The following is a 45,778-nucleotide window of genomic DNA, read 5'->3' on the forward strand; positions in this document are numbered from 1 at the left end:
GTCGGCACCATCGACGAGGCCTTCGAAAAGGCCAAGAAGCTCGGCTGATCGGCGCATCACCCATGGCAAACACCATTCACGTCGACGTCGTCAGCGCCGAGGAGTCCATCTTCTCGGGCGAGGCGAAGTTCGTCGCGCTGCCCGGCGAAGCCGGTGAGCTCGGCATCTTCCCGCGCCACACGCCGCTGATCACGCGCATCCGTCCCGGTGCCGTGCGCATCGAGACGGCAGACGGTGGCGAGGAGTTCGTGTTCGTGGCCGGTGGCATCCTCGAAGTGCAGCCCGACTGCGTCACCGTGCTGTCCGACACCGCCATCCGCGGCAAGGACCTGGACGACGAGAAGGCCGCCGCCGCCAAGAGCGCCGCCGAGGAAGCCCTCAAGAACGCCAAGAGCGAGATCGACATCGCCATGGCCCAGTCCGAGCTGGCCGTGATGGCCGCCCAGCTGGCCGCGCTGCGCAAGTACCGCCAGAAGAAGTGAGGGCCCTGCGGCACCACGCCGCGCTCTTGCCTCCACAGAAAAGCCAGTCAGTTCGCTGACTGGCTTTTTTCTTTGTGCTCGCCGCAGGAGGGGATCAAAGGGAATGACAAAACCGCTTCGGCCTTTTTATGGCCGAAGTTCGGTCTTGTCCGTGCAAAGTCGACCGCCTAGCATCCGTGCCGCTGCTACATCCCTTCACGGATGGCCGCAAGAACACGGAGACAACGCCGAATGGCGCCCTGGAACGGCCTTTCTGCTGCTGAGCTGGATCTGCTGTCGACCCTTTTCTGGTCGGCCGGCGGCTCGCGTCACGGCATGGCCGATCGCCTGGGCTTCTCCCGCAGCCGGGCCAACGCGCTGATCGCAGGCCTGATCGAGCAGGGGCTGCTGGCCGAGGCCGGCCCGCGCGCTTCCACTGGCGGACGCCGGCCTGAGCAACTGCAGCTGCACGCAGAGCTGGGCGTTCTGCTGGCTGTGGACATCGGCGCCACCAGCCTGGATGTCGCCGTGATGCAGCCCGACCTCACGGTGCTCGCCCGGCATGCCGAGGCCATCGACGTGCGCGAGGGCCCGGGCGTGGTGCTGGCCCGCGTGCGCCAGCGACTGCGCGAACTGCTGCAGGCCCGCGGCATTCCAGCTCGTCGCGTGCTGGGCATCGGCATGGGCGTGCCGGGACCGGTCAACTTCGAGGCCGGCCAGCTCGTCAATCCGCCGCTGATGCCGGGCTGGGACAGCTTCTCCATCCGCGATTACCTGCGCGAGGACTATGCGGCGCCGGTCTTCGTGGACAACGACGTCAACCTGATGGCGCTGGGCGAGCTGTGGCGGCTGCAGCGCGGGCTGTCGAACTTTTTGGTGATCAAGGTGGGCACGGGCATCGGCTGCGGCATCGTGTGCCATGGCGAGGTCTACCGCGGCGCCGCCGGCTCGGCCGGCGACGTGGGCCACATCTGCGTGGACCAGCAAGGGCCGCGCTGCCACTGCGGCAACGTCGGCTGCGTCGAGGCGATGGCGGCCGGCCCGGCCATCGTGCGCATGGCGCAGGCGGCGGCGGAGCGGGGCGAATCACCGGCGCTCGCAGCGGTGCTGCGCACCCAGGGCCGCATCGAAGCCATCGACGTGGGCCACGCCAGCCGCGCGGGCGACGTCGCGGCCAACGCCATCATCCAGCGCGCCGGCAGCCTGATTGGGCAGATGCTGGCCTCGGTGGTGAACTTCTTCAATCCCTCGCATGTGTTCATCGGCGGCGGCATCACGCAGATCGGCCCGCTGTTCCTGGCGGCCGTGCGGCAGAGCGTCTACCAACGCTCGCTGGCGCTGTCGACGCGGCACCTTGAGATCCAGTACACGCCGCTGGGCACCGACGCGGGCGTGACCGGTGCCGGCGTGCTGGCCATGCACGAGACGCTGCGCGCCCGCGGCGTTGCACCTTGAGCCGGAGCCCGCGATGACGGCCATGACCACCCCCTCCACGGCAGCGACGTCCGGCGTCGCCGTCGAGTTCGACGGCATCATCAAGGCCTTCGGTCCGGTTCAGGTGCTGCATGGCGTGAGCTTCGCGCTGCCGCCGGGCCGGGTGGTCGGCCTGCTGGGCGAGAACGGCGCCGGCAAGTCCACGCTGATGAAGATCCTGGCCGGTTATGAGAGCCCGAGCGGCGGCGTGCTGCGCATCAACGGCCAGCCGCAGACCTTCCGCAGCTCGCGCGACGCGGAAGCGCTGGGCATCGTGCTGATCCACCAGGAATTCAACCTGGCGGAGGACCTGAGCGTGGCCGACAACATCTTCCTGGGCCATGAAAAGAAGAAGGGGCTGTTCCTCGACGAACGGGCCATGCAGGCCGAGGCCGCCGCGGCGCTGGCCCAGGTCGGGCTGCAGGTCGATCCGGCCGCCAAGGTGCGGCGCCTGATCGTGGCGGAGAAGCAGCTGGTCGAGATCGCCAAGGCCATCGCACGCCGTGCCCGGCTGCTGATCATGGACGAGCCCACGGCCACGCTCACGCCGGGCGAGACGGAGCGCCTGTTCCGCCTCATCGCGCAGTTGCGGGCCGACGGCGTGACCATCGTCTACATCTCGCACAAGCTGGACGAGGTGGAGCGCGTGACCGACGAGGTCGTCGTCATGCGCGACGGCCGCTTCGTCACGCGCGCGGCCACGGCCGAGGTCACGCGTCACCAGATGGCCAACCTGATGGTTGGCCGCGAGATCGCGGACCTCTATCCGCCGCGCGAGCCGGTACCCGCCGGCCGCGAACCCGCGCTGCGCGTGCAGGGCTTCGACGTGCCCGGCTGGGCGCATCAGGCGAGCTTCGAGGTGCGGCCGGGCGAGATCCTGGGCTTCGCCGGGCTGGTCGGCGCCGGCCGCACCGAGCTCTTCGAAGGCCTGCTGGGCCTGCGCCCGGGCCGCGGCCAGGTCGAGCTGGCAGGCCGCGCGGTGCAGCTGCGCTCGCCGCGCGATGCCGCCCGCCACGGCCTCACCTACCTCAGCGAAGACCGCAAGGGCAAGGGGCTGCACGTGGCCTTCGGCCTGCGGCAGAACCTCACGCTGATGGCGCTGGACCAATACGCGCGGCCCTGGCTGCGGCCCGATGCCGAGCGCGCCGCGCTCGACACCGCCGTGAAGGACTACGGCATCCGCACCGGCTCGCTGGACGTGCGCGCCTCGTCGCTCTCCGGCGGCAACCAGCAGAAGCTGGCCCTGGCCAAGGTGCTGCAGCCGCATCCGAAGGTGGTGGTGCTCGACGAGCCCACGCGCGGCGTGGACGTGGGCGCCAAGCGCGACATCTACTTCCTCGTGCAGCGCCTGGCGCGCGAGGGCTTGGCCGTCATCGTCATCTCGTCGGAGCTGATGGAACTCATCGGCCTCGCGCACCGCGTGGCCGTCATGCGCGCGGGCCGTATCGTCGCCACGCTGCCGGCCGACGGCCTCACCGAAGAACAGCTCATCGCCCATGCCACGGGAACAGCCCATGCCGACGCCTGACACCTCTTCCTCCACCGCCGCGGCCGAAGGCGCACCGCACCGCGCCGCCGCCAGGCCGGGCTGGGCCGAACGGCTGCATGGCCTGGGCCCCATCATCGGTCTGGTGCTGCTGTGCATCGCCGGCGCCGCGCTCAACAGCGACTTCGCCACCGTGGACAACGCCATGAACGTGCTCACGCGCACGGCCTTCATCGGCATCATCGCGGTGGGCATGTGCTTCGTGATCATCTCGGGGGGCATCGATCTCTCGGTGGGTTCGATGGCGGCGCTGATCGCCGGCAGCGTGATCATGTTCATCAACTGGGCCGGCCCGGCCACCGGCTCGCCGCTGCTGGCGGTGGTGCTCGGCGCCGCGCTCGCGGTGCTGCTGGGCGCGATGTTCGGCCTGGCGCACGGGCTGCTCATCACCAAGGGCCGCATCGAGCCCTTCATCGTCACCCTGGGCACGCTGGGCATCTTCCGCGCCTACCTCACCTACTTCGCCGACGGCGGCGCGCTCACGCTCGACAACGACCTGTCGGACCTGTACGCGCCGGTCTACTACGCGAGCCTGATGGGCATTCCGGTACCGGTCTGGGTGTTCGTGGCGGTGGCGCTGGTCGGCGGCGTGATCCTCAACCGCACGGCCTATGGGCGCTATGTGCAGGCGATCGGCTCCAACGAGCAGGTGGCGCGCTATGCGGCGGTGGACGTGGACCGCGTGAAGATCCTCACCTACATGCTGCTGGGCGTGTGCGTGGGCATCGCCACGCTGCTGTACGTGCCTCGGCTGGGCTCGGCCTCGCCGACCACCGGGCTGCTGTGGGAGCTGGAGGCCATCGCCGCCGTGATCGTCGGCGGCACCGCACTCAAGGGCGGCGCGGGCAGCATCGCCGGCACGGTGGTGGGCGCGATCCTGCTCTCGGTCATCAGCAACATCCTCAACCTCACCAGCATCATCAGCGTGTACCTCAACGCGGCGGTGCAGGGCTTCGTGATCATCGTGGTGGCCTTCCTGCAGCGAGGCCGCCGGTGACCGTCGACCCCCGACCGTTCGCCCAGCCTGTCGAAGCCGCGCTCCGGCGCTTCGGCACGCCAGGCGACAACAGATCTTCCGTGCCAGTGACCTTCCATCCAACCCAGGAGACAACCACCATGACCTTCATCACCCGCCGCCTCGCGCTCACCGCCGTGGCCGCTGCCGCCTTCGCCAGCGTGCCCGCGCTGGCTGCCGAGAAAGTGAACCTCGGCGTGTCCATCCCGGCCGCCACTCACAGCTTCATGGGCGGCATCAACTACTGGGCCAACCAGGCCAAGAAGGACCTGGAGAAGCAGTACAAGGACCTGAAGATCACCATCAAGACGGCTGCCAACGCGCCCGAGCAGGCCAACCAGCTGCAGGACCTGAGCACCGTCACCAAGATCAACGCGCTGGTCGTCTTCCCCTTCGAGTCAGCCGCGCTGACCAAGCCGGTGGCACAGGTCAAGGCCAAGGGCGCCTACGTCACGGTGGTGGACCGCGGCCTCACGGACACCAGCGCGCAGGACGCCTACGTGGCCGGCGACAACACCGCCTTCGGCAAGATCCCCGCCGAGTACATCGCCAAGAAGCTGAACGGCAAGGGCAACGTGGTGGCGCTGCGCGGCATCGCGACCACGCTGGACAACGAGCGCATGGACGCCTTCAACGCGGTGCTCAAGAACTACCCGGACATCAAGCTGCTGGACGCCAAGTACGCCAACTGGAACCGCGACGATGCCTTCAAGGTGACGCAGGACTACCTGACGCGCTTCAAGGAGATCGACGCCATCTGGGCGGCCGACGACGACATGGCCGTGGGCGTGCTCAAGGCCATCGAGCAGGCCAAGCGCACCGACATCAAGATCGTCTTCGGCGGCGCCGGGGCCAAGGGCATGGTCAAGACCATCCTCGACAACAAGGACCCGCGCATCCAGGCCGACGTGAGCTACTCGCCCAAGTTCATCTACGACGCGATCAAGCTCACGGCCGAGGCACGCCTGAAGGGCGAGAAGCTGCCGGCGACCACGATCATTCCTTCGGTGCTGATCACCAAGGACAACGCGAAAGATTTCTACCACCCCGACTCCCCGTTCTGAGGAAGGACGGTCCATGCCGCGCCCCATCACCCTCTTCACCGGCCAGTGGGCCGACCTGCCCCTGGCCGAGCTGGCGCCGCTGGCGCGGCGCATGGGCTACGACGGCCTGGAGCTGGCCTGCTGGGGCGACCATTTCGACGTGCAGCAGGCCCTGGCCTCCGAGACCTACGTGCGGGACAAGTGGGCGCTGCTGCGTGAGCACGGCCTCACCTGCCTGGCCATCGGCAACCACCTGGTGGGCCAGGCGGTGTGCGACCTCATCGACGAGCGGCACCGCGCCATCCTGCCGGCGCGCGTGTGGGGCGACGGCGATCCGGAAGGCGTGCGCCAGCGCGCCGCCCGCGAGCTGGCCGATACGGCGCGCGCCGCGGCGAAGTTCGGCGTGCGCACCGTCACCGGCTTCACCGGTTCGTCGATCTGGCACGCCACCTATGCCTTCCCGCCCACCACCCAGGCCTACTGGGATGCAGGTTTCGCGGACTTCGGCCGGCGCTTCGGGCCCATCCTGGACACCTTCGAGCAGCAGGACGTGAACTTCGCGCTCGAGGTGCATCCGACCGAGATCGCCTTCGACATCGCCTCGGCCGAGCGGGCCATCGCGGCCGTGGGCGGCCACCGGCGCTTCGGCTTCAACTACGACCCCAGTCACCTGGCCTACCAGGGCGTGGACTATGTGCGCTTCATCCGCGGCTTTGCCGACCGCATCTACAACGCCCACATGAAGGACGTGTGGTGGGGCAGGGGCGATGGCAGCGTGGGCGTCTTCGGCGGCCACACGAGCTTCGGCGACGCGCGCCGCTTCTGGGACTTCCGCAGCGTGGGCCGGGGCTTGGTGGACTTCGAATCCATCATCGTGGCGCTCAACGACATCGGCTATGCCGGCCCGCTCTCGGTGGAGTGGGAGGACAGCCGCATGGACCGCGTGCATGGCGCCACCGAAAGCGCCGCCTTCTGCCGCCGGCTGGACTTTCCGCCCGCGGCCGGCGCCTTCGACGCCGCCTTCGACAAGGCCGCCCAGGGCGGCATGGCGGGCACATGAGCGGGCACGCCGAAGCGCGCCCTGAGGGCGCGGTGCAAGCGCAGGGCGCGATCCCCTCCACCCGCAAGCTGCGCTACGCCATGGTCGGTGGCGGCCAGGGCGCCTTCATCGGCGCCGTGCACCGCCAGGCCCTGGCGCTGGACGGCCAGGCCGAGCTGGTGGCCGGCGCCCTGTCGTCCACGCCCGAACGCGCGCGCGCCTCGGGGCGCGAACTGGGCCTGGCCGATGCGCGCAACCATGCCGACTGGCAGTCGCTGCTCGACGACGAATTGAAGCGGCCGGCCGACGAGCGCATCGACTTCGTCACCATCGTCACGCCCAACCACCTGCACCACAGCGTGGCCCGCGCCTTCGCCGAGGCCGGCATCCATGTGGTGTGCGACAAGCCGCTGGTCCACACCAGCGAGCAGGCGCAGGACCTCGTGAACACGGTGGCGCGCAGCGGCAGCGTCTTCGGCGTGACCTACAACTACAGCGGCTATCCCATGGTGCGCGAGGCTCGCGACATGGTGGCCGCCGGCGCCATCGGCGAGGTGCGCAAGGTGGTGGTCGACTACCACCAGGGCTGGCTGGCCACGCGCCTGGAAGGCGGCGACAACAAGCAGGCCGGCTGGCGCACCGACCCGGCGCGCAGTGGCGCCGCGGGCGCGTTGGGCGACATCGGCTCGCATGCCGAGAACCTGGTGGCCACCGTCACCGGCCTGGAACTCGAAAGCCTGTGCGCCGACCTGTCGGCGCTGGTGCCCGGCCGGCGGCTGGACGACGACGCCAGCCTGCTGCTGCGCTTCAAAGGCGGCGCGCGCGGTGTGCTCGTGGCCTCGCAGATCGCGGTGGGTTGCGAGAACGACCTGCGCCTGCGCGTCTTCGGCAGCACCGGCACGCTGGACTGGCGGCAAGAGCAGCCCGAAGTGCTGGTGCATGCGCCGCTGGACGGCCCACGCCGGCTGCTGACGCGCGGCTCGCCGTGGCTGGGCGAATCGGCGCGGCTGGCCACGCGGCTGCCCTCCGGCCATCCCGAAGGCTTCATCGAGGCCTTCGCCAACGTGTACCTGGGCGTGATCGCGCACATCCGCGCGCTGCAGCAGGGTGTGGCGCCCGATCCGCTGCGGGCCGACTACCCCACGCTGGCCGATGGCGCGCGCGGGGTGCGCTTCATCGAGAAGGCGGTGGAGAGCGCGGCCAGCGCGCAGAAATGGACGGCGTTCTAGACGGGCCCTGCTTCTGACGACTTCGCTCCCTCTCCCCTTGTGATAGAGGGGCTCAAGCGCGTGCACAAAGGCGGCTTTGTGATCGCCCAGTCGGCGTCGCTTCGACCTTCGACCTAGTACGCGCGCGGTATTCGCAGCGGCGGCGCGGGCCACTACAACGGCGGCAGGCGGAGTGCGCATCCGCCAAGGAGCTGCCATGTCCGCCTATCACCCGTTCCGCACCGTTCGCTTCACCATCGCCGTCGCACTGCTCACCGAGGCGGCCGCCGCGCTCGCCGGCCCGGCATTCCCGCGCCGCAAGGACGGGCTGTGGGAGATGCGCGTCGAGACCTCCGCCAAGGGCCAGCCGATGACCTTGCAGCAGTGCGCCGATGCCGCGACCGACCGCCTGCTGCAGGAGCAGGGTGCGAGCCGTCAGGCCGAGGTACGCAAGCCCACGAACTGCCAGGAGGACATGCGCAGCGAAGTGGGCCGCGTGCTGACGCACAAGGAGGTCTGCAAGCTGCCCGACACCACGATGACGCGGCTCACGGTCGTCACCGGCGACATGAACAGCAGCTATCGCGTGAGCTCGCACACCACCTACGCACCCCCCCGTGCCAAACAGGACGAGAGCGACATGACGATGGAGGCGCAATGGAAGGGCGCCTGCCCCGCCGGCATGCGGCCCGGCGACATGGTGCTGCCCGGCGGCATGAAGATGAACGTCGTCGACATGCAGCGCATGACCGCGCCGATGGGCGCCGCCGCCGCGGCCGGACGGGCGCCCAGCCAGGCCGAGATCCAGCGCATGATGGGCCAGATGCAGCAGTCCATGTCGCCCGAGGACATGCGCCGCATGGCGGCCGAGATGCAGAAGGCGATGCCGGCCGGGGCTGGGAAGTAGCTCAGCCCATCAGACTCACATGTGCCGCCACCACCTTCCAGCCCTCGGGCAGGCGCACCCAGGTCTGGCTCTGGCGACCGATGCGGGTGCTGCCGGTGCGGCGGAACTCCACGTTGGCCACGGCGAAATCGTGGCCGAAGGTGGTGATCGCGCGGGCGGTGATCTCGCGCTCCAGGTTGTTGGCCGGTCGGCCCTGTCGGAATGCCTGGATGGCGGCAAAGCCGTAGAGGTTCTCGGTGGCGCCGTAGCGCAGCGTGTGCTCGGAGTCCCAGAACAGCTGGTCGAGCACCGGCACGTCGTTGGTCGTCAGCGCGCGCTCGTATTCGTCGAACACCGCGTTCACCTCGGCCAGCACGTCCGGCAGGTTGATCTCGTTCATGGACACAGTCATGGGGTCGTCTCTTACTTTCCGCCCCAGTGCACGAAGCGCCGCTCCGCCACCAGGAAGATCAGGTTCATCACGTAGCCCAGCAGGCCCGCCGCGAAGATCGAAGCGTACATGTCGGGCATGTCGAAGATGGTCTGGGCATTCATGATGCGCTGGCCCAAGCCGTCGGTGGAACCGATGAACATCTCGGCCACGATCACGATCACCAGCGCGATGGACACACCCGAGCGCATGCCCACGAAGACCTGCGGCATGGATTCGAGCAGCGTCACGTCGGTCAGCACCCGCCAGCGCGGCGCGCCCATCACGCGGGCCGCCAGCTGCCGCTGCTTGCGCGCGCTCATCACGCCATAGGCCACGTTGAACAGGATGGCCAGCGCCGCGCCGAAGGCCGCCACGGCGATCTTGGTCTTCTCGCCCACGCCGAACAGCACCAGGAAGAGCGGGAACATGGCCGAGGCCGGCGTCGAGCGGAAGAAGTCGATGGCGAACTCGATGCCCTCGTAGATCTTCTCGTTGGCGCCCAGGATCACGCCCAGCGGCACGGCCACCGCCAGCGCGATGACGAAGGAGACCAGCGTGCGCACGATGGTCTTCTCGAAGTCGCCCCACAGCGTGCCGCCCGAGAGCCCTTTCCAGAAGGCTTGCAGCGCCTCGCCGGGCGAGGGCAGCAGCACCGGGTCCACCGCCTTGGTGGCATGGGCGAAGGCCCACAGGGCGACGATCAGCGCCATGCCCCACAGCGGGCGCAGGCGCGCAGAGAGCGGCGTCTTCATTTGCGCACCTCGCGTTGGAAGATCTCCAGCGCCCGCGTCTTCACATCGATGAACTCGGGCGTAACGGTGGTGGCCGCGGTGCGCGGACGCGGCGCATCGAAGGGCAGGTTGTCGGCCACCTGCGTGGGTCGCTTGGTCAGCAGCAGCACATGGTCGGCCAGCAGCACGGCCTCGTCCAGGTCGTGCGAGACGAGCAGCGTCGTCACCTTGCGCCCCACCAGCACCTTCTGCAGCCGCTCGCGCAGGAACATGACCATCTCGTAGTCGAGCGCCGAGAAGGGCTCGTCCAGGAACAGCACCTCCGGCTCCACCACCAGCGCCCGCATGATCGACACCAGCTGCTGCTGGCCGCCCGACATCTGGTAGGGGTAGCGCGAGAGGTCGAGCTTGACGTCGAAGTCGGCCATCAGCCTGTCCATGCGCGCCTCGCGCTCGCCCTTGGACAGGCCCAGGTACTGCAGCGGATAGCGGATGTTGTCGATGGCCCGCATCCACGGGAACACCGCCTCGCGGTAGTTCTGGAAGACGTAGCCGATGCGCGTCTCGCGCGCCGTCTTGCCCTCGAACAGGATCTGGCCGCCGTCGTGCGGCAGGATGCCCGCGATCATGTTGATCAGCGTGCTCTTGCCGCAGCCGTTGGGGCCGAAGACCGAGGTGATCCGGCCGTGCGGGATGTCGAGGTCGAAGTTCTCGTACACCGCCGCATCGCCGAAGCGCTTGGTCAGCCCGCGGATGGTGATGTGCGTGCCGGGCGCGAACCAGCGGTGGCCGGCCGCGGTGCCGGTGCCCTCGGCGGCAGGCGTGGTGCGCGGCGGAGAAACGTCCATGGCCCGCATCACAGCGCCTTGACCACGGCCTTGCCGTCGATCCTGTCCTTGATCACGCCCAGCTCGGTGCCGATGTCGAGGAATTTCTGGAAGTCGGCCACGTCGGCCGGCGACAGGTCGCCCGTCATCACGATGCGCGGCAGCGGCACGGTGGCGGCCAGCTCCGGCGGCACCTTCATGCCCTGGATCAGGTAGCCGCGCGTGCTGGTGTCGGTCTGCGCGGCCTTCACGCCGCGCGCCCACACGGCGGCGAATCGCTTGGCGACCTCGGGCCGCTCGGCGATGAACTTGTCGGACAGCACGGCCCCGGCAGCGAAGGCCGAGGCTTCCTTGCGGCCCAGCAGGTAGGTGGCGATCACGCCCGTCTCCACGCGCCGGCCCACGCCCTGCGCCACCATGATGGTGGCCGAGGGCTCCAGCGTGTAGCCGCCGTCGAAGTTGCCCGACTGCAGCGCGCCCACGTGCACGCCGATCTGCTGCTCCTGGATGGTGAAGTCCTTGCCTTCGACCAGACCCACCTTCTTGAGCACCGCGCGCGCCGCGCCGATGTTGGCCGGGCCCGGCGCCGAGAAGAGCTTGAACCCGTTCTTGAAATCCTTGAGCGACTTGGCCGGGCTGGAGGCCTTGACCACGAACTGCTCGATCACATGCTGGCTGTTCTGGCCATTGAGCGAGATGTACTTGAGCGTGCCGGGCCGGCGCGACTCCATGTTGGCGCCTTCCAGCGTCACCAGGTTGGCGGCGCCGTCGATGCTGGCCGAGACCAGGGCCTGCACCGTCAGCGGGTGGCTGGTCATCGGCACCTCTTCCACCTCCAGGCCGGCCTCCTTGAACCAGCCGCGGTTCTGGGCGATGTAGAAGGGCAGGGCGGCGCTGGACGGGAAGACGCCGAACTTGATCTTGTCGGCCGCATGGGCGACGCCCGCGAAGGGCAGGGCCAGTGCCAATGCGGCGGTGGCGCGTGCGGCAAGCCGCAGGAAGTCAGTGCGAAGCATGGGCGGGTTCTCCGGGAGGGTTCTTCAGGGAAAGGACGGGATAGGGTTCGGTGGCAAAGAAGGACTCGCCCGCGCGGTAGACGCGGCCGGGCGACATGTCGGGTGGGGCGCCGGCTTCCACCGCGCCCTCGAAGGTCAGTTCCAGCTGCACGCCGCTGGGGTCGTAGACGAAGAGCTGCCACAGCGTGGTGCCGGGCACCAGGAACTCGCGCCACGCCAGCCCCGCGGCGCGGAAGCGGGCGATGTAGGCGTGGTAGCCGCTGCAGGCCAGCGACACGTGGTCGATGGCGGCCGTGCCCTGCGGCACGCGGGCCTCGCCGCCCAGCGCCGGGCCGCCGGCATAGACGTGGATGATGGCCTGCCCGCCCGGCTGGCCGCAGGCGAGCCAGGCGCCGGGATAGCCGAAGTCGGGCCGGGGCACCTCGCGCAGGCCGATCACGCCGATCCAGAAGGCGCGCGTGGCGGTCAGGTCGGCGGTCTTGATGGCCAGGTGGAAGAGGCCGTGGGTGAGTGCGTTGTCCATGGGGCGTGGGGCGCAGGAGGACGAGCAGGAATCAGGCCGCCGGCATCGCGGCGGCGCTGGTCGTTGCGGCGCCGGCCTGGGCAGAGGCGTCATCCGGCACGCCCAGCGCCACGTCGCGGAACAGCGCCGCCAGCTCGGCCTGGAACGGCGCCTCGGTCTTCCAGCGTGTGCCGGCCACCGGGTCGGCGCCTTCGAGCATGGTGTCGGTGGCGCGCACCGACAGGTCCATCACGAAGCGCAGGCGCTCGGTGCGGGCCTCGGCGATGCGGTCGAGCCAGACGCGCGGCCTGCGCTGGCCGCGGGCCCAGGCATCCTCCACGATCAGCGCGGCGGCGCAGGCGTCTTCCATGGCTTGCGTCGCGCCCTGGCCCAGCGTGGGCGCCATGCCGTGGGCACTGTCGCCCAGGTAGAGCACGTCCACCTCGGGCTCGGCGAAGCGCACGTCGGCTTCCTGCATGCGGGCCCAGTGCGCGTCGTGCAACTGCGCGCACATGGCGTCCAGCAGCCAGCGCACGGCGGGGCTGGCCTCGCCCTGGGCAGGCTGGTAGGTGGCTCGCATCACGGCCTCGGTCTTCCAGGCGTCCTGCACCGGGGCGCCGGGGGCCACCGGGTAGGTGGCGGCGATGTAGACATGGTCCGGCGGCACGCGGAAGGCCAGCAGGCGGTGGCAGCCGCTGAACCACTGGCCGTAGTCGTCCACCAGGCCGGCGCTGGTGTCGGGCACCAGCACGCGCAGGATGGCGACGCCGATGTGTCGCGGCTCGGGCGCACCGGAGAAGGTCTCGCGCACGCGGGAGTAGCGGCCGTCGGTGCCCACCAGCAGGTCGATGCCGTCGATCTCGTGCGTGGCGCCGTGCTGCGTGAAGCGCACGCGGGTCTTGCCCGGCGCCGTCTCGCTGGCGCCCACCGATTCGAGCGTGCAGCCGTAGCGGATGGCCGCGCCTGCGCCCTGGCGCAGCACGCGGTACAGCTCGGACCAGCGGATGCGGATGCCCGGGTTGTCGGCCACCTGCGCAAGCGGCAGCGCCATCAGCGGCGTGCCGTCGGTCAGGGCGATGTCCCAGCGGGTCCAGGGCAGGCTGGCGGCCTCCACCTCGGCCGCGAGCGCGGCGTCGAGCCGGCGCAGCGCCTTGATGGCGTTGGGCCCGACGTTCAGGCCGGTGCCGGCTTCGGCATGGTCGTCCGGGCCGACGCGTTCGAGGCAGTGCAGTTCCACGCCGGGCAGGCGGGCCAGGCGGCGGGCGAGGATGGCACCGGCCACGCCGGCGCCCACGATCACGATCTTCATGAGGGCATCTCTTCCTTGTCGAGGGCGGGCGGCCAGCACCAGGCCGGCGCGGCGTCGCGTTCCCACATCGCGCCGACGGCGCACAGCAGTGCGTCGCCGCCGCGGGGGGCCACCAGCTGCAGGCCCACCGGCAGGCCGTCTTCCGTCGGGCCGGCGGGCACGGCCAGCGCAGGCAGGCCGGCGCCGTTGACGAAGGCGGTGAACACGGCATGGCCGCGGCCGTCCACCGGCTGGCCGGCGATGGTGGCGGGATGGGATTGGTCGGCCGGCCAGGGCAGGGCCGCGCTGGCCGGGGTGAGCAGCAGGTCGTGGTGCGCGAACAGGCGCTGCAAGGCCTGCGCCAGCGCGCGCTGCAGCGCCTGGGCCTGGAACAGGTCGACCGCGCTGTGGCTGCGACCCTGCGCGAGCAGCGCGGCCATGGCGGGCGTAAGCGCGTCCTCGTAGCCGTCGATACGGTCGTGCAGCACGGCCGCCAGGCCGGTGCTGGCGATGACCGGCCAGGCCTGGCGGTTGAAGGTCTCGACGTCGGGCAGCGAGGGCTGCACGACCATGGTGTGTCCCATCGCCTGCAGCCGCTCGGCCGCGGCATCGCTGCGCGCCAGGACGGCCGCATCGACCGGGCTGTCGCCGATGGCACGCCAGTAGGCGATGCGCAGCGGACCGGGGGCGTCGCACAGCGGCGTCAACCGGGGCGCGAGCAGGCGCAGGGCCCGCCGAAGATCGCCCATGCTGCGGGCGATGGGCCCGGCTTCTTCCAGCCCCGGCAGGAGCACGGGCAGGCCATCGGCACGCGGCACCATGCCGCGACCCGGCTTGAAGCCATAGAGCCCGGTGAAGCCGCAGGGCCGGCGGATCGAGCCGCCGCCGTCGGTGCCCAGGGCCAGCGGGCCGATGCCGGCCGCCACCGCCGCCACGGCACCGCCGCTGCTGCCGCCGGGCGTGAGTGCCGGGGCCCAGGGGTTGCCGGTGGGGCCGAAGAGCGGGTTGTCGGTGTAGCCCTGCAGCGTGAACTCGGGCACGTTGGTCTTGCCCAGGATCACCACGCCGCCCGCGCGCAGCCGTGCGACGGGGCTTTCGTCGCGCGCCGGCCAATGGTCGGCGAAGAGCCGGCTGCCCCAGCGGCACGGCAGGCCGGCCACGGGAAGGTTGTCCTTGACGGTGAGCGGCACGCCATCGAGCGGCGACAGCGGCGCGCCCCTTCGCCAGCGGGCCTCGCTCGCCTGGGCCGCCGCCAGTGCTGCGGCGTCATCACGCACCACCAGGGCGTTGAGCACGGGGTGCACCGCGTCGGCCCGGCTCAGCACGGAAAGCAGCGCCTCCACCGGCGACAGCGTGCGCCGCGCATAGGCCTGCGACAGGGCCTCGGCGCTCATCTGCCAGGCGTGCATGGCGGTCATGCGTGTCAGGCGACCGCCGCGATCACGGCCACCAGGCCGCCGCCATCCGGGCCCTGGTGCTCCGCGCCGCCCGAGACGAAGAGGCGCCCATCGCCCAGCACGCCGGCCACCAGCCCACCCACCGCGCCGCGGATGTGGCGCTGGGCATTGATGTCGGTGTCGTCCAGCATGGTGTGGCGGGCGCCGCGCACCTGTCCGCGGCGGTCGGGTTCGCACTTGACGAAGACGGCCGCCACGCGCGCTGCCTGCGCCGCCGGCAACTGCGGGGTGGCCGTGAGGCCCAGCGGGCGCAGCGCCTCGCCGACGGCCGCGATGTCCAGCGCGTCGCGCATCGGCGCGCAGCCCATGCGCAGCGGGCCCTGCCAGCGGGTGCTGTGGCCGAGCACGATCACCTCGTTGGCCTCCACCTCCACGCCGGAGGAAACGCTGGCGCGGGCCGAGAAGCGGTCGAAGTCCTGCAGCAGCGCACCTTCCAGCACCGGGTCGTCGGGCAGTTCGCCCAGCGCGATGGCGGCGCCGAAAGCGCCCGCCGCCCGGGCGAAGGCCATGGAGCGGCCGGGGTCCGCGGTCAGCACGGCGTGGCCGGCGGCCGCAGCCGCCTGGGCGCGGGCCGAGGTCACGCACGGGGACTTGAGCTGGACAAAGGCCACGTCCTCGGGCCGGTCGATGCCGGCCTGGTCCATGGCGGCGCGCACGGCCTGGGCGACCGCGCGCACATGGGTCCAGCGGCCGATGTCCTGCGCCGGCGTCGGGGGGCTGAAGGCGGTGCCGATGGCAAGGGCGGCGGAGGCCGCATCGATCGTCCGGGCGTCGGCGGGGGCGTCGACCGGGGGGTCGGTGCTGGCGCCGCGCGCCGCATGCGCCGGCACCAGCCGGCGCGAGAAGACCACGTAATGCGGGCTCAGCACGCCTTCGGTGCCGCCCGAGAGCACGCAGGGCAGCGCGCGCCAGATCGCCTCGGCCGGCCGCCCGGTGCGCTCGGCCAGCAGCTGCATCAGCGACTGGGTGAAGTAGCCGCGGGTGAAGTCGTTCACGCCGCCATTGCCCTCGGTCTTGCCGATGACCGCCACCACCTCTTCGGCGGCCACGGTGCCGGCGTCGAACAACGCGGCCAGGGCCGACAGATCGCCGGGATGGGCCATGGCCAGGCGGTGCACGGCCAGCTGCGGGCGGAGGTCGGCGGAAGTTGAAAGGAGGGCGGAAGTCATGATGCGCTGCACAAGATGACCGCAGTATGGGCAGCGGCTGCGCCAACCTCCAGCGCATTGTTTCGCTCGGAGCGAGCGCAAATTGTGTGCAGTCGGTTCGGTCGCCCCTCCGTCGTTCTGCGCAGCGTGCTGGGGCGGGTCAGGCGCCCGGTGCGATCGGAAGCGCGCGCCACTGCGCCAGCGCGGCCTGCAGCCCGTCCTCCAGCAGCCCGCCATAGCGCAGGGTGGGCCGCATGCCGGCAAAGCCGGCGCCGCCGAGCATGCAGTCGGGCGCCGTGCCGCCCGGATGCGCGCCGGCCAGATCGTCCAGCGCCCGCTGGACCAGCGCCGAGAAGGCCGCCGGGTTCTGGCTGCCAGCCAGCCCGGTGGTGTCGAGTGTGGTGATGCCGTGCAGCAGCGGCCAGGCGCTGGAGTGCCGCGCGGCCAGCTCATGCAGCATCGGCCCCCAGGCCTTGCCGGCGGTGACGATGTGGAAGGGGCGCCCGCGGGCCAGCGCCTGCAGCATGCTCGACTCGGCCATGCCCAGCACCGGCACGCGGCTGGCCGCACGCAGCGCCGCCAGGCCCGGGTCGCCGTAGCAGGACAGCAGCACGGCATCGGCCCAGCCGTCGTCCACCGCCGGCCAGGCCCGGGCGGCGGCCTGGGCGCCGGCGGCAAAGCTCTCGCGGGTGGCGATCACTGGCGGCCCGTCGTCGCAGGTGAAGCCGCGCAGCTCCACCTGGCCGGCCGTCAGCCGCCGCAGCTCGTGCAGCACGGCGTCGGTCATGGCGGCCGTGCGGTTGGGGTTGAGCACCAGCAGCCGGGGGCGGGGCGGCAGGGCGGGAGCGGTCTGGGTCATGGCAGTGCCCGGTGGATGTGACAGCGGTGCCGGTCGGTGAAAGCAGCGCCCGTGCCCGCGGGGTCAGGCGGCCGGCTGGGCCAGTCCGGCCTGGGCGTCGGCCCAGGCCTCGGCGATGGCCTGCTCGGCGTCCACTTCGGCTTCGGGCGCGGCGCGGGGCTTGAGCCGCGTCTCGATCAGCGACAGGTGCACCTGCATGGCCTTCATGGCGCCGGCCGCATCGCCGCGCCGCAGGGCCAGGGCGATGGCCTCGTGCTCCTCGCAGCCGCAGCCCGAGGCGCTGGCCGGCTCGAAGAAGGCGACCAGCATGGCGGTGCGGCTGACCAGCTCCTGCAACTGGCGCACCACGAAGGGGCTGCCGGTGAACTCGGCCAGCAGCAGGTGGTATTCGCCCGAAAGCCGGATCGAGGCGGCACGGTCGCCCGCATGCAGCGCGGCATGCTCGCGCCGCTCGTGTTCGGCCAGCGCTTCCATCTGCGAGGGGCTGAGCGTGCCGGCCAGGCTGCCGACGATGCCGCCTTCGATGATGCGGCGGGCGTCGTAGATCTCGCGCGCCTGTGCCAGCGTGGGGTTGCTGACGAAGCAGCCCCGGTTGGGCACCAGGTCCAGCAGGCGCTCGTGGCCCAGCCGGTGCAGCACCTTGCGCACCCGCTCGCGCGAGACGCCGAAGACCTGCGCCAGCCGCGTTTCCACCAGCTGGGTGCCGGGCGCGAGCCGACCGGCCAGGAGCGTCTGCGCCAGGGTGCGGTGGATGGCCTCTTCCGTCGGATGCATCCGGACGACTTTAGCGCAGGCCCTCGGGGCGCCCATCCGCGCGATCCCTGTCGGCGGGCGCCGTCATCCGGCGGCGGTGGCCGCGGCGTCGGGGCGCGGCGCGTGGGCCAGCCAGTGGCGGGCGATCTGCTCGCGCGTGGCGATCCAGGCGCCACCGCGGCGGCGCAGGTGATCGAGGATCAGCGCCAGCGCCTTCATGCGCGCCGGCCGGCCGATCATGCGCAGGTGCAGGCCCACCGACATCATGCGCGGGCGCTGCGCGCCCTCGTCGTGCAGCCAGTCGAAGGCATCGCACACGTACTCGGCGAACTGCGCGGCGGTGGCGAAGCGCTGCGTGTGCTGGAACTGCATGTCGTTGGTGTCGAAGGCATAGGGCAGCACCAGGTGCGGCCTGCCGGCCACCGGTACGAAGAAGGGCAGGTCGTCGTTGTAGGCGTCGCTGTCGTAGAGAAAGCCGCGCTCGGCCAGCAGCGCCCGCGTGTTCGGCGTGCAGGCCGAGCGCGTGTGCCAGCCCACCGGCCGCCGGCCGCAGGCGGCCTCGATGGCGGCGAGGCAGGCGTCCATGGCGGCGGCCTCCTGCGCGGGCGCCATGCCCGCGTGGCTCTCCCAGCGCCAGCCGTGGGCCGAGACCTCGTGCCCGCGGGCCACCGCATCCTGCGCCAGCCAGGGGCTGCGCGCCACCGCGCGGCCGCAGGCGCTGACGGTCATCGGCGCGCGATGGCGTTCGAGGAGCTCGGCGATGCGCCACCAGGCGGCGCGGGTGCCGTATTCGAAGTGGCTGTCTATGCACGGATCCCAGCCGGTGCGCGGGTCGATCACCTCGTACACCGACTCGTTGCGCGCATCGCCATCGGCCACCGAGAACTCGGCGCCCTCCTCGAAGTTCAGCACGAAGGAGACCGCCACCCGTGCCCCGCCCGGCCAGGCCACGGCGGGTGGGCGGTTGGCGTAGCCGATGAAGTCGCGGGTGCTGTGAGAGGGCTGAGTTGAAGTCATTGAAGCGGGGGTAGCGCTTAAGAAGAATCGAAAGGCCGCGGAGCAGGCCACGCCAGTGCAGCCGCGGAACCGGCTTTGCCGGGCCGCCGGGTGCGCCCCTTGAGGGGGAGGCGGCTACACGAAGTGAGCAAGCAACGGGGTGGGCTCTTAATCTGCTTTGATGTTGCGGTCTTTGACGACTTTGGCCCAGCGCGTGAACTCGGCATTGAGGTAGTCGTTGGCCTGGGGCAGTGTGGTCGTGATGACCTGGCCGCCGGTGTCCTCGATGCGCGTGCGGAACTCGGGCAGGGCAGCCAGCTTGCGCAGCTCGGCATTGACCTGCTCCAGCACCGGCCTGGGCGTCTTGGCCGGCGCCAGCAGCATGTACCAGGACACGAATTCGTAACCCGCGATGCCGGCCTCGGCCACCGTCGGCACGTTGGGCAGCTTGGGCGCGCGCTTGGCGCCGGTCACGGCCACGGCATTGAGCTTGCCGCTCATCACCATCGGCAGCGAGGACGTGATGATGTCCACCGACAGCGGCACGCGGTCGGCCATCACGTCCTGCAGCGCGGGGGCGGCGCCCTTGTAGGGCACGTGGGTCATGCGCACGCCGGCCATCGACTCGATGAGCGCCGCGCCCACGTGGCTGGTGGAGCCCACGCCGGACGAGGCGTACTGCACCTCCTCGGGCTTGGCGCGGGCCATGGCCAGCAGGTCCTTGAGCGATTTGTCCTTGAGCGCCGGGCCGGTAACGATGACGCTGGGCACCTCGGCCACCACGCCGACGGGCACGAAGTCGGCGCGGGTGTCGTAGGGCAGCTTGCTGTACATGAAGGGGTTGACCGCATGGCCGATGGTCACCATCAGGAAGGTGCTGCCATCGGCCGGCGACTTGGCCGTCACGTCGGTGCCGATGATGCCGCCCGCGCCGGGCTTGTTGTCGATGACGATGGGCTGGCGGTTGCCCGTGGCCTCGGCCAGCTTCTGGCCCACCAGGCGGGCGTACACGTCGGCTGCGCCGCCGGGCGGGAAGGGCACGACGATCTTCACGGGGCGGTCGGGCCAGGCAGCGGGCTCGGCGGCAGTGGCGGACAGGGTCGTGCCCAGCAAGGCCGCGGCGAGCAGCCCGCCGAGCAGGGCGGCGGACAAGGTGCGGCGGGTGGATCGGGCCGGCAGTCGCACGGCGGAGGAAGAGAGAACAGGGCGGTTCATGGCAGCTCCAGCTGAAGGTTGGGCGGGTGCCGCGCTTCGCCGTGGGAAGTGCCTGCACCTGGATTGTGCACTTCAATGATTTGATTGTGCACAATTCAGATTGCTAGCGGCTTTCATGCCAGGCCGCAGGTGCGGGCCGGACCCCTGCCGCCGTATCGGGCGTTCAGTGCGGCAGCGCCGCCAGCGCGTTGACCAGCGCCTCCTGGAACGACAGCGCCGCGATCGGCAGCATGCGCCCCTCGCGCGTCGCCAGCACCAGCTGGCTGCTGGTGAGCGAGCGGTCCGTCAGCGGAATCGACACCAGCTCGCCGGTGCGTACCTCGCGCAGCGTGCCGATCTGGAACTGGAAACTGATCGCCCCGGTCTGGCGCGTGAACTCCTTGAGCGTCTGCACGGCGCTGGCCTCCAGCGCCACCTTCAGCTGCAGCCGCGAGCGGGCCATCACCGCATCGAGCAGCCGCCGGCTGCCGAAGGAACGGTCGCCCAGCGCCACCACGAACTCCTGGCAGTCGGCCAGGCGCAGGCTCTCGCGGCCCGCCAGCGGATGGTCGGGGCGCAGCATGGCGCACAACGGCTGGTCGAGCGCGCTGATCACCCGCAGCGACTCGGACGGCTGCGGGTCGTGCACCAGCACCATCTCCACGTCGTCGGCCATCAGCTGCTGCACCAGCTGGGCCGTCACGCCTGACACCACCTGGAACTGCACGCCCGGATGCGCCTGCTGGTAGTGCGCAATGGTGCGCGGCATCAGGTCGCTGGCCACCGACTCGGCGCAGCCGATGCGCACCGTGCCGCGCACCAGGCCGCGCAGCTGCTCGATCTGCGAGGCGGCCGAGCGCAGGTCGCCCAGCGTGCGTCGCACCGCCGTCAGCAGCACCTCGCCGGCCGCCGTCAGCCGCACGCCGCGGGGCAGGCGCTCGAACAGGGGCGTGCCGATCTCCGCCTCGATCTCCAGGATCTTGCGGTTGAGCGCGGTCGAGGCCACGTGCAGCTTTTCGGCCGCCTTGCGGATCGAGCCGGCGCGGGCGACAGCATCCAGATAGACGAAGGAGCGCGGCGGGTGGAGCATGGCGAGGGCATTGTGCAGGGGCTGTCGCAGCGGGCCCTGCCGAGCCGAATGCCGGGGCGCTGCATCGCCCAGGCCCGGCGCAGGCGTAGGCACCCGCCCACAGGGCGAAGCGCTCCCCGGGGCATGCGCCCGCGCGCCCCGCTGCCTAACATCGGCGGGCCATGCCCATGGAGACACCGCCCGAGACCGAATCGCTCCCGCCACCGCGCGCCGTGTCGCGCCCAGGCGATCTGGTCGTCGCCCGCCCCGAAGGCCTGTACTGCCCGCCCGGCGACTTCTACATCGACCCCTGGCGTCCGGTCGACCGGGCCGTCATCACGCATGGCCATTCGGACCATGCACGCTGGGGCCACAACCACTACCTGGCGCACGAGCAGGGCGAGGGCATCCTGCGCGCCCGGCTGGGCGCCGACATCACGTTGCAGACCCTGCCCTATGGCCAGGTCATCGAGCACCAGGGCGTGCGCATCTCGCTGCATCCGGCCGGCCATGTGCTGGGCTCGGCCCAGGTGCGGCTGGAGCATGGCGGCCAGGTCTGGGTGGCGTCCGGCGACTACAAGACCGAGCCCGACGGCACCTGCACGCCCTTCGAGCCGGTGCGCTGCGACTGCTTCATCACCGAATCCACCTTCGGCCTGCCCATCTACCGCTGGCCCACGCAGCCGGAGCTGTTCGCGCAGATCGACGACTGGTGGCGGCGCAATGCCGAGGAGGGCCGCGCCAGCGTGCTGCTGGGCTATGCCTTCGGCAAGGCGCAGCGCATGCTGCATGGCGTGGACGCCTCCATCGGACCGATCGTGGTGCACGGCGCGGTGGAGCCCCTCAATGCGGTCTACCGCGCGGCGGGCGTGGCGCTGCCGCCCACGCTGCGCGTGACCGACCCCGGCGTCGATGCCGCGATGCTGCGCCGCGCCCTGGTGGTGGCGCCGCCCTCGGCCCAGGGCACGCCGTGGATGCGCCGCTTCGGCGCCAATGCGTCCGACGCCTTCGCCAGCGGCTGGATGCTGCTGCGCGGCACGCGCCGGCGCCGCGGCGTGGACCGCGGCTTCGTCATGAGCGACCACGCCGACTGGCCCGGCCTGCACAACGCCATCGCCGCCACGGGCGCCGAGCGGGTGATGGTCACGCACGGCAGCGTCGCGGTGATGGTGCGCTGGCTGCGCGAGAACGGCCTTGACGCCCAGGCCTTCGCCACCGAGTACGGCGACGAGGACATCGCCGATGCGCCGGAGGCCGCAGCGTCATGAAGGCCTTCGCCGCCCTCTACCGCGAGCTGGACGCCAGCACGTCCAACCTGGTCAAGCAGGCCGCCCTGCAGCGCTACCTGCGCGCCGCGTCGCCGCGCGATGCGGCCTGGGCGGTGTACTTCCTGGCGGGCGGCAAGCCACGCCAGCTGGTGCCCGTCAAGCTGCTGCGCCTGCTGGCGCAGGAGGCGGCGGGCCTGCCCGAATGGCTGTTCGTCGAAAGCTACGAGGCCGTGGGCGACCTGGCCGAGACCATCGCGCTGCTGCTGCCGCCTTCCGACGGCACCCACGAGCTGGGCCTGGCGGACTGGGTCGAGCAGCACCTGCTGCCCCTGCGCGGCGCACCGGCCGAGGGCCTTCCCGAAACGCTGCGTGCCCAGTGGCGGCTGCTGGCGCCGGAGGAGCGGCTCGTCTACTTCAAGCTCATCACCGGGGCCTTCCGCGTCGGCGTCTCCAAGCTGCAGGTCACGCAGGCGCTCGCGGCCGTGGGCGGGCTGGACCCCAAGCGCGTGGCCCAGCGGCTGATGGGCTACACCCACATCGGCGCGCGGCCCGGCGAGGCGGACTATGACGCGCTGATCGCGCCCGAAGGCACGGATGGCGAGGGCCCTGCCATCAGCGGTGGCCAGCCCTATCCCTTCTTTCTGGCGCATTCCTTCAACGAGCCGCTCGAACGCTTCGACGAACTGCTGGGTCCGCCGTCCGGCTGGCAGGTCGAATGGAAGTGGGATGGCATCCGCGCGCAGATCGTCTGCCGCGAAGGCCAGGCCTGGGTGTGGTCGCGGGGCGAGGAACTGGTCAGCGAGCGCTTTCCCGAGCTGGCCGCGCTGGGCGACGCGCTGCCCGAGGGCACGGTGCTGGATGGCGAAATCGTGGTGTGGCGGGACGCACCGGCCGAGGCTGAAACCCGCGCCCGCAATGACGACGCGGACGCCGAGGCGCCCACGGCCGGCGCAGCACCGGGCGCTCGCGCCGCCCAGGCGGCCGCTGCCGGCGTCGCCCCGATGCCGGCCCGCACGGCCGGCCGCGTGCAGCCCTTCGCCGAACTGCAGAAGCGCATCGGCCGCAAGACCCTCGGCCCCAAGCTGCTGCGCGAGCTGCCCGTGGTGTTGCTGGCCTACGACCTGCTCGAAGAGACCGGTCAGGACCTGCGCCCGCTACCGCAGCACGCGCGCCGCGCGCGCCTCGACGCCCTGCTGGCCGAGGTGAACCACCCCGTGCTGCGCCCCAGCCCCGTACTCACGGGCGACAGCTGGGCCGACTTGGCGCGCCAGCGCGAGGCCTCGCGCAGCCTGGGCGTGGAGGGCTTCATGCTCAAGCGCCGCGACGCGCAGTACGGCGTGGGCCGCACCAAGGACGTCGGCCTGTGGTGGAAGTGGAAGATCGACCCGCTCACGGTCGATGCCGTGCTCATCTACGCCCAGCGCGGCCACGGCCGCCGCGCCAGCCTCTACAGCGACTACACCTTCGCCGTGTGGGACGGCCCGCCGGGGAAGGAGGGCCGCCAGCTGGTGCCCTTCGCCAAGGCCTATTCGGGCCTCACCGACGCCGAGATGGCGAAGGTCGACGCCGTGATCCGCAAGACCACCATCGAGAGCTTCGGCCCCGTGCGCAGCGTGCGGCCCACGCTGGTCTTCGAACTCGGCTTCGAGGGCATCGCCCGCAGCCCGCGCCACAAGAGCGGCATCGCCACGCGCTTCCCGCGCATGCTGCGCTGGCGGCAGGACAAGCCGGTGGAAGAGGCGGATACGCTGCAGACGCTGCAGGCTTTGTTGCCGGCATGATCGTCTGATAACCTCCCTGGAGGCGATATTTTTCGCCAACACAAAAAATCAGGGTGGAATGGATTTTCGACACGGGCAAGGATGCCCTCAACCAGGCCAAGCACGGCGTATCGCTTGCCAAGGCGCGGGAACTCGACTGGGACCATGCGCTCGTGGCGCCCGACCTGCGGCGCGACTATGGCGAGCCGCGTCAGGTGGCTCTGGCGCCGATGGCCGGCCGGCTCTGGGTGGTGGTGTTCACCGACCGGGCAGACGTGCGCCGGGTGATCAGCCTTCGCAAGGCCAACCTGCGGGAATTCCGACGTTATGAACAAGAAGCGCCCTGAACTCACAGCCCCGACGGCCGTCGAGGACGACGCCCTCACTGCGGCGGCCCTGGCCGATCCGGACAACCTGCCGCTGGATGATGCGCAACTGGCGGCACTGCGGCCCGCGCGCGGACGCCCCAGGCTGGCCCAGCCCAAGGTGGCTCTCACCATGCGGGTGGACGCCGACGTGCTCGAAGCCCTCAAGCGCAGCGGACCGGGCTGGCAGACGCGGGTGAACAGCCTGTTGCGCAACGCCCTGGCCTTGAGCGCTCATCACTGAACGCGCGCTCCTTCAAGCCAGCCCGTTCTGCGGGCGGTTGTTCTCGATCCACACCCGCGTCGGCCCGCCCACGCGCGACAGGCGCATGTGGTACTCGTAGCGGCCCGGGTGGTACAGCCCCGTGAGGTACTGCACCGGCCGGCCCGCGGCATCGCACACCACGCGCGCGATGCGCAGCAGCGGCTCGCCGGCCTGCATGCGCAGCGCCTGCGCCACCTGCAGGTCGGCCAGGGCGGCGCCCATGGTCTGCTCGGCCGAATCGACCTGCACGCCATGCTGCTCCAGCGCGACCAGCATGGGCATGTCCTGCAGCGTGTGCCGCTGCACCGCCGTGGCCAGGTCGACCGGCAGGAAGACTTCGGAGTACAGGAAGGGCTGCGTCTTGAACTTGCGGATGCGCACCACCCGCAGCACCGGCTCGCCGGCCGCAAGGCCCAGCGCCTCGGCGACGTGCGAAGGCGCTTCCACCAGGCCATGGTCCAGCACCTGCACCCGCGTGCGCTCGCCCAGGCTCACGATGCTGTCGAGCAGGCCGGCGCGCAGGGGCAGATGGCGCGGCGGCTCGCCCGTGCCGGTGGGCAGGGTGCCCTTGCCGCGCATGCGCATCACCAGCCCTTCTTCCTGCAGGCGGGCCAGCGCCGTGCGCACGGTCACGCGGGCCACGCCGAATTCCCGCGCCAGCTGGCGCTCACCCGGCAGCGGCAGGCCCCGTTCGTAGTGGCCGGATTTCAGGCGCTCGCGCAGCAGCAGCCGCACCTGCTGGAAGCGCGGCAGGAGAGAGGGTTCGGCAGCGGCAGGCATGCGACCGAATGTAGGAGGGCCGTTGGCGCGGGGCAAGGCGGGTCCTGGCGTCGGTCGTCCTTGTCCGGGGTGTACCGCCGGTCGCCGGTGCGCGGACGGCTCAATCGACGGTGGCGCCCGAGGCCTTGATGATCTTCGCCCAGTCCTGCACGTCCTGCGCCACGAACTGGCCGAACTGCGCCGGCGTCATGTGGACGGCGGTGGCCGCTTCGGTCTGCATGCGCTCCTGGTAGGCCGGCGAGTCGATGGCGGCCTTGACCGCGGCATAGAGCTTGTCCGTCACGTCCTGTGGCATGCGCGCCGGCCCGAACAGGCCGAACCAGGCCTGCGACTCGAAGCCCTTGACGGTGCGGCCGATGGGCGGCACGCCCGGGAACTGCGCCAGCGGCTCGCGCGTGCTCACGCCCAGCAGCTGGATGGCGCCGCTCTTCGCATGCGGCAGCACATTCACAGCGCTGGCGAACATCAGGTCCACCGTGCCGGCCAGCACGTCGGCCAGTGCGGGGTTGGTCCCCTTGTAGGGCACGTTGACGATGTCGGTGCCCGTCATCATCTTGAATTGCTCGCTGGCCAGGTGCAGCGAGGAGCCCTGCGCGCCGATGGCGAAGTTGAGCTTGCCCGGGTTTTTCTTCGCATACGCGATGAGCCCCGCCATGTCGTTGAAGGGCAGGCCCTTGCGGGCGATCAGCACGCTGGGCACGCGCGCCACCATGGTGATCGGCGTGAAGTCCTTCACCGGGTCGAAGCCCAGGTTCTTGTAGAGCGTGGCGTTGATGGTGTGGCCGGTGAAGCTCATCAGCAGCGTGCTGCCGTCGGGCGGGGCCTTGGCCACGTAGGCGGCGGCGATGTTGCCGCCGGCACCCGCGCGGTTCTCGACCACCACCGGGCGGCCCAGGCTGTCGCCCATCATGCGGCCGATGATGCGGGCCAGGGTGTCGGTGGTGCCGCCGGCCGGGCTGCCGACGACGACGGTGAGGGGCCTGCCCTCCTGCGCGAGCGCAAGGCCGGGCAGGAAGGCGGTGGCCGCCAGCAGCGCGCCCAGGGTGGCGCGGCGTGTGCGCGGGAAGGTCATCGGGGCTGTCTCCTTGTGATTGAGGGGCATGCTAGGCAGCGGGGCAGGAGCGTTCAATGGGACCAACTGGTCCTATCGATGGAGCCACTTGCGCAAGGAAGGCAGTCCGCGGCGCCTGAAGACGCCGTGGCTGGGCATGGCGCGGGCAGGACGGCGCGCGGAGCGGGGCGGGCCCGCACATCCTCCGAGGCACGACGGCCTTTCGACCTGCAAACGGCCCCCATGGCCTTTGCTGTAATCGCGCCATGCCTCGCCGGCCCGCTTCATCGCCTCTTGCCCAGCCGTCCGGCGCGCCCGGGCCTGCGCCCGCGGGCGGACCTGCCGGGCTGGCCGTCCAGCACTGGTTCGACGCCCGCGGCTGGCAGCCCTTCGCCTTCCAGCGCGAGGTGTGGGCCGCCATCGCGGCCGGCCGCTCGGGTCTGCTGCATGCGACCACCGGCGCGGGCAAGACCTATGCGGTGTGGCTGGGCGCGCTGCAGGCGCTGGCCGGCGAGCCGCCCGCCGCGGAAAGCGGCGGCAAGCCACCCGCGCCACCCCCGCTCACGGTGCTGTGGATCACACCGATGCGCGCGCTGGCCGCCGATTCGCTGCGGGCCCTGTCCGAGCCGCTGCCGCTCGTCGCACCGCACTGGGTGGCCGGCTCGCGCAGCGGCGACACCTCGTCCTCCGAGCGCAGCGCGCAGAACCAGCGCCTGCCCACGGTGCTGGTCACCACGCCCGAGAGCCTGTCGCTGATGCTGGCCCGCGCCGATGCGCAGGAGCGTCTGCGCCATCTGCGGCTGGTGGTGGTGGACGAATGGCACGAGCTGCTGGGCAACAAGCGCGGCGTGCAAGTGCAGCTGGCCCTGGCACGCCTGCGCAGCTGGAACGCGGGCCTGATGGCCTGGGCCATGTCCGCCACGCTGGGCAACCTGCATGAAGCCATGGGTGCGCTGCTGGGCCCGGGCGAGGCCGGCGTGCTGGTGCAGGGCCAGGTGCCCAAGACGCTGGTGGTCGACACCCTGCTGCCCGGACGCACGGACCGCTTTCCCTGGGGTGGCCATCTGGGCCTGGCGATGCTGCCGCAGGTGGTGGCCGAGATCGATGCCAGTCCCAGCACGCTGGTCTTCACCAATACCCGCTCGCAGTCCGAGATCTGGTATCAGGCCTTGCTTGAAGCCCGGCCCGACTGGGCGGGTCTGATCGCGCTGCACCACGGCTCGCTCGACCGCGCGGTGCGCGAATGGGTGGAGCTGGGCCTAAAAGGCGGGCAGCTGAAGGCGGTGGTCTGCACGTCGAGCCTGGACCTAGGCGTGGACTTCCTGCCGGTGGAGCGCGTGCTGCAAATTGGCTCGCCCAAGGGCGTGGCGCGGCTGCTGCAGCGCGCCGGCCGCTCGGGTCACGCGCCGGGCCGGCCCTCGCGCGTGAGCATCGTGCCCACCCACAGCCTGGAGCTGGTCGAGGGTGCCGCCGCGCGCGACGCCATCGCGGCCGGCCACATCGAGTCGCGCCACACGCCGCGCGAGCCGCTGGACGTGCTGGTGCAGCACCTGGTGACGGTGGCGCTGGGCGGCGGATTCACGCCCGAGGCGCTCTACGAAGAGGTGCGGCGCACGGCCGCCTATGCGCACCTGTCGCAAGCCAGCTGGCAGTGGTGCCTGGACTTCGTGCGCCAGGGCGGCCCCTCGCTCGCGGCCTACCCGGACTACCACCGCGTGGTGCCCGATGCCGAGGGCGTGTGGCGGGTGCCCGATGCGCGGCTGGCGCGACGGCACCGCAGCAACATCGGCACCATCGTCAGCGACGCCAGCATGAGCGTGCAGTTCGTCGGCGGCGCGCGCATCGGCACGGTGGAAGAGAGCTTCGTCGCCCGCATGAAGCCGGGCGACTGCTTCCTTTTCGGCGGCCGCATGCTGGAGCTGGTGCGCATCCGCGAGATGACCGCCTGGGTGCGCCGCGCGGCGGGCCAGCGCCCGGCCGTGCCGCGCTGGAACGGCGGGCGCATGCCGCTGTCGACCACGCTGGCCGATGCCACGGTGCAGCAGCTGGCGCTGGCCGCCGGGGGGCGCTACGAATCGCCCGAACTGCAGGCGGTGCGGCCGCTGCTGGAGATCCAGCAGGCCTGGTCGCGCCTGCCCACGCCCGACACGCTGGTGGCCGAGGCCCTGCGCACGCGCGAGGGTTGGCACCTGTTCCTCTATCCCTTCGCCGGCCGGCATGTGCACCTGGGGCTGGCCAGCCTGCTGGCCTGGCGGGTGGCGCAGCATGCGCCGCGCACCTTCTCCATCGCGGTCAACGACTACGGCTTCGAGCTGCTCTGCGCCACCGAGGTCGACTGGCCGCACCTGCTGCCCGAGGTGCTGCGCGCCGGTCACGACGGGCCCGCGCAGGAGGCGCTGGCCGCGCACGACGACGAAGGCGCGCTGCTGCACGAGGTGCTGGCCAGCCTCAACGCCAGCGAGCTGGCGCAGCGGCGCTTTCGCGAGATCGCGCGGGTGTCGGGCCTGATCTTCCAGGGCTACCCGGGCGAGAAGCGCAGCAGCCGGCAGCTGCAGGCCTCCTCCTCCCTGTTCTGGGAAGTGCTGCGCAAGTACGACCCGGCCAACCGCCTGCTGGCCCAGGCCGAGACCGAGCTGCTGGCGCAGGAGCTGGACATCGCCCGCCTGCGCGAAAGCCTGGTGCGCATGGCCGGCCAGCGGCTGGAGCTGGTCCAGCCCAAGCGGCCCACGCCCTTCGCCTTTCCGCTGATGGTCGAGCGTTTCCGCGAAAAGCTCAGCAACGAGAGCGTGGCCGACCGCATCGCCCGCATGGTGGCGCAGCTGGAGGAGGCTGCGGGCGGCGACATTCCCGTGGGCGACGCGCAGGACGTGCGCCGCACCCTGGCCTTCGGTCAGGAGCAGCCGCCGGACAGGCCGGTGAAGGGCAGCGAGGACGGGGCGCCGGCGCCGCGTCGCGCCCGCCGGCCGCGCAAGCCGTCGAAGCCGCTGCCGCCGCTGTGAACGCCGTGCGTGCCGCGGGGGCGCGGGAGGGGCGCAGGGGGGGCACCGCCTCGCCGACAGCGAGCAGCCCGGGCGCGCGGCGCGTCTGCGATGCCCCAGGGCATCAAGCCGGCCAGTCGTTCGGGACTTCGTGACCGTTCAGCTTTCTGGATGGTTGCCAAACGTAAACTCCTGCCTCCTCCCGCCTCCCCCATGTCCTTCCTGCCCGTCTCCGACGCCCCTGCCGCCCATGAAGTGCTCTGGGCCGGCGAGCGCCTCCACCTGCTGCCCGAGCGCGCCCTGTGGTGGCCGGCGGCCCGGACCCTGTTCATCGCCGACCTGCACATCGGCAAGGCCGCCACCTTCCGGGCGTTGGGCCAGCCGGTGCCCGGCGGCACCACGCAGGAGAACCTGGCGCGGCTCGACGCGCTGATCCATCGGCAGAGTGCGCGCGAGGTGGTCTTCCTGGGCGACTTCCTGCACGCGCCGCAGGCCCGCACGCCGCAGGTGCTGCACGCGCTGGCCGTCTGGCGCGCGCGTCATCCCCAACTGGGCATGACGCTGGTGCGCGGCAACCACGACGACCGGGCCGGCGACCCGCCGGCCGAGCTGCGCATCGCGCTGGCCGACGAGCCGTTTGCGCTCGGTCCCTTCGCCTGCTGCCACCATCCGCAGACCCAGCCGGGTCGCTTCGTGCTGGCGGGCCACCTGCATCCGGCCTGCGCGCTGCAGGGCCCGGGTCGTGACAGCCTGCGCCTGCCCTGCTTCGTCAGCGAGCCGGGTCTGGCCATCCTGCCGGCCTTCGGCGAATTCACCGGCGGCCTGCTGCTGCCGCGGATGCCGCAGCGCCGGCTGCATGCGGTGGGCGGCGGGCGCGTGTGGCTGCTGCCGCCCGCGTCCGGCGATGGCGAAGAAGGAGCACCATGGCCTCGGTGAACCTGCGCGAGGAAGCCGCGCTGATGCTCACCCGCTCGTCCATCGTGGCCGAGCTGGACATCCACGACGCGCGCGTCATCGTCGATGCCATGCGCCCCATGGCCGTCAAGGCCGGCACGATCATCATGACCGAGGGCCAGACCGACGACGTCGACTACATGGCGTTGGTGCTCGAAGGCCAGGTACGGGCCGAGGGCACGGGCGTGGGCGACGGCGACGAGGTGGTGATCTCGGTCATCGACGCCGGCCAGCTCTTCGGCGAGATGGGGCTGATCGACGGCTCGCCGCGCTCGGCCACCTGCACGGCCCTCACCGACCTCAAGCTGGCGGTGCTCACCCGCAAGGCCCTGCGCGGCCTGGTGGAAGTGCAGCCGGCCGTGGCCGCGCGGCTGATGCTCTCCATCTCGCGCGCGCTGGCCGAGCGCCTGCGCGAGAGCAACCGCCGCCTGCGCACCCTGTCGCAGATCAGCCGCGCCATGCAGGCCGAGCTGGGCGCGGTGCACGCCGTGAACAAGCGCCTGCTGGCGGCGCAGGCGCGCAAGGCCGGCTGAGACTTCCTGCGGGCCGGCGCGTGGCGTGGGCTGGCTTGGCTTGGCGCGAAGGCGGGCTGGGCCAGGGCAGTGGCCTCGCCGGCGCGGCGCAAGGCCGGGCGGCTTGGCTTTGCAGGCTGAGCCTGTCGAAGCCCGCCGCTCCACGCCGGGGCAAACGGGCTGACTGACTTTCATCGCGCGCGGCCCCCGCGCTTCTCGCCATGCCCTGCAGCAGTGCAGCCCACGCACCGTTGCCGACCATGGTGCACTCGAAAATGGAGTGAATACTCCATTAAGTGAAGAAAACACTTACTCCAGGGCTGGCACGCCGTATGCTGATGTGGATCAAACATCCCACGGAGCCGACGCACGATGAGCAGCACGCCCTATCCCCGCAACGCCTGGTACCCGCTCGGCTGGGCCCGCGACATCGGCCAGTCGCTGGCCAAGCGGCGCGTCCTAGGCGAAGACTTGGTGGTCTTCCGCACCAGCACTGGCGAGGTTGCCGCGCTGGACGACGCCTGCCCGCACCGCCTCGCGCCGCTGTCGCTGGGCCGGCTGCGCGGCGACTCGGTGGAGTGCGGCTACCACGGCCTGGCCTTCGACTGCCGCGGTCGCTGCACGAATGCGCCCGGCATGCAGCGCGCGCCCGCCAATGCGCAGGTGCGCAGCTATCCCACGGCGACGAGCATGGGCATGGTGTGGGTCTGGATGGGCGACGCGGCCCTGGCCGATGCCACGCAGGTCTTCCATCTGCCCGAGTACGACGACCCGGCCTACAGCGTGATCGAGGGCGACGCGCTGCCCGTGGCCGCCAACTACCTGAGCCTGGCCGACAACCTGTGCGATCCCACGCATGTGGTCTATGTGCATCCCACCACGCTGGGCAGCACCGGCCGTGAGGAGACGCGCGTGCAGCACCAGCGCGAAGGCCGCAAGGTCGTCACCTGGCGCTGGGTGATCGACGGGCCGCTCATCCCCATCTTCCAGGGCCTGAAGGACTTCGGCGGCAACGTGGACCGCTGGCACTACTACCACTACCACGCGCCCAGCATCGCCGTGATCGACTTCGGCTCCGCCGCCACCGGAACCGGGGCGCCCGAGGGCGCGCGCGGCGACTGCATCCAGATGTTCGCCTGCCACTTCATCACGCCGGTGGACGCGCGCAGTTGCGTGCAGCACTGGCTGCTGCTGAAGAACTCGGCCGCCGACGCGGCCACCGACGAGCGCCTGCGCGCCGGCCTGCGCGTGGCCTTCAACGAGGACAAGGCGGTGCTCGAAGCCATCCAGCGCAACGAGGACAAGCCGCGCGACTGGCAGCGCGTGCAGCTCGGCCTGGACGCCTCGGCCATCAAGATGCGCCGCATCGTGCAGGAAATGGTCGAGGCCGAATCGGCCTGAGCGTCCGCCTACGCGCCCGCACCAGCGGCGTGCCCCTCCCCCTTTCGGTCTCCCCCGTCTCCGTCCAACACCCACCCACGAGGACCCGCGATGATCCCCAAGCCCTGGCGCCAAGCCCTCACCGTCGGCCTTCTGGCCGCTGCCGCCGCCGTCCTGCCCGCCGCCGCGCAGGAGCCCATCCGCATCGGCGAGATCAACAGCTACAAGGCCCTGCCGCAGAACCTGGTGCCCTACCGCAACGGCTGGCTGCTGGCGCAGGAAGAGATCAACGCCGCCGGCGGCGTGCTCGGCGGGCGCAAGCTGGAGACGCTGTTCCGCGACGACAACGCCAACCCGGGCGATGCCGTGCGCATGGCCGAGGAGTTGATCGCTCGCGAGAAGATCGACATCCTCTCCGGCGTCACGCTGTCGCACGTGGGCGTGGCGCTGGCCGACTTCGCGCGGCAGAAGAAGATGTTCTTCCTCGCCTCCGGCCCCTTGAGCGACAAGGTGGTGTGGGAGAACGGCAACCGCTACACCTACCGGCTGCGCTCCGGCACCTATGCCCTGGCCACGTCGGTGGTGGCCGAAGCCGCGAAGCTCGGCAAGAAGCGCTGGGCGCTCATCTATCCCAACTACGAGTACGGCCAGGCCGCCACGGCCGCCTTCAAGGAGCAGCTGAAGAAGCTGCAGCCCGACGTGGAGTTCGTGGCCGAACAGGCGCCGCCGCTGGGCAAGATCGACGCCGGTGCGGTGGTGCAGGCCATTGCCGATGCCAAGCCCGACGCCATCTTCAACGTGATGTTCGGCAGCGACCTCACCAAGCTGGCGCGCGAGGGCAAGACGCGCGGCCTGTTCCAGGGCCGCGAGGTGGTGAGCCTGCTGACCGGCGAGCCCGAGTACCTGGACCCGCTCAAGGACGATGCGCCCGAGGGCTGGATCGTCACCGGCTATCCCTACGCCAACATCGACACCCCCGAGCACCGCGCCTTCTATGCGGCGTACCAGAAGAAGTACGGCGACTATCCGCGCCTGAACGCCGTGGTGGGCTACGCCACGGTGAAAGCCCTGGCGGCCGGCATCCAGAAGGCCGGCAGCACCGACACCGAGAAGCTGATCGCCGCCTTCAAGGGCCTGAACTTCTCCACGCCCTTCGGCCCGGCGACTTTCCGCCCGCAGGACAACCAGTCCACCCTGGGCATCTACGTGGGCCGCACGGCGGTCAAGGACGGCAAGGGCGTGATGCCGGCAGGCACCTACATCGACGGCAGCAAGCTGGCGCCGCCGGATGATGTGGTGAAGAAACTGCGCAACCCCGGCTGAGCGCGGCGCGCCTTCAGGCGACGCGTGGCTCTGCCTCGATGCTTCGGAGCACCACCTCGCAGATGTGCGCGCGCCAGCCGGCGCGGCGCGGGCGGCTCATCAGGTCCACGCCCATCCAGGCCGAGCAGGTGTACTGGTTGGAGATGTAGAAGAAGCCGAGCGACATGATGCTCATGAGCACATGCTCGGCCTTCACGTCGCGGCGGAACACGCCCTGGGCCTGGCCGGCCGACAGGATCTCGGCCACCGTCTCCACCAGCGGGAAGGACGTGCGCCCCACCTGCTGCGACTGGCGGATGTGCCGGCCGCGCAGCAGGTTCTCGTTCATGATCACGCGCACCAGGTCGGGGTTGGCCGCGTAGTGGTCCCAGGCATGCTCGATCAGCTGGCGCATGCCCGCCACCGGGTCGGGCGGCAGCACGAAGTCGCGCTGCGCGCCGATCATCTCGGCATAGAGCTTCTCCAGCACCGCCTGGTAGAGCCGCTCCTTGTTGCCGTAGTAGTAGTACAGCATCCGGTCCACCGTGCCGGCCTGCTTGCTGATGCGCTCGATGCGCGCGCCGGCAAAGCCGTGCTCCGCGAACTCGGCGACGGCGGCGGCCAGGATGCGGTGCTCGATCTGCTCTTCGGGCTCGCGCGGGCGCATGCGTCGCGTGGGGCCGCCAGGGGCCGGGGCGGCCAGCTGCGCCGCGGGTTGCGGCGCAGCCGTCGCATCGGCCGGCGCGGCGGCAGCGGAGGTCCGGCGCGTCTTCTTGGCGGGCGGGAGGGTGTTCTTGGCAGGCACGGCGCCGGGCGGTGTCGGGGGACGGGAAAGAGGCGGATTCTCGCGCAGGCCGGCGGCCCGCCTGGGTGCGCGCGATGGCGTCGCTGCGGCCCTGCGCGATGGTGGCGCTGCCGGCTGCTCCCCGCTCACGGCAATGACGCAGGCGCGACCTGCAGCCACGGCCACCGTGCCCGGTACGAGGCCGCCTTGCGTTCGTACAGCGCCGCATGCGGCACCAGCGGGTTCATCGCCAGCGTGCCCGCATACAGGCCGTCCAGCCCGTAGGGCGCATACAGCCGGCCGGGCGCGATGCCGACGCAGGTCGCAGGGATCAGGAAGCGGTCGATGCCGTCGCGGCTGCTGTTCAGGCGCGGGTAGGGCTGGCCGAAATGCGCTTCGTACCAGAGGTGCACGCGGGCCTGGTTGCAGGCCTCCAGCGTGATGCCCTGGTCGGCGAACAGGGCATCCACGCGCCGCTGCACGGCCCGCTCTCCAGCCTCGGAAAGGTCGTCGGGGTCGAAGTAGAAGAGGTCGTAATCCTTGATGTCCGCCGCCGGCGGCCGCCCCGACCGCTGGTTCCAGACGGTCTGGAACAGGCAGCCGGCCACCAGCCAGCCGTCTGGAAGGGCCAACGCGTCCCAGCGCGCCAGGATGCAGGCGTTGTGCGGGTTGCGCAGCACGTCGGCAAGGAAGCGCGCTTCCAGTGCCCTGTCCGGCCCGGGCTGCACCGTCATGCGGCGTGCCAGCGCCCCAGCAGCACCGCCGCGGCGCGCACGCGCTGCGTGTCGCGGCCCCACCGACGGCCTTGGGGCAGGTGCCGCAGCCAGCGCATGCGGCGGGCCGCTTCGGCCACGCGCTCGCGCACGCCGGGCTCGGCCGCGTCCATGGCCGCCTGCCAGTGCGCCGCTGCAGCCTGCGGGCCGGCCGCCAGGATGAGCGCGCCGGTCGAATGCAGGTAGCTCAGCCAGTCGCGGGCCTGGCACTGGTCGGTGGGCAGCGTGGCGCCGGGGTCGTCCTCGAAGTCGATGAAGCCGATCTCGCCATCGGGGCACAGCACCATGTTGCGGGCGAAGGCCTGGCTCAGGTACTGGCCGCGGGCATGCACCCGGGCGATGGCCTGCAGCCCCTGCGCCCAGGCCGCCAGCAGCACGGCCGGGCCCTGGGTGGCGGCCTGCTCCAGGCGCTCCATCAGCATGGCGGCGCTGCGGCCGCTGCCGGCCAGGTCGCTGATCAACAGACCCTCGGGCTGCTCGGCCAGCACCTGCGGCACGCGCAGGCCGCTGGCGGCCAGGCTGCGCAGGCGCGCGGCTTCGATGGCGATGGCCGCCGCGCCGCCGGGGTTGGGCACGGGTGTCAGCACCTCCAGCCGCAGCGTGCGGGCGATGAGCGACAGCAACCGGTAGCGCAGCGGGCCATGGCGCGGGCCGGCCTTCTTGAGCCAGACGCGCCGGTCGTCCAGCCGGTGGTCGGCCACGCTGCGCGCCTGCTTTGGGAGCATCTCGCGCAGGAATGCATGCGGGTCGCGCCGGGGCGGGGCCTCGCCGCCGGCGGTGTCGTCGCGGCGGGGGGAGGAGGACGAGGAACGTCGGAAGGAGGGGCGGAGCGCTGCCATGAAAACGGAAATCGGCCGGGCCGGCCGCAGGGCCGCCAGGGGCGCTCGCCGGCGGGCGGCCCGGTGTGCTGCATCATAGGGGGCATTCCCCGACACCCTTTTTCCATGACTTCCGACACCCCCCAGCCGGCCGAAGTCGGCACCACTGCCGCCCTGCCTCCCCTGACGCCCGAGGACTTCGACGCCCTGGACGACGCGCTCGACGCGATGCGCGAGCACGACGAGGACATCCCCCAGTGGGAGTTCTGCGACGGCTTCATGGCCGCGCTGGTCTGCACCCGCCGCGTGGTCGAGCCCAGCGAATACTGGCCTGCGCTCTTCGGCCCCGGCTTCTCCCCCGCCCAGCACATGGAGTTCGTCTGGCGCTGGAAGCGCCGCTGGCACGAGATGCAGACGGCCCTCGACGCAGCCGACGTGCAGTCGCTGGACGACGACCGCTGCTTCCAGCCCGAGTGCCTGGATCTGCGCGGCGCCATCGCCGCCCTGCCGCCCGAGGAGCGCGCCGAAGCGCCCGAGGGCGAGCTGCCTTCCTTCGCGCAGGTGTGGGCCCTGGGCTTCCTGGCCGCGGTCGAGCACTGGGCCGAGGACTGGGCACCGCCGCGCGACAAGGAAGTCGCCGAGATGCTGGCCGACGGCCTGGACTGCATCGCCACGCTGGCGGAGGACGACACCCACCCGCCCGCGCTGTCGATGTACGCCGAAGACGGCCCTCCCACCGTCAGCCAGCAGCGGCTGGACGACTTCGGCGAAGCCATCTGGGCCGTCTACGACCTGCGCCAGCTCTGGCGCAGCCTGGGCCCGCGCGTGCAGGCCGTGCGCCGCGCCGACGAGCCCGGCCGCAACGACCCCTGCCCCTGCGGCAGCGGCAAGAAATACAAGAAGTGCCACGGGGCCTGAGCCCGAAGGGCGAAGGCCTGACAGCCGCGTGACACCGCAGCAACGGGCAGGGACATTGGCGGCGGTCGTTTGACAGTTCGCGCCCGACGCGCAGGATGCAGCCATGGACCTCGAACTTGCCGGCAAACATGTCTTGATCACGGGTGGCAGCAAGGGCATCGGCCTGGCCTGCGCACGGGGATTTCTGCAGGAGGGCGCCCGCGTCAGCCTGGTGGCCCGCCATGAGGCGGGGCTGGTCGACGCGGCGCTGGCGCTGGCCGACGCCCGGGCCGACGCGGCCCGCATGGTCGCCACATTCGCGGCCGACCTGAGCGACCCGCAGGCCGCCATCGCGGTGCTGGACCGCATCGAGAAATCCCACGGCCCGGTCGACGTGCTGGTCAACTCGGCCGGCGCCGCCCGAAGGACGCCCGCCGAAGAGCTCGAGGCGGCCCATTGGCAGGCCGCCATGCAGGCCAAGTACTTCACCTACATCCACATGATGGACCCGCTCATCAAGCGCATGGCCGCGCGTGGGCATGGGGCCATCGTCAACGTGGTGGGCGCGGGCGGCAAGGTGGCCAGCCCGATCCACCTGCCCGGCGGCTCGGCCAACGCGGCCCTGATGCTCGCCAGCGTGGGTTTGGCCAATGCCTATGCGGCCAAGGGCGTGCGGGTGAACGTGGTCAACCCCGGCCTCACGGCCACCGAGCGGCTGCACGAAGGCCTGAAGGCCCAGGCCGCTGCGCAGGGTGTCTCGCCCGAGGAGGCCCTGGCGCAGTCCACGGCGAAGCTGCCGCTCGGCCGCATCGCCGAGGCGCGCGAGGTGGCCGATGCGGTGCTCTTCCTCGCCTCGGCGCGGGCGAGCTACGTCACCGGTGCGGTGCTGGCGATGGATGGCGCGGTCACGCCCATCGTGGTGTAGGCGCCGCACGGCGGGCGGCGGCTTCTTCCTCCTACAGGCCGTGCCACGCGCGCTGGCCTAGATTGGCTCTCCCCCGCACGGAGAGCCTTGCCATGCCCGCATCCAGCCCGCGCGTCCTGTGGAAGGGCGCCATCAGCTTCGGACTCGTCCATATCCCGGTGGCGCTGTACTCGGCCACGCAGGACGGCAGCATCGACTTCGACTGGCTGGACAAGCGCTCCATGGACCACGTGGGCTACAAGCGCATCAACAAGAAGACGGGCAAGGAGATCGCCCGCGAGAACATCGTGCGCGGCGTTGAATGGGAGGACGGCCAGTACGTGGTGCTGACCGACAAGGAGATCGCCGACGCCTATCCGCGCACGCTGCAGACCATCGAGATCGAGCGCTTCGTGCCGGCCGACGGCATCCCCTTCATCCATCTCGACCGGCCCTATTACACGGCGCCCATCCAGCGCGGCGCCAAGGTGTATGCCCTGCTGCGCGAGGCGCTGGTCCGCACCGGGCGCATCGGCGTGGCGCGGGTGGTGATCCAGACCAAGGAGCATCTGGCGGCGCTGGTGCCGGCCGGGCCGGGCCTGGTGCTCAACCTGCTGCGCTGGGGCGCGGACATCCGCTCCTGGGAAGGCCTGCCGCTGCCCGATGCCGATGCGCGCAAGGCCGGCGTGAACGACCGCGAACTGAAGATGGCCGAGCAGCTCATCGACGACATGTCGGGCGAATGGAAGCCCGAGGAGTACGAGGACCGCTTCCGTGACCGCATCATGGCGCTGGTCGAGCGCAAGGCCGAGGCCGGCCAGGCGCAGGACGTCGCCAAGCTGGAGCCTCAGGAGCAGGCAAGCTCCGGCGCCAAGATCCTGGACCTGACCGAGCTGCTGCAGCGCAGCCTGCGCGGTGGGAAGGGCCCGAAGGCCAAGGACGACGAGGCGGACGAGGGCGAGGACGACGGCAGCACGCGCACCAAGGCCGCTGCAGGCAAGCGCGCTGCGGCCAAGGCACCCGCCAAGCGGGCCACCGCCAAGTCCGCGCCCGCCCGCAAGACGGCACCGCGCCGCAAGGCGGCATGAGCGCAGGCTCGATGGCTGCGCATCCCGCTCCTCGCCTGCATCCGCTCACCCGCCGCTGATCCCTCCATGGTCACCGCCACCCGCAAGACACCTGCCCGAAGTCAACCGCCGGCCGCACGCAAGACGACCCGGAAGACGGCGCGAAAGGCACCCGGCAGCACGACCGGCAAGATGCCGGGTCCACGCGGTACCGTCGCCGCGTCCCCCGTGGCGGACGCCGCCGAGGCCCTGGCCGCCTACCACCGCAAGCGCGACTTCCAGCGCACCCCCGAGCCCCGCCATGGCGGCGAGCCGGGCGTGGAGGCGCTGGCCTTCGTGGTGCAGAAGCACGACGCCACGCGGCTGCACTACGACTTCCGGCTGGAGCTGGACGGCACGCTCAAGAGCTGGGCGGTACCCAAGGGGCCGTGCCTGGACCCCACGGTCAAGCGCATGGCGGTGGAGGTGGAAGACCACCCCATCGCCTACGGCGATTTCGAGGGCCGCATTCCCGAAGGCCAGTACGGCGCCGGCACGGTGATCGTGTGGGACCGCGGCACCTGGGTGCCCGAAGGCGATGCCCGCGCTGGCCTGCGCGCCGGCAAGCTCAGCTTCACGCTGCAGGGCCACAAGCTCCATGGCCGCTGGACGCTGGCGCGCATGCACGGCAAGGATGAGAAGAAACCCAGCTGGCTGCTCATCAAGGACGAGGATGCCGCCGCGCGGCCGCTGGCCGACTACGACGTGACCGAGGCCGAGCCGGACAGCGTGCGGCACATCGGCCAACCCGATGCCGCCCCCGCCGCCGAGCCGGCAGAACCCGATCCCCCGGTCGCCAGCAAGCCTGCAATCCGCGGCCGGAGCAAAGCCGCCACCCAACGCGCCGACGCCACGGCCAGGAAGGGAAGGCCGAAGGACGCCGAAGAGACGCCCCTCCCGGGCGTGGCCGCCGCGCTGCCCGACACCCTCGCCCCCCAGCTCGCCGTGCTGGCCGACGGCCCGCCGGCTGAGCCTGCGCAATGGGCGTGGGAACTCAAGTTCGACGGCTACCGCCTGCTCACCCACATCGACGGCCGCGGACGTGTGCGCTGCTTCACCCGCAATGGCCACGACTGGACCGATCGTCTGCCCGAGCTGGCGCGGGCACTTGCGCAGCTGCCCGTGCGCAATGCCTGGCTCGACGGCGAGATCGGCGTGCTGGGCACCAACGACGCGCCCGACTTCCAGGCCCTGCAGAACGCCTTCGACCTGCAGGCCACGGCGCCGATCGTCTACTGGCTGTTCGACGCGCCTTTCGTGGGTGGCCGGGACCTTCGCGATGAGCCACTGTCGCTGCGCCGCGAGGCCCTGCGTGCCATCTTCGACGCCGGTGAGCTGCCGCCCTCGCTGCGCTTCAGCGAGGCCTTCGACGCCACGCCGCGCGACCTGCTGGCCTCTGCGGCCGGCATCGGATTCGAGGGCATCGTGGGCAAGCGGCTGGACAGCCCCTACATCAGCGGCCGTTCGACGGCGTGGATCAAGCTCAAGCACCAGCTGCGGCAGGAGTTCGTCATCGGCGGCTACACCGCGCCGCGCGGCAGCCGCAGTGGCTTCGGCGCGCTGCTGCTGGGCGTGTACGACGAACGGGGTGAGTTGAAGCACGCCGGCAATGTCGGCACCGGCTTCGACGAGCGGCGCCTGGCCGAGATGCACGCCCAGCTGCAGGCGCTGGCGCAGGACGATTGCCCCTTCACCCCGCGGCCGGCGGGCGAGAAGGCGCAATGGGTGCGGCCCGAGCTGGTCGCGGAAGTGGCCTTCGGCCAGTGGACGCGCGAAGGCAAGGTGCGGCAGGCCGTGTTCCAGGGCCTGCGCAGCGACAAGCCCGCGCGGCAGATCGTTCGGGAGCACGCCATGGATTCATCGACTGCCGACGGGAAGGCCCCGCGGGCCGCGGGGAAGGCGGACGCACATTCGACGCCGAAAGAGGCCGCGTCCCCCAGGCCGAAAGCGCGCGCGGCTGCGGCGAAGCCCGCATCCGCCAAGGGCCGTCGCAAGCCGGCCGTCGTTGCCGGCGAGAGCAGCGAAAGCGACCTGCCGGCCGACCTGCGCATCACCCATGCCGACCGCGTGATCGACCGCGCCAGCGGTGCCACCAAGGGCGAGGTCATCGCCTATTACGCCCAGGTCGCGCCGCTCATGCTGCCGCACCTGCATGGCCGGCCGGTCTCGCTGGTGCGCGCGCCCGACGGCGTGGGTGGCGAGCTGTTCTTCCAGAAGCATGTGCAGAACGCGCCGCTGCCCGGCGTGCGCCTGCTCGACCCCGCGCTGGACCCGGGCCATGAGCCGCTGCTGCAGATCGACAGCGCCAAGGGCCTGCTCTCGGCCGCGCAGATGAACACGCTCGAATTCCACACCTGGAACGGCCATTCGCGCGGGCTGGGCAAGCCCGACCGCATGACCTTCGACCTCGACCCGGGCGAAGGCGTGCCCTGGGCCCATGTGCAGGAAGGCGCCCTGCTGATGCGCACGCTGCTGGAAGAGCTGGGGCTTCAGGCCCAGCTCAAGACCAGCGGGGGCAAGGGCCTGCACGTGGTCGTGCCGATCCGCCGCCAGCATGGCTGGGACACGGTCAAGGACTTCTCCCGCGCCGTGGTGCAGCACCTGGCCCGCACGCTGCCCGAGCGCTTCGTGGCCAAGAGCGGCCCGAAGAACCGCGTGGGCCGCATCTTTGTCGACTACCTGCGCAACGGCTTCGGCGCCACGACGGTGAGCGCCTGGTCGGTACGGTCGCGGCCGGGGCTGGGCGTGTCGGTGCCCGTCGCGTGGGACGAGTTGCCCACCCTGACGAGCGGCGCGCACTGGACGTTGGCCAGCGTCGGCGAGCGGCTGGCGACGGGCAATGCCCCTTGGGACGAGGCCGATGTGCCCAGCCAGGGCCTGACCCGCGCGATGCAGGTGCTCGGCTTCAGCCCCTGACTTCCTCGGTGATCACGTCGAAACGGTTGAGCTGGTGCTGGCCGAACACCATGGTGATCGGCACATCGGCGGCATCGCGACCGCGGGCGATGACCACGCGGCCGATGCGCGGAACGTTGTGGCGGGCATCGAAGGTGTGCCAGCGGCCGCCCAGGTAGACCTCGAACCAGGCGCTGAAGTCCATGGGGTAGGGCACCGGCGGCACGCCGATGTCGCCCAGGTAGCCCGTGACGTAGCGGGCCGGAATGTTCATGCAGCGACACAGCGCCACCGCCAGGTGCGCATAGTCGCGGCACACGCCCACGCCCTGGCGCCAGCCGCCCAGCGCCGTGCGGCCGGCATCGGCGCAGCCGTAGTCGAAGCGGATGTGGTGGTGCACCCAGTCGCAGATGGCCTGCACCCGGGCCCAGCCCAGCGGCGTCTGGCCGAATTGGGCCCAGGCGAAGGCCAGCAGTTCGCTGTCCACCTCGCAATAGCGGCTGGGCAGCAGGAAGGCCAGCGTCTGGGGCGGCAGCTCGTCCACCGGGTGTTGCAGCGCGCCCCAGTCCTGCTGGTCGGGCCAACCCGGATCGTGGATGGTGGCCTGTCCGTGCAGCCGCAGCCGGTGCTGACCGGCCGGCACGCGTACGCGGGCGCAACGGTTGCCGAAGCCGTCCACATAGTGGTCGGTCCAGAAGGGGGGATCGGCCACCGGATGCTCCGGCGCGACGAGATCGTGCGCGCGGTCGGGGTGCACCTGCAGCAGGTAGACCACGGCGGTGGGTCCGGCCAGGGCCAGTTCGATGTCGTAGCCGATGCGGATGAGCATGGGAGGAGGGCGGGCCTTCGTCCGGGGTGGACTGTCGCGGCGCGGGTGCGTGAGCCTAGACGGCCTTGCACCGTTCGTGCCACAGGCCTTCGCGCCCCGCCGTGTAGGCGTGCGCCGCGCGTCGGCCATGTCCTACCTTGTCGGGCTCGGCGCTCCCACATCTGCCGGCGTGGCGTCACTACGCGTCCGGCGAAACCGCGGGCCTACGCTTTGTCACATTCGCGGCCCACCTGTCAGGGGCATGCCTCGCACGAAGCGGCCTGCGTTCCCCCCCAACTTCCTTCTCGAAGCAGGATTCCCATGGAACTGACCTCTGCCCTTGTCAGCGCACTCAACAGCGCCTGGCTGGACGAATTCCTGGTCTGGGGCGTCGCCGGCATGACCGCCGTGATCGCTCTGGTCGCTCTGGTCAACGCCGTCGACGTGTTTCTCGACAACGAAGCCGGCTGACCGGCCCCACCTCCTTCTCTAAGCACCCGATGCCCACCAAGAGCAAGTCCCCCGCCCCGCGCCGCGGCCGCACGGCCGACACAACGAACGCCAAGATCGAGCAGCTGGCTGCCTCCACCGCCGAGCTGCCGCTGCCGCACCTGAGCACCAACCAGGGGACGCGCATCGCGGACAACCACAACTCGCTCAAGGCGGGCGTGCGCGGCCCGACGCTGCTCGAAGACTTCATCCTGCGCGAGAAGATCACGCACTTCGACCACGAGCGCATTCCCGAGCGCGTGGTGCATGCGCGTGGCAGTGCGGCGCACGGCTACTTCCAGGTCTACAAGTCGATGTCGCAGTTCACGCGCGCCGGCCTGCTGAACGACCCGTCGCTGAAGACGCCGGTGTTCGTGCGCTTCTCCACCGTGGCGGGCGGCTCCAGCTCGGCCGACACGGTGCGCGATGTGCGCGGCTTCTCGGTCAAGTTCTACACGCAGGAAGGCATCTGGGACCTGGTGGGCAACAACATCCCGGTGTTCTTCATCCAGGACGCGATGAAGTTCCCCGACCTGGTCCATGCGGTCAAGCAGGAGCCGCACCACGGCATGCCGCAGGCGGCCAGCGCGCACGACACCTTCTGGGACTTCGCTTCGCTGATGCCCGAGACCACCCACATGCTGATGTGGGCCATGAGCGACCGCGCCATCCCGCGCAGCCTGCGCATGATGCAGGGCTTCGGCGTGCACACCTTCCGCCTGATCAACAGCCGGGGCGATGCCCACTTCGTCAAGTTCCACTGGAAGCCCAAGCTGGGCAGCCATGCCCTGGTCTGGGACGAGGCGCAGAAGATTGCCGGCAAGGACCCGGACTTCCACCGCCGCGACCTGTGGGAAGCCATCGAGAACGGCGACTTCCCGGAATGGGAACTGGGCATGCAGCTGATCCCGCAGGACAAGGAGCATTCGCTGGGCTTCGACCTGCTGGACCCGACCAAGCTGATCCCCGAAGAGATGGTGCCGGTCACGCCCGTGGGCAAGCTGGTGCTCAACCGCAACCCCGACAACTTCTTCGCCGAGACCGAGCAGGTCGCTTTCCACCCCGGCCACGTGGTGCCGGGTATCGACTTCAGCAACGACCCGCTGCTGCAGGGCCGGCTGTTCAGCTACACCGACACGCAGCTGTCGCGCCTGGGCGGCCCCAACTTCCACGAGCTGCCGATCAACCGCGGCGTCTGTCCCTTCCACAACTTCCAGCGCGACGGCATGCACCGCCAGACCATTTCGCGCGGGCAGGTGGCGTACGAGCCGAACTCGCTGGGCAATGGCTCGGAGTTCCGGGTCGATGGCGACAGCGAGGGCTTCCAGACCTACCCCGAGACGGTCGAGTCGCCCAAGGTGCGCCGCCGCAGCGAGAGCTTCGACGACCACTTCACGCAGGCGCGCCTGTTCTTCAACAGCCAGACGGCCGTGGAGAAGGAGCACATCATTGCGGCCTTCCGCTTCGAGCTGTCGAAGGTGGAGGTGCCCGCGGTGCGCCAGCGCATGGTGGACAACCTGGCGCATGTGGACGAAAAGCTGGCCCGCCGTGTGGCCGAGCCGCTGGGCATCGAGGCGCCCGACGCCAAGGCTGCTGCAGGCCAGGCCGGCTACCGTGAGGCGCGGATCAACCTCCCCATCGAGGAATCGCCCGCGCTGAGCATGATCGGCACCGGCGACGGCAGCATCAAGACGCGCAAGATCGCGATCCTGGTGAGCGACGGCGTCGACTCGGCCTCGCTCAAGCCGATCCGCGAGGCGCTGGAGTCGGCGGGTGCGATGTGCAAGGTGGTGGGTCCGCGTCTGGGCAGCGTCACGAGCGCATCGAAGCGGCAGGTCGAGGTGGATGCCACCTTCACCAACATGCCGTCGGTGATGTTCGACGCGGTACTGGTGCCGGCGGGCACCGAGAACGCCAAGACGCTGATGGCCAATGGCGAGGCGCAGCATTTCGTGCTGGAGGCCTTCAAGCACCTCAAGTCCATCTGCGTGGTGGGTGAGGGGGCGCAACTGCTGGCCTCGGTCGGTGTGGAAGAGGGCAAGACCGACGCGCCAGCCGGCGTGGTGGTGGCCGCGACGCCGGCTCAGCAACTGGGCGAGAACGAAGAGGCGCAAGGGATTGCGCAGACCTTCGTCGCTGCCATCGCCAAGCACCGGCACTGGGATCGTGCAGGGGTCGAGGCTGTGCCGGCCTGAGCCTTCTTCGCGGGTCTTTCGCTGAAAAGAGCCGACGCGGTGATGCCGTGTCGGCTCTTTTTGCTTTCGCGTCGGGTGGTGGTTGGTGGTTGATGGTTCTTGGTCGGTGGTCCGGCCCTGGTGCCGGTGAGGGCGCGTCGGCGCTTCAAGTGGGGCGGTCGGCTTCGCCGACTGCCCTCCGGTGCTCGGACAGACGGGCCGCGGCATAACTCGCGACGTTCACTGCGTTCACTCTGCTCGGACAAATGCCGCGAGTCAGTTCACGAAGCGGGCCTGTCCTCCGGCAGGCCCGCAGCCCGTCCGCCCTGCGCTCCTCGGCGCCCCACAGGCGCGCCGCCACGCCCTCACCGGCACCAGGGCCTGCGCTGGGTTGATCGGCTGGCATGAGCGTCCTGCCAACCTGAAAAGGACGTTTGCTGGTCAAGCGCTCGTCTCCAGCGACTCTCCCAGTGCACCACCATCGTGTCCCGCGCGTCGGGGCCGGGGGCGGGGGGGGGCGGGCGGGGTGTTGAAAATAAATTTACACCCGCCCCCCCCCCCCCGCCCCCCC

Annotated in this window: 43 protein-coding genes (1 of these 43 only partly in view); 24 read left to right on the forward strand and 19 right to left on the reverse strand. The window is 71.0% G+C overall.

Going from position 1 to position 45,778, the window contains the following annotated elements; translation table 11 throughout:
- From atpD to ABIC63_RS25835, 9 genes are all read left to right on the forward strand, one after another.
- Positions 1–48: the 3' end of a F0F1 ATP synthase subunit beta gene (atpD, locus tag ABIC63_RS25795; RefSeq protein ID WP_043117619.1), read on the forward strand. The gene continues 1,359 nt to the left of window position 1, outside the view; only the last 48 of its 1,407 coding nucleotides appear in the window; the start codon falls outside the window, past its left edge; the stop codon is at positions 46–48.
- A gap of 14 nt (positions 49–62) precedes the next feature.
- The gene (locus tag ABIC63_RS25800; protein ID WP_294377223.1) at positions 63–482 is read left to right on the forward strand and encodes a F0F1 ATP synthase subunit epsilon; all 420 of its coding nucleotides are present in this window, start codon (positions 63–65) and stop codon (positions 480–482) included.
- A gap of 264 nt (positions 483–746) precedes the next feature.
- Positions 747–1,916, forward strand: a complete 1,170-nt coding sequence (locus tag ABIC63_RS25805; protein ID WP_294377352.1) for an ROK family protein — start codon at positions 747–749, stop codon at positions 1,914–1,916.
- 22 nt (positions 1,917–1,938) lie between these two features.
- Complete coding sequence (locus ABIC63_RS25810) at positions 1,939–3,462, forward strand: sugar ABC transporter ATP-binding protein (RefSeq protein WP_354321866.1); 1,524 nt, start codon at positions 1,939–1,941, stop codon at positions 3,460–3,462.
- Positions 3,449–4,477: an ABC transporter permease gene (locus tag ABIC63_RS25815; RefSeq protein WP_354321867.1), complete on the forward strand. Its 1,029-nt coding sequence runs from the start codon at positions 3,449–3,451 to the stop codon at positions 4,475–4,477. The genes ABIC63_RS25810 and ABIC63_RS25815 overlap by 14 nt, the downstream gene beginning before the upstream one ends.
- A 119-nt stretch (positions 4,478–4,596) precedes the next feature.
- On the forward strand, positions 4,597–5,559 hold the full coding sequence (locus ABIC63_RS25820; protein WP_354321868.1) for a substrate-binding domain-containing protein: 963 nt from the start codon (positions 4,597–4,599) through the stop codon (positions 5,557–5,559).
- Positions 5,560–5,572: 13 nt separating this feature from the next.
- A complete protein-coding gene (locus ABIC63_RS25825) occupies positions 5,573–6,598 on the forward strand; it encodes a sugar phosphate isomerase/epimerase family protein (RefSeq protein WP_354321869.1) in 1,026 nt (341 codons plus the stop codon).
- 80 nt (positions 6,599–6,678) lie between these two features.
- The gene (locus tag ABIC63_RS25830) at positions 6,679–7,806 is read left to right on the forward strand and encodes a Gfo/Idh/MocA family protein (RefSeq protein ID WP_354321897.1); all 1,128 of its coding nucleotides are present in this window, start codon (positions 6,679–6,681) and stop codon (positions 7,804–7,806) included.
- Between the two features lie 196 nt (positions 7,807–8,002).
- Positions 8,003–8,692, forward strand: coding sequence for a DUF3617 domain-containing protein (locus ABIC63_RS25835; RefSeq protein WP_354321870.1), 690 nt, complete (start codon positions 8,003–8,005; stop codon positions 8,690–8,692).
- Between the two features lies 1 nt (position 8,693).
- Here the strand turns inward: ABIC63_RS25835 and hpxZ are convergent, their stop codons facing one another.
- The 13 genes from hpxZ to ABIC63_RS25900 form a co-directional block, all read right to left on the reverse strand.
- Positions 8,694–9,083, reverse strand: coding sequence for an oxalurate catabolism protein HpxZ (gene hpxZ, locus ABIC63_RS25840; protein ID WP_354321871.1), 390 nt, complete (start codon positions 9,081–9,083; stop codon positions 8,694–8,696).
- Positions 9,084–9,094: 11 nt separating this feature from the next.
- Positions 9,095–9,856: an ABC transporter permease gene (locus tag ABIC63_RS25845; RefSeq protein WP_294377247.1), complete on the reverse strand. Its 762-nt coding sequence runs from the start codon at positions 9,854–9,856 to the stop codon at positions 9,095–9,097.
- Positions 9,853–10,683, reverse strand: coding sequence for an ABC transporter ATP-binding protein (locus ABIC63_RS25850; protein WP_354321872.1), 831 nt, complete (start codon positions 10,681–10,683; stop codon positions 9,853–9,855). The genes ABIC63_RS25845 and ABIC63_RS25850 overlap by 4 nt, the downstream gene beginning before the upstream one ends.
- Positions 10,684–10,691: 8 nt before the next feature.
- Complete coding sequence (locus ABIC63_RS25855; protein WP_354321873.1) at positions 10,692–11,678, reverse strand: ABC transporter substrate-binding protein; 987 nt, start codon at positions 11,676–11,678, stop codon at positions 10,692–10,694.
- Positions 11,665–12,201: a VOC family protein gene (locus ABIC63_RS25860; RefSeq protein WP_294377255.1), complete on the reverse strand. Its 537-nt coding sequence runs from the start codon at positions 12,199–12,201 to the stop codon at positions 11,665–11,667. Before ABIC63_RS25860 ends, ABIC63_RS25855 begins: the two co-directional genes overlap by 14 nt.
- A 31-nt stretch (positions 12,202–12,232) precedes the next feature.
- Complete coding sequence (locus tag ABIC63_RS25865; protein ID WP_354321874.1) at positions 12,233–13,489, reverse strand: FAD-dependent monooxygenase; 1,257 nt, start codon at positions 13,487–13,489, stop codon at positions 12,233–12,235.
- Complete coding sequence (locus ABIC63_RS25870) at positions 13,486–14,886, reverse strand: amidase (protein WP_354321875.1); 1,401 nt, start codon at positions 14,884–14,886, stop codon at positions 13,486–13,488. The genes ABIC63_RS25865 and ABIC63_RS25870 overlap by 4 nt, the downstream gene beginning before the upstream one ends.
- 5 nt (positions 14,887–14,891) lie before the next feature.
- The gene (gene atzD / locus ABIC63_RS25875) at positions 14,892–16,094 is read right to left on the reverse strand and encodes a cyanuric acid amidohydrolase (protein WP_354321876.1); all 1,203 of its coding nucleotides are present in this window, start codon (positions 16,092–16,094) and stop codon (positions 14,892–14,894) included.
- A 139-nt stretch (positions 16,095–16,233) separates the two neighbouring features.
- The gene (locus ABIC63_RS25880; RefSeq protein WP_294377265.1) at positions 16,234–16,932 is read right to left on the reverse strand and encodes an aspartate/glutamate racemase family protein; all 699 of its coding nucleotides are present in this window, start codon (positions 16,930–16,932) and stop codon (positions 16,234–16,236) included.
- A 63-nt stretch (positions 16,933–16,995) separates the two neighbouring features.
- A complete protein-coding gene (locus ABIC63_RS25885; protein ID WP_354321877.1) occupies positions 16,996–17,706 on the reverse strand; it encodes a GntR family transcriptional regulator in 711 nt (236 codons plus the stop codon).
- A 63-nt stretch (positions 17,707–17,769) separates the two neighbouring features.
- On the reverse strand, positions 17,770–18,702 hold the full coding sequence (locus tag ABIC63_RS25890; protein ID WP_354321878.1) for a polysaccharide deacetylase family protein: 933 nt from the start codon (positions 18,700–18,702) through the stop codon (positions 17,770–17,772).
- A 147-nt stretch (positions 18,703–18,849) separates the two neighbouring features.
- The gene (locus ABIC63_RS25895) at positions 18,850–19,896 is read right to left on the reverse strand and encodes a tripartite tricarboxylate transporter substrate binding protein (protein WP_354321879.1); all 1,047 of its coding nucleotides are present in this window, start codon (positions 19,894–19,896) and stop codon (positions 18,850–18,852) included.
- Between the two features lie 163 nt (positions 19,897–20,059).
- A complete protein-coding gene (locus tag ABIC63_RS25900) occupies positions 20,060–20,965 on the reverse strand; it encodes a LysR family transcriptional regulator (RefSeq protein ID WP_354321880.1) in 906 nt (301 codons plus the stop codon).
- Between the two features lie 167 nt (positions 20,966–21,132).
- Between ABIC63_RS25900 and ABIC63_RS25905 the strand changes: the two genes are divergently transcribed.
- The 4 genes from ABIC63_RS25905 to ABIC63_RS25920 are packed head-to-tail and all read left to right on the forward strand — an operon-like array spanning position 21,133 to position 24,581.
- Positions 21,133–22,212, forward strand: coding sequence for a ligase-associated DNA damage response exonuclease (locus tag ABIC63_RS25905; protein ID WP_354321881.1), 1,080 nt, complete (start codon positions 21,133–21,135; stop codon positions 22,210–22,212).
- A complete protein-coding gene (locus tag ABIC63_RS25910) occupies positions 22,209–23,993 on the forward strand; it encodes an ATP-dependent DNA ligase (protein ID WP_354321882.1) in 1,785 nt (594 codons plus the stop codon). Before ABIC63_RS25905 ends, ABIC63_RS25910 begins: the two co-directional genes overlap by 4 nt.
- Positions 23,994–24,046: 53 nt before the next feature.
- A complete protein-coding gene (locus ABIC63_RS25915) occupies positions 24,047–24,319 on the forward strand; it encodes a BrnT family toxin (protein ID WP_017758159.1) in 273 nt (90 codons plus the stop codon).
- Entirely contained in the window at positions 24,300–24,581 is a 282-nt protein-coding gene (locus tag ABIC63_RS25920) for a BrnA antitoxin family protein (RefSeq protein WP_017758158.1), read from the forward strand. Before ABIC63_RS25915 ends, ABIC63_RS25920 begins: the two co-directional genes overlap by 20 nt.
- Positions 24,582–24,593: 12 nt before the next feature.
- Here ABIC63_RS25920 and ABIC63_RS25925 read toward each other — a convergent pair whose 3' ends face one another.
- Positions 24,594–25,382, reverse strand: coding sequence for a GntR family transcriptional regulator (locus ABIC63_RS25925; protein WP_354321883.1), 789 nt, complete (start codon positions 25,380–25,382; stop codon positions 24,594–24,596).
- 100 nt (positions 25,383–25,482) lie between these two features.
- Positions 25,483–26,454: a Bug family tripartite tricarboxylate transporter substrate binding protein gene (locus ABIC63_RS25930; RefSeq protein WP_354321884.1), complete on the reverse strand. Its 972-nt coding sequence runs from the start codon at positions 26,452–26,454 to the stop codon at positions 25,483–25,485.
- A 245-nt stretch (positions 26,455–26,699) separates the two neighbouring features.
- On the opposite strand from ABIC63_RS25930, the gene ABIC63_RS25935 reads away from it, so the two are divergent.
- The 5 genes from ABIC63_RS25935 to ABIC63_RS25955 all read left to right on the forward strand — a co-directional run bounded on the left by ABIC63_RS25935 (position 26,700) and on the right by ABIC63_RS25955 (position 33,580).
- Complete coding sequence (locus tag ABIC63_RS25935; RefSeq protein WP_354321885.1) at positions 26,700–29,432, forward strand: ligase-associated DNA damage response DEXH box helicase; 2,733 nt, start codon at positions 26,700–26,702, stop codon at positions 29,430–29,432.
- 192 nt (positions 29,433–29,624) lie between these two features.
- Positions 29,625–30,347, forward strand: coding sequence for a ligase-associated DNA damage response endonuclease PdeM (gene pdeM / locus ABIC63_RS25940; protein WP_354321886.1), 723 nt, complete (start codon positions 29,625–29,627; stop codon positions 30,345–30,347).
- Positions 30,335–30,898: a Crp/Fnr family transcriptional regulator gene (locus ABIC63_RS25945; RefSeq protein ID WP_354321887.1), complete on the forward strand. Its 564-nt coding sequence runs from the start codon at positions 30,335–30,337 to the stop codon at positions 30,896–30,898. Before pdeM ends, ABIC63_RS25945 begins: the two co-directional genes overlap by 13 nt.
- A 351-nt stretch (positions 30,899–31,249) precedes the next feature.
- Positions 31,250–32,278 carry a Rieske 2Fe-2S domain-containing protein gene (locus ABIC63_RS25950; protein ID WP_354321888.1) on the forward strand — a complete coding sequence of 343 codons (1,029 nt, stop codon included), beginning with the start codon at positions 31,250–31,252 and terminating at the stop codon, positions 32,276–32,278.
- A 90-nt stretch (positions 32,279–32,368) separates the two neighbouring features.
- Positions 32,369–33,580: an ABC transporter substrate-binding protein gene (locus ABIC63_RS25955; protein WP_354321889.1), complete on the forward strand. Its 1,212-nt coding sequence runs from the start codon at positions 32,369–32,371 to the stop codon at positions 33,578–33,580.
- Positions 33,581–33,593: 13 nt separating this feature from the next.
- Here the strand turns inward: ABIC63_RS25955 and ABIC63_RS25960 are convergent, their stop codons facing one another.
- The 3 genes from ABIC63_RS25960 to ABIC63_RS25970 form a co-directional block, all read right to left on the reverse strand.
- A complete protein-coding gene (locus ABIC63_RS25960) occupies positions 33,594–34,364 on the reverse strand; it encodes a TetR/AcrR family transcriptional regulator (protein ID WP_354321890.1) in 771 nt (256 codons plus the stop codon).
- A 125-nt stretch (positions 34,365–34,489) separates the two neighbouring features.
- Positions 34,490–35,077, reverse strand: coding sequence for a nucleotidyltransferase family protein (locus ABIC63_RS25965; protein ID WP_354321891.1), 588 nt, complete (start codon positions 35,075–35,077; stop codon positions 34,490–34,492).
- Positions 35,074–35,955: a BUD32 family EKC/KEOPS complex subunit gene (locus ABIC63_RS25970; RefSeq protein ID WP_294377320.1), complete on the reverse strand. Its 882-nt coding sequence runs from the start codon at positions 35,953–35,955 to the stop codon at positions 35,074–35,076. The genes ABIC63_RS25965 and ABIC63_RS25970 overlap by 4 nt, the downstream gene beginning before the upstream one ends.
- Positions 35,956–36,060: 105 nt before the next feature.
- Here ABIC63_RS25970 and ABIC63_RS25975 point away from each other — a divergent pair, with 105 nt between their 5' ends.
- The 4 genes from ABIC63_RS25975 to ligD all read left to right on the forward strand — a co-directional run bounded on the left by ABIC63_RS25975 (position 36,061) and on the right by ligD (position 41,757).
- On the forward strand, positions 36,061–36,852 hold the full coding sequence (locus ABIC63_RS25975; protein ID WP_354321892.1) for a YecA/YgfB family protein: 792 nt from the start codon (positions 36,061–36,063) through the stop codon (positions 36,850–36,852).
- A gap of 103 nt (positions 36,853–36,955) precedes the next feature.
- Positions 36,956–37,756: an SDR family oxidoreductase gene (locus ABIC63_RS25980; protein WP_354321893.1), complete on the forward strand. Its 801-nt coding sequence runs from the start codon at positions 36,956–36,958 to the stop codon at positions 37,754–37,756.
- Positions 37,757–37,848: 92 nt separating this feature from the next.
- Positions 37,849–38,823: a non-homologous end joining protein Ku gene (ku, locus tag ABIC63_RS25985; protein ID WP_354321894.1), complete on the forward strand. Its 975-nt coding sequence runs from the start codon at positions 37,849–37,851 to the stop codon at positions 38,821–38,823.
- A gap of 171 nt (positions 38,824–38,994) precedes the next feature.
- The gene (ligD, locus tag ABIC63_RS25990) at positions 38,995–41,757 is read left to right on the forward strand and encodes a DNA ligase D (RefSeq protein WP_354321895.1); all 2,763 of its coding nucleotides are present in this window, start codon (positions 38,995–38,997) and stop codon (positions 41,755–41,757) included.
- Here ligD and ABIC63_RS25995 read toward each other — a convergent pair.
- A complete protein-coding gene (locus ABIC63_RS25995) occupies positions 41,747–42,565 on the reverse strand; it encodes a transglutaminase-like domain-containing protein (RefSeq protein ID WP_294377333.1) in 819 nt (272 codons plus the stop codon). The genes ligD and ABIC63_RS25995 overlap by 11 nt on opposite strands.
- Before the next feature lie 300 nt (positions 42,566–42,865).
- Here ABIC63_RS25995 and ABIC63_RS26000 point away from each other — a divergent pair, with 300 nt between their 5' ends.
- Both ABIC63_RS26000 and katE read left to right on the forward strand, forming a co-directional pair.
- Positions 42,866–43,015 (forward strand): hypothetical protein, encoded by a 150-nt coding sequence (locus ABIC63_RS26000; protein WP_017761439.1) that lies wholly within the window; start codon positions 42,866–42,868, stop codon positions 43,013–43,015.
- Positions 43,016–43,044: 29 nt separating this feature from the next.
- Positions 43,045–45,228 carry a catalase HPII gene (gene katE, locus ABIC63_RS26005; RefSeq protein WP_294377338.1) on the forward strand — a complete coding sequence of 728 codons (2,184 nt, stop codon included), beginning with the start codon at positions 43,045–43,047 and terminating at the stop codon, positions 45,226–45,228.
- The last annotated feature ends 550 nt before the right edge of the window (positions 45,229–45,778 follow it).

The organism is Pseudacidovorax sp. 1753, assembly GCF_040544975.1.
Classification (GTDB): Bacteria; Pseudomonadota; Gammaproteobacteria; order Burkholderiales; family Burkholderiaceae_C; genus Xenophilus.

Bases quoted from the DNA above. Each gene is read 5' to 3' on its own strand.
- ABIC63_RS25800 (WP_294377223.1), top strand. From the start codon at position 63: ATGGCAAACACCATTCACGTCGACGTCGTCAGCGCCGAGGAGTCCATC.
- ABIC63_RS25810 (WP_354321866.1), top strand. From the start codon at position 1,939: ATGACCACCCCCTCCACGGCAGCGACGTCCGGCGTCGCCGTCGAGTTC.
- ABIC63_RS25815 (WP_354321867.1), top strand. From the start codon at position 3,449: ATGCCGACGCCTGACACCTCTTCCTCCACCGCCGCGGCCGAAGGCGCA.
- ABIC63_RS25820 (WP_354321868.1), top strand. From the start codon at position 4,597: ATGACCTTCATCACCCGCCGCCTCGCGCTCACCGCCGTGGCCGCTGCC.
- ABIC63_RS25825 (WP_354321869.1), top strand. From the start codon at position 5,573: ATGCCGCGCCCCATCACCCTCTTCACCGGCCAGTGGGCCGACCTGCCC.
- ABIC63_RS25830 (WP_354321897.1), top strand. From the start codon at position 6,679: ATGGTCGGTGGCGGCCAGGGCGCCTTCATCGGCGCCGTGCACCGCCAG.
- ABIC63_RS25835 (WP_354321870.1), top strand. From the start codon at position 8,003: ATGTCCGCCTATCACCCGTTCCGCACCGTTCGCTTCACCATCGCCGTC.
- hpxZ (WP_354321871.1), bottom strand. From the start codon at position 9,083: ATGACTGTGTCCATGAACGAGATCAACCTGCCGGACGTGCTGGCCGAG.
- ABIC63_RS25845 (WP_294377247.1), bottom strand. From the start codon at position 9,856: ATGAAGACGCCGCTCTCTGCGCGCCTGCGCCCGCTGTGGGGCATGGCG.
- ABIC63_RS25850 (WP_354321872.1), bottom strand. From the start codon at position 10,683: ATGGACGTTTCTCCGCCGCGCACCACGCCTGCCGCCGAGGGCACCGGC.
- ABIC63_RS25855 (WP_354321873.1), bottom strand. From the start codon at position 11,678: ATGCTTCGCACTGACTTCCTGCGGCTTGCCGCACGCGCCACCGCCGCA.
- ABIC63_RS25860 (WP_294377255.1), bottom strand. From the start codon at position 12,201: ATGGACAACGCACTCACCCACGGCCTCTTCCACCTGGCCATCAAGACC.
- ABIC63_RS25865 (WP_354321874.1), bottom strand. From the start codon at position 13,489: ATGAAGATCGTGATCGTGGGCGCCGGCGTGGCCGGTGCCATCCTCGCC.
- ABIC63_RS25870 (WP_354321875.1), bottom strand. From the start codon at position 14,886: ATGACCGCCATGCACGCCTGGCAGATGAGCGCCGAGGCCCTGTCGCAG.
- atzD (WP_354321876.1), bottom strand. From the start codon at position 16,094: ATGACTTCCGCCCTCCTTTCAACTTCCGCCGACCTCCGCCCGCAGCTG.
- ABIC63_RS25880 (WP_294377265.1), bottom strand. From the start codon at position 16,932: ATGACCCAGACCGCTCCCGCCCTGCCGCCCCGCCCCCGGCTGCTGGTG.
- ABIC63_RS25885 (WP_354321877.1), bottom strand. From the start codon at position 17,706: ATGCATCCGACGGAAGAGGCCATCCACCGCACCCTGGCGCAGACGCTC.
- ABIC63_RS25890 (WP_354321878.1), bottom strand. From the start codon at position 18,702: ATGACTTCAACTCAGCCCTCTCACAGCACCCGCGACTTCATCGGCTAC.
- ABIC63_RS25895 (WP_354321879.1), bottom strand. From the start codon at position 19,896: ATGAACCGCCCTGTTCTCTCTTCCTCCGCCGTGCGACTGCCGGCCCGA.
- ABIC63_RS25900 (WP_354321880.1), bottom strand. From the start codon at position 20,965: ATGCTCCACCCGCCGCGCTCCTTCGTCTATCTGGATGCTGTCGCCCGC.
- ABIC63_RS25905 (WP_354321881.1), top strand. From the start codon at position 21,133: ATGGAGACACCGCCCGAGACCGAATCGCTCCCGCCACCGCGCGCCGTG.
- ABIC63_RS25910 (WP_354321882.1), top strand. From the start codon at position 22,209: ATGAAGGCCTTCGCCGCCCTCTACCGCGAGCTGGACGCCAGCACGTCC.
- ABIC63_RS25920 (WP_017758158.1), top strand. From the start codon at position 24,300: ATGAACAAGAAGCGCCCTGAACTCACAGCCCCGACGGCCGTCGAGGAC.
- ABIC63_RS25925 (WP_354321883.1), bottom strand. From the start codon at position 25,382: ATGCCTGCCGCTGCCGAACCCTCTCTCCTGCCGCGCTTCCAGCAGGTG.
- ABIC63_RS25930 (WP_354321884.1), bottom strand. From the start codon at position 26,454: ATGACCTTCCCGCGCACACGCCGCGCCACCCTGGGCGCGCTGCTGGCG.
- ABIC63_RS25935 (WP_354321885.1), top strand. From the start codon at position 26,700: ATGCCTCGCCGGCCCGCTTCATCGCCTCTTGCCCAGCCGTCCGGCGCG.
- pdeM (WP_354321886.1), top strand. From the start codon at position 29,625: ATGTCCTTCCTGCCCGTCTCCGACGCCCCTGCCGCCCATGAAGTGCTC.
- ABIC63_RS25945 (WP_354321887.1), top strand. From the start codon at position 30,335: ATGGCCTCGGTGAACCTGCGCGAGGAAGCCGCGCTGATGCTCACCCGC.
- ABIC63_RS25950 (WP_354321888.1), top strand. From the start codon at position 31,250: ATGAGCAGCACGCCCTATCCCCGCAACGCCTGGTACCCGCTCGGCTGG.
- ABIC63_RS25955 (WP_354321889.1), top strand. From the start codon at position 32,369: ATGATCCCCAAGCCCTGGCGCCAAGCCCTCACCGTCGGCCTTCTGGCC.
- ABIC63_RS25965 (WP_354321891.1), bottom strand. From the start codon at position 35,077: ATGACGGTGCAGCCCGGGCCGGACAGGGCACTGGAAGCGCGCTTCCTT.
- ABIC63_RS25970 (WP_294377320.1), bottom strand. From the start codon at position 35,955: ATGGCAGCGCTCCGCCCCTCCTTCCGACGTTCCTCGTCCTCCTCCCCC.
- ABIC63_RS25975 (WP_354321892.1), top strand. From the start codon at position 36,061: ATGACTTCCGACACCCCCCAGCCGGCCGAAGTCGGCACCACTGCCGCC.
- ABIC63_RS25980 (WP_354321893.1), top strand. From the start codon at position 36,956: ATGGACCTCGAACTTGCCGGCAAACATGTCTTGATCACGGGTGGCAGC.
- ku (WP_354321894.1), top strand. From the start codon at position 37,849: ATGCCCGCATCCAGCCCGCGCGTCCTGTGGAAGGGCGCCATCAGCTTC.
- ligD (WP_354321895.1), top strand. From the start codon at position 38,995: ATGCCGGGTCCACGCGGTACCGTCGCCGCGTCCCCCGTGGCGGACGCC.
- ABIC63_RS25995 (WP_294377333.1), bottom strand. From the start codon at position 42,565: ATGCTCATCCGCATCGGCTACGACATCGAACTGGCCCTGGCCGGACCC.
- ABIC63_RS26000 (WP_017761439.1), top strand. From the start codon at position 42,866: ATGGAACTGACCTCTGCCCTTGTCAGCGCACTCAACAGCGCCTGGCTG.
- katE (WP_294377338.1), top strand. From the start codon at position 43,045: ATGCCCACCAAGAGCAAGTCCCCCGCCCCGCGCCGCGGCCGCACGGCC.